45 protein-coding genes (1 of these 45 running past the window's edge) are annotated in these 57,671 nt (G+C 72.7%); 35 read left to right on the top strand and 10 right to left on the bottom strand.

The window, feature by feature from the left end:
- From AB0D01_RS21235 to AB0D01_RS21205, 7 genes are all read left to right on the top strand, one after another.
- On the top strand, nucleotides 1-902 hold the 3' portion of the coding sequence (locus tag AB0D01_RS21235; protein WP_363057457.1) for a spermidine/putrescine ABC transporter substrate-binding protein. Its footprint begins 349 nt before the window's first position; the window shows 902 of its 1,251 coding nt (coding positions 350-1,251); its start codon lies beyond the left edge, outside the window; its stop codon occupies nucleotides 900-902.
- Between the two features lie 91 nt (nucleotides 903-993).
- A complete protein-coding gene (locus tag AB0D01_RS21230; RefSeq protein ID WP_363057455.1) occupies nucleotides 994-2,160 on the top strand; it encodes an ABC transporter ATP-binding protein in 1,167 nt (388 codons plus the stop codon).
- Nucleotides 2,157-3,086 (top strand): ABC transporter permease, encoded by a 930-nt coding sequence (locus AB0D01_RS21225; RefSeq protein ID WP_363057453.1) that lies wholly within the window; start codon nucleotides 2,157-2,159, stop codon nucleotides 3,084-3,086. The genes AB0D01_RS21230 and AB0D01_RS21225 overlap by 4 nt, the downstream gene beginning before the upstream one ends.
- Entirely contained in the window at nucleotides 3,086-3,892 is an 807-nt protein-coding gene (locus tag AB0D01_RS21220) for an ABC transporter permease (protein ID WP_363057451.1), read from the top strand. The genes AB0D01_RS21225 and AB0D01_RS21220 overlap by 1 nt, the downstream gene beginning before the upstream one ends.
- Nucleotides 3,893-3,934: 42 nt before the next feature.
- On the top strand, nucleotides 3,935-5,353 hold the full coding sequence (locus tag AB0D01_RS21215) for an FAD-dependent oxidoreductase (protein ID WP_363057449.1): 1,419 nt from the start codon (nucleotides 3,935-3,937) through the stop codon (nucleotides 5,351-5,353).
- Nucleotides 5,354-5,550: 197 nt separating this feature from the next.
- A complete protein-coding gene (locus tag AB0D01_RS21210; protein ID WP_363057447.1) occupies nucleotides 5,551-6,015 on the top strand; it encodes a hypothetical protein in 465 nt (154 codons plus the stop codon).
- A 97-nt stretch (nucleotides 6,016-6,112) separates the two neighbouring features.
- Complete coding sequence (locus AB0D01_RS21205) at nucleotides 6,113-7,912, top strand: glycoside hydrolase family 18 protein (protein WP_363057604.1); 1,800 nt, start codon at nucleotides 6,113-6,115, stop codon at nucleotides 7,910-7,912.
- Here the strand turns inward: AB0D01_RS21205 and AB0D01_RS21200 are convergent.
- Together AB0D01_RS21200 and gabT are read right to left on the bottom strand one after the other, a co-directional pair.
- Nucleotides 7,842-8,357 (bottom strand): phosphatase PAP2 family protein, encoded by a 516-nt coding sequence (locus AB0D01_RS21200; protein ID WP_363057445.1) that lies wholly within the window; start codon nucleotides 8,355-8,357, stop codon nucleotides 7,842-7,844. The two genes, AB0D01_RS21205 and AB0D01_RS21200, sit on opposite strands and share 71 nt — an antisense overlap.
- A 450-nt stretch (nucleotides 8,358-8,807) precedes the next feature.
- Entirely contained in the window at nucleotides 8,808-10,142 is a 1,335-nt protein-coding gene (gene gabT, locus AB0D01_RS21195) for a 4-aminobutyrate--2-oxoglutarate transaminase (protein WP_363057443.1), read from the bottom strand.
- 257 nt (nucleotides 10,143-10,399) lie between these two features.
- Here gabT and AB0D01_RS21190 point away from each other — a divergent pair, with 257 nt between their 5' ends.
- The 11 genes from AB0D01_RS21190 (at nucleotide 10,400) to AB0D01_RS21140 (ending at nucleotide 27,036) form a co-directional block, all read left to right on the top strand.
- Nucleotides 10,400-12,775: an ATP/GTP-binding protein gene (locus tag AB0D01_RS21190; RefSeq protein WP_363057441.1), complete on the top strand. Its 2,376-nt coding sequence runs from the start codon at nucleotides 10,400-10,402 to the stop codon at nucleotides 12,773-12,775.
- Nucleotides 12,776-12,880: 105 nt separating this feature from the next.
- A complete protein-coding gene (locus AB0D01_RS21185) occupies nucleotides 12,881-14,461 on the top strand; it encodes a PucR family transcriptional regulator (RefSeq protein WP_363057439.1) in 1,581 nt (526 codons plus the stop codon).
- Between the two features lie 247 nt (nucleotides 14,462-14,708).
- Nucleotides 14,709-16,154: an aldehyde dehydrogenase family protein gene (locus AB0D01_RS21180; RefSeq protein WP_363057437.1), complete on the top strand. Its 1,446-nt coding sequence runs from the start codon at nucleotides 14,709-14,711 to the stop codon at nucleotides 16,152-16,154.
- Between the two features lie 175 nt (nucleotides 16,155-16,329).
- On the top strand, nucleotides 16,330-18,282 hold the full coding sequence (locus tag AB0D01_RS21175) for an acyl-CoA dehydrogenase family protein (protein WP_363057435.1): 1,953 nt from the start codon (nucleotides 16,330-16,332) through the stop codon (nucleotides 18,280-18,282).
- Nucleotides 18,283-18,381: 99 nt separating this feature from the next.
- Nucleotides 18,382-19,692: a hypothetical protein gene (locus AB0D01_RS21170; protein WP_363057433.1), complete on the top strand. Its 1,311-nt coding sequence runs from the start codon at nucleotides 18,382-18,384 to the stop codon at nucleotides 19,690-19,692.
- 21 nt (nucleotides 19,693-19,713) lie between these two features.
- Nucleotides 19,714-20,967, top strand: coding sequence for a 1-deoxy-D-xylulose-5-phosphate reductoisomerase (dxr, locus tag AB0D01_RS21165; RefSeq protein WP_363057431.1), 1,254 nt, complete (start codon nucleotides 19,714-19,716; stop codon nucleotides 20,965-20,967).
- Entirely contained in the window at nucleotides 20,964-22,265 is a 1,302-nt protein-coding gene (locus AB0D01_RS21160) for a site-2 protease family protein (RefSeq protein ID WP_363057429.1), read from the top strand. The genes dxr and AB0D01_RS21160 overlap by 4 nt, the downstream gene beginning before the upstream one ends.
- A gap of 198 nt (nucleotides 22,266-22,463) precedes the next feature.
- Nucleotides 22,464-23,621, top strand: coding sequence for a flavodoxin-dependent (E)-4-hydroxy-3-methylbut-2-enyl-diphosphate synthase (gene ispG, locus AB0D01_RS21155; protein ID WP_249768049.1), 1,158 nt, complete (start codon nucleotides 22,464-22,466; stop codon nucleotides 23,619-23,621).
- Nucleotides 23,622-23,791: 170 nt separating this feature from the next.
- Nucleotides 23,792-24,652 carry a GNAT family N-acetyltransferase gene (locus AB0D01_RS21150; protein ID WP_363057426.1) on the top strand — a complete coding sequence of 287 codons (861 nt, stop codon included), beginning with the start codon at nucleotides 23,792-23,794 and terminating at the stop codon, nucleotides 24,650-24,652.
- Nucleotides 24,653-24,723: 71 nt separating this feature from the next.
- Nucleotides 24,724-25,296, top strand: coding sequence for a GNAT family N-acetyltransferase (locus AB0D01_RS21145; RefSeq protein WP_363057424.1), 573 nt, complete (start codon nucleotides 24,724-24,726; stop codon nucleotides 25,294-25,296).
- A 42-nt stretch (nucleotides 25,297-25,338) separates the two neighbouring features.
- Nucleotides 25,339-27,036: a proline--tRNA ligase gene (locus AB0D01_RS21140; protein WP_363057422.1), complete on the top strand. Its 1,698-nt coding sequence runs from the start codon at nucleotides 25,339-25,341 to the stop codon at nucleotides 27,034-27,036.
- Between the two features lie 183 nt (nucleotides 27,037-27,219).
- Here the strand turns inward: AB0D01_RS21140 and AB0D01_RS21135 are convergent, their stop codons facing one another.
- Genes AB0D01_RS21135 through AB0D01_RS21120 form a run of 4 tightly spaced genes read right to left on the bottom strand, consistent with a single transcriptional unit; the run spans nucleotide 27,220 to nucleotide 30,180 of the window.
- On the bottom strand, nucleotides 27,220-28,128 hold the full coding sequence (locus AB0D01_RS21135) for a slipin family protein (RefSeq protein WP_363057420.1): 909 nt from the start codon (nucleotides 28,126-28,128) through the stop codon (nucleotides 27,220-27,222).
- A gap of 42 nt (nucleotides 28,129-28,170) precedes the next feature.
- Nucleotides 28,171-29,073, bottom strand: a complete 903-nt coding sequence (locus AB0D01_RS21130; protein ID WP_363057418.1) for an aminoglycoside phosphotransferase family protein — start codon at nucleotides 29,071-29,073, stop codon at nucleotides 28,171-28,173.
- A 16-nt stretch (nucleotides 29,074-29,089) separates the two neighbouring features.
- Nucleotides 29,090-29,551, bottom strand: a complete 462-nt coding sequence (locus tag AB0D01_RS21125; RefSeq protein WP_363057416.1) for a ferritin-like domain-containing protein — start codon at nucleotides 29,549-29,551, stop codon at nucleotides 29,090-29,092.
- Complete coding sequence (locus AB0D01_RS21120) at nucleotides 29,548-30,180, bottom strand: hypothetical protein (protein WP_363057414.1); 633 nt, start codon at nucleotides 30,178-30,180, stop codon at nucleotides 29,548-29,550. The genes AB0D01_RS21125 and AB0D01_RS21120 overlap by 4 nt, the downstream gene beginning before the upstream one ends.
- 116 nt (nucleotides 30,181-30,296) lie before the next feature.
- On the opposite strand from AB0D01_RS21120, the gene rimP reads away from it, so the two are divergent.
- The 9 genes from rimP (at nucleotide 30,297) to AB0D01_RS21075 (ending at nucleotide 43,485) form a co-directional block, all read left to right on the top strand.
- Nucleotides 30,297-30,827, top strand: coding sequence for a ribosome maturation factor RimP (gene rimP / locus AB0D01_RS21115; RefSeq protein ID WP_363057412.1), 531 nt, complete (start codon nucleotides 30,297-30,299; stop codon nucleotides 30,825-30,827).
- A gap of 2 nt (nucleotides 30,828-30,829) precedes the next feature.
- The gene (gene nusA / locus AB0D01_RS21110; protein WP_363057410.1) at nucleotides 30,830-31,876 is read left to right on the top strand and encodes a transcription termination factor NusA; all 1,047 of its coding nucleotides are present in this window, start codon (nucleotides 30,830-30,832) and stop codon (nucleotides 31,874-31,876) included.
- A gap of 133 nt (nucleotides 31,877-32,009) precedes the next feature.
- Nucleotides 32,010-32,297, top strand: a complete 288-nt coding sequence (locus AB0D01_RS21105; RefSeq protein ID WP_363057408.1) for a YlxR family protein — start codon at nucleotides 32,010-32,012, stop codon at nucleotides 32,295-32,297.
- Nucleotides 32,298-32,446: 149 nt separating this feature from the next.
- Nucleotides 32,447-35,542 (top strand): translation initiation factor IF-2, encoded by a 3,096-nt coding sequence (infB, locus tag AB0D01_RS21100; RefSeq protein WP_363057406.1) that lies wholly within the window; start codon nucleotides 32,447-32,449, stop codon nucleotides 35,540-35,542.
- A 153-nt stretch (nucleotides 35,543-35,695) separates the two neighbouring features.
- Entirely contained in the window at nucleotides 35,696-35,989 is a 294-nt protein-coding gene (locus AB0D01_RS21095) for a DUF503 domain-containing protein (protein WP_030227569.1), read from the top strand.
- 25 nt (nucleotides 35,990-36,014) lie between these two features.
- A complete protein-coding gene (rbfA, locus tag AB0D01_RS21090; RefSeq protein WP_363057404.1) occupies nucleotides 36,015-36,467 on the top strand; it encodes a 30S ribosome-binding factor RbfA in 453 nt (150 codons plus the stop codon).
- Nucleotides 36,464-37,372, top strand: coding sequence for a tRNA pseudouridine(55) synthase TruB (truB, locus tag AB0D01_RS21085; RefSeq protein ID WP_363057402.1), 909 nt, complete (start codon nucleotides 36,464-36,466; stop codon nucleotides 37,370-37,372). Before rbfA ends, truB begins: the two co-directional genes overlap by 4 nt.
- A gap of 318 nt (nucleotides 37,373-37,690) precedes the next feature.
- The gene (locus tag AB0D01_RS21080; RefSeq protein ID WP_363057400.1) at nucleotides 37,691-42,367 is read left to right on the top strand and encodes a serine protease; all 4,677 of its coding nucleotides are present in this window, start codon (nucleotides 37,691-37,693) and stop codon (nucleotides 42,365-42,367) included.
- Nucleotides 42,368-42,525: 158 nt separating this feature from the next.
- Entirely contained in the window at nucleotides 42,526-43,485 is a 960-nt protein-coding gene (locus AB0D01_RS21075; protein ID WP_363057398.1) for a bifunctional riboflavin kinase/FAD synthetase, read from the top strand.
- Between the two features lie 69 nt (nucleotides 43,486-43,554).
- Here AB0D01_RS21075 and AB0D01_RS21070 read toward each other — a convergent pair whose 3' ends face one another.
- The gene (locus AB0D01_RS21070; protein ID WP_363057396.1) at nucleotides 43,555-45,702 is read right to left on the bottom strand and encodes an SCO5717 family growth-regulating ATPase; all 2,148 of its coding nucleotides are present in this window, start codon (nucleotides 45,700-45,702) and stop codon (nucleotides 43,555-43,557) included.
- Nucleotides 45,703-46,221: 519 nt separating this feature from the next.
- The gene (locus tag AB0D01_RS21065) at nucleotides 46,222-46,455 is read right to left on the bottom strand and encodes a DUF397 domain-containing protein (protein ID WP_266573624.1); all 234 of its coding nucleotides are present in this window, start codon (nucleotides 46,453-46,455) and stop codon (nucleotides 46,222-46,224) included.
- Between the two features lie 514 nt (nucleotides 46,456-46,969).
- Here AB0D01_RS21065 and rpsO point away from each other — a divergent pair.
- From rpsO to AB0D01_RS21040, 5 genes are all read left to right on the top strand, one after another.
- Nucleotides 46,970-47,257, top strand: coding sequence for a 30S ribosomal protein S15 (gene rpsO / locus AB0D01_RS21060; protein WP_030227598.1), 288 nt, complete (start codon nucleotides 46,970-46,972; stop codon nucleotides 47,255-47,257).
- Nucleotides 47,258-47,543: 286 nt separating this feature from the next.
- The gene (locus tag AB0D01_RS21055; RefSeq protein ID WP_363057602.1) at nucleotides 47,544-49,763 is read left to right on the top strand and encodes a polyribonucleotide nucleotidyltransferase; all 2,220 of its coding nucleotides are present in this window, start codon (nucleotides 47,544-47,546) and stop codon (nucleotides 49,761-49,763) included.
- Nucleotides 49,760-51,139: a pitrilysin family protein gene (locus AB0D01_RS21050; protein WP_363057393.1), complete on the top strand. Its 1,380-nt coding sequence runs from the start codon at nucleotides 49,760-49,762 to the stop codon at nucleotides 51,137-51,139. The genes AB0D01_RS21055 and AB0D01_RS21050 overlap by 4 nt, the downstream gene beginning before the upstream one ends.
- A 43-nt stretch (nucleotides 51,140-51,182) precedes the next feature.
- Complete coding sequence (dapB, locus tag AB0D01_RS21045) at nucleotides 51,183-51,935, top strand: 4-hydroxy-tetrahydrodipicolinate reductase (RefSeq protein WP_363057391.1); 753 nt, start codon at nucleotides 51,183-51,185, stop codon at nucleotides 51,933-51,935.
- Nucleotides 51,936-51,948: 13 nt separating this feature from the next.
- Entirely contained in the window at nucleotides 51,949-52,401 is a 453-nt protein-coding gene (locus AB0D01_RS21040) for a hypothetical protein (protein ID WP_363057389.1), read from the top strand.
- 66 nt (nucleotides 52,402-52,467) lie between these two features.
- Here AB0D01_RS21040 and AB0D01_RS21035 read toward each other — a convergent pair whose 3' ends face one another.
- Both AB0D01_RS21035 and AB0D01_RS21030 read right to left on the bottom strand, forming a co-directional pair.
- Complete coding sequence (locus AB0D01_RS21035) at nucleotides 52,468-53,028, bottom strand: hypothetical protein (RefSeq protein ID WP_363057387.1); 561 nt, start codon at nucleotides 53,026-53,028, stop codon at nucleotides 52,468-52,470.
- A 47-nt stretch (nucleotides 53,029-53,075) separates the two neighbouring features.
- Nucleotides 53,076-53,315: a hypothetical protein gene (locus tag AB0D01_RS21030; RefSeq protein WP_363057385.1), complete on the bottom strand. Its 240-nt coding sequence runs from the start codon at nucleotides 53,313-53,315 to the stop codon at nucleotides 53,076-53,078.
- Between the two features lie 240 nt (nucleotides 53,316-53,555).
- Between AB0D01_RS21030 and thyX the strand changes: the two genes are divergently transcribed.
- From thyX to AB0D01_RS21015, 3 genes are all read left to right on the top strand, one after another.
- On the top strand, nucleotides 53,556-54,296 hold the full coding sequence (gene thyX / locus AB0D01_RS21025) for an FAD-dependent thymidylate synthase (protein WP_363057383.1): 741 nt from the start codon (nucleotides 53,556-53,558) through the stop codon (nucleotides 54,294-54,296).
- Nucleotides 54,297-54,523: 227 nt separating this feature from the next.
- Nucleotides 54,524-55,423, top strand: a complete 900-nt coding sequence (dapA, locus tag AB0D01_RS21020; RefSeq protein ID WP_363057381.1) for a 4-hydroxy-tetrahydrodipicolinate synthase — start codon at nucleotides 54,524-54,526, stop codon at nucleotides 55,421-55,423.
- A gap of 115 nt (nucleotides 55,424-55,538) precedes the next feature.
- Nucleotides 55,539-57,224, top strand: coding sequence for a ribonuclease J (locus tag AB0D01_RS21015; protein ID WP_363057379.1), 1,686 nt, complete (start codon nucleotides 55,539-55,541; stop codon nucleotides 57,222-57,224).
- Nucleotides 57,225-57,671: the final 447 nt, after the last annotated feature.

Raw genomic sequence — 57,671 nt, 5'->3', positions numbered from 1 at the left:
ACGACAACGTCGAGTTCTTCGGGAAGATCCGCCCGCAGCTCGCGGCCGGCCAGGACACCGGTCGCGACCTGATCGTCGTCACCGACTGGCTCGCGGCCCGCATCATCCGACTCGGCTGGGCCCAGCGCCTGGACGCCTCCCACCTGCCGCACGCCTACGCCAACCTCTCCCCCCAGTTCCGCAGCCCCGACTGGGACCCCGGCCGCGCGTACAGCTATCCGTGGACCGGCATCTCCACCGTCATCGCCTACAACGAGAAGGCCACCGAGGGGCGGAAGGTCGACTCCGTCACCCAACTCCTCGACGACCCCACCCTCAAGGGCCGGGTCGGCTTCCTCACCGAGATGCGTGACACCGTCGGCATGACCCTCCTCGACCAGGGCAAGGACCCGGCGAACTTCACCACCGCCGACTACGACGGGGCCATCGGCCGCCTCCAGAAGGGCGTCGACACCAAGCAGATCCGCCGCTTCACCGGCAACGACTACACCGCCGACCTCGACAAGGGCGACATCGCGGCCTGCCTCGCCTGGGCGGGCGACGTCATCCAGCTCCAGGCCGGCAACCCCGACATCAAGTACGCGATCCCCGCCGCCGGCTACATCACCTCCAGCGACAACCTGCTGGTCCCCGCGAAGGCCCGGCACAAGGCCAACGCCGAGAAGCTCATCGACTACTACTACGAGCTCCCGGTGGCGGCCCAACTGGCCGCGTTCATCAGCTACGTATGCCCCGTCGAAGGGGTCGGGGACGAGCTCGCCAAGATCGATCCCGCGCTCGCGCAGAACACGCTGATCGTCCCGGACAAGGCGATGACCGCCAAGTCCCACGCCTTCCGCTCCCTCGGCAGCGAGGAGGAGACGGCGTACGAGGAGAAGTTCGCCAAGCTCATCGGAGCCTGACGCACCCCTCCGCACGCCGTACGGCGCCCGGTCCCCGCACCCCCCGCGCCCCGTCCCCCTTCCGACGACACACCACCGAAGGCCCAGGCCCATGACTGACAAGACCGCGAGCGGGGACGTCCGCCTCGCCGGGATCAGCAAGCACTACGGCTCCTTCACCGCCGTGCACCCCCTCGACCTCACCATCCCCCAGGGCTCCTTCTTCGCCCTGCTCGGCGCCTCCGGCTGCGGGAAGACCACCACCCTGCGCATGATCGCCGGCCTGGAGGAGCCCTCCACCGGCACGGTCAGCCTCGGCGAGCGCGAGGTCACGCACCTGCCGCCGTACAAGCGCCCGGTGAACACCGTCTTCCAGAGCTACGCCCTGTTCCCGCACATGGACATCTTCGAGAACGTCGCCTTCGGGCTGCGCCGACGCGGCATCAAGTCCGTCAAGAAGCAGGTCGACGACATGCTGGACCTCGTCCAGCTCGGCCAGTTCGCGCGGCGCAAGCCGCACCAGCTCTCCGGCGGGCAGCAGCAGCGCGTCGCCGTCGCCCGCGCCCTGATCAACCACCCCCAGGTGCTCCTCCTCGACGAGCCGCTGGGCGCCCTCGACCTCAAGCTGCGCCGCCAGATGCAGCTGGAGCTCAAGCGGATCCAGACCGAGGTCGGCATCACCTTCGTGCACGTCACGCACGACCAGGAGGAGGCCATGACCATGGCCGACACGGTCGCGGTGATGAACGGCGGACGCGTCGAACAGCTGGGCGCCCCCGCCGAGCTGTACGAGAACCCGCGCACCACCTTCGTCGCGAACTTCCTCGGCACCTCCAACCTCATCCAGGCCTCCGTCGACGCCGCGGGCGAGGAGGTCGTGGTCTCGGCGGCCGGCACCCGGCTGCGGCTGCCCGGCGCACGGTGTTCGACCACCCCGAAGGCCGGCGGGAACCTCCTCGTGGGCGTCCGGCCCGAGAAGATCTCCCTGGTCCCCGCCGACGAGGCGCACGCCCTCGCGCCGGGCCGCAACCGGGTGACCGGCAGGATCGTCGCCTCCTCCTTCATCGGCGTCTCCACCCAGTTCGTGATCGACAGCCCGGTCTGCCCGGAGCTGGAGGTCTACGTCCAGAACATCGAGCGCGACACCCGCCTGGTGCCCGGCGCCGAGGTCGTCCTGCACTGGAACCCCGAGCACACCTTCGGGCTCGACGCCGCCCAGTCCGTGCTCGCGGGGACGATGGGCGACGCGGGCGTCGAGACCGTCGAGGAGAGCGCGTGACCGCCACCGTCGCGCCCCCGCAGGCGCCCGCCCCCGCCGAACCCCCGGTGCACAGGCCGTCGACGCGCAGGCGCCTGGTCCCGTACTGGCTGCTGCTCCCCGGGATCCTGTGGCTGCTCGTCTTCTTCGTGCTGCCGATGGTCTACCAGGCCTCCACCTCGGTGCAGACCGGCTCGCTCGAAGAGGGCTTCGAGGTCACCTGGCACTTCGCCACCTACTGGGACGCCTTCACCGAGTACTACCCGCAGTTCCTGCGCTCCCTGCTCTACGCGGGCACCGCGACCGCCCTGTGCCTGCTGCTGGGCTACCCGCTGGCCTACCTGATCGCCTTCAAGGCCGGCCGGTGGCGCAACCTGCTGCTGATCCTCGTCATCGCCCCGTTCTTCACCAGCTTCCTGATCCGCACCCTGGCCTGGAAGACGATCCTGGCCGACGGCGGCCCCGTCGTCGGGGTCCTCAACGCGATCGGCTTCCTCGACGTCACCGGCTGGCTCGGCATGACCGAGGGGGAGCGCGTCCTCGCCACCCCCCTCGCGGTGGTGTGCGGTCTGACGTACAACTTCCTGCCCTTCATGATCCTGCCGCTGTACACCTCGTTGGAGCGCATCGACACCCGCCTCCACGAGGCCGCCGGCGACCTCTACGCCCGTCCCGCCACGGTGTTCCGCAAGGTGACCTTCCCACTCTCCATGCCGGGCGTGGTCTCGGGCACGCTGCTGACCTTCATCCCGGCCAGCGGCGACTACGTCAACGCGGAGCTGCTCGGCTCCACGGACACCCGGATGATCGGAAACGTCATCCAGTCGCAGTACCTGCGCATCCTCGACTACCCGACCGCGGCCGCGCTGTCCTTCATCCTCATGGCCATCGTGCTGATCATGGTCACCATCTACATCCGCCGGGCGGGGACGGAGGACCTGGTCTGATGAACAAGCCCCTTGCGTGGCTGCGCCGCAACCTCGTCGTCGTCGCGGGCCTGGGCACGCTCGCGTACCTGATCCTGCCGAACGTCGTGGTGACGGTCTTCTCCTTCAACAACCCCACCGGGCGGTTCAACTACGCCTGGCAGGAGTTCTCGCTCGACGCCTGGAAGGACCCCTGCGGGGTCGCCGACCTGTGCGGATCCCTCGCGCTGTCCCTCCAGATCGCCCTGTGGGCCACCATCGGCGCCACCGTCCTCGGCACCGCCATAGCCTTCGCGCTGGTGCGCTACCGCTTCCGCGCGCGGGGCGCGGTCAACTCGTTGATCTTCCTGCCGATGGCCATGCCGGAGATCGTGATGGCGGCCTCGCTGCTCGCCCTGTTCCTGAACATGGGCATCCGGCTGGGCTTCTGGACCATCCTGATCGCCCACGTGATGTTCTGCCTCAGCTTCGTCGTGGCCGCCGTCAAGGCGCGCGTCCTGTCGATGGACCCGAGGCTGGAGGAGGCCGCCCGCGACCTCTACGCGGGGCCCGTGCAGACGTTCCTGCGGGTGACCCTGCCGATCGCCGCCCCCGGCATCGCCGCGGGCGCCCTGCTGTCGTTCGCCCTGTCGTTCGACGACTTCATCATCACCAACTTCAACTCGGGCAACACCGTCACCTTCCCCATGTTCGTGTGGGGATCGGCCCAGCGCGGTACGCCTGTACAGATCAACGTCATCGGCACGGCGATGTTCGTCATCGCGGTGCTGGTGGTCCTCGCCGGCCAGATGGTCGGCAACCGCCGCAAGAAGGCACAACCGAAGTAATTCGGAAACGCGCGTCATCAGTTCCGTAGGGAGTTGGAAGCCATGGCACCGGTCGCCATGCGTAGTGTTGCGAAATCCCTTTCCGAGGCGAAGCCGGTCTCGTACTGGCTGGACGACCCCGGCAAGCCCCCCGCCGAGCCGACGCTCACCGCGAACGAGCGGTGCGACCTGCTGGTCATCGGCGCCGGCTACAGCGGGCTGTGGACCGCGCTCATCGCCAAGGAACGCGACCCCGGCCGGGACGTGGTCCTGATCGAGAGCAAGGAGGCCGGCTGGGCCGCCTCCGGCCGCAACGGCGGGTTCTGCGCCGCCTCCCTCACCCACGGACTCGCCAACGGCATCGCCCGCTGGCCCGACGAGCTGGCGAAGCTGGAGGAGATGGGCGCCCGCAACCTCGACGAGATCGAGGCGGCGGTCGCCCGCTACGGCATCGACTGTGACTTCGAGCGCACCGGCGAGATCGACGTGGCCACCGAACCCCACCAGGTCGAGGAGCTGCGCGAACTCCACGAGGAGGCGCGCCGGCTCGGTCTCGCCGACGGCTCCGAATGGCTGGACCGCGACGCGCTGCGCGCCGAGGTCGACTCCCCGACCTTCCTCGCCGGCCTCTGGGACCGCGACGGCGTCGCCATGCTCAACCCGGCCCGGCTCGCCTGGGGCCTCAAGCGCGCCTGCCTGGAGCTGGGCGTGCGGATCTACGAGAACACGCGCGGCCTGAAGATCTCCTCGGCGGGCTCCGGGATGACCGTGCAGACCCCGTACGGGGTGATCGCCGCCCGGCGGGTCGCGCTCGGCACGAACATCTTCCCCTCGCTGGTCAAGCGGATCCGCCCGTTCACGGTGCCGGTCTACGACTACGCCCTCATGACCGAGCCGCTCTCGCCGGAGCAGCTCGAAGCCATCGGCTGGAAGCGCCGCCAGGGCCTCGGCGACAGCGCCAACCAGTTCCACTACTTCCGCATCACCCCCGACCACCGCATCCTGTGGGGCGGCTACGACGCCATCTACCCCTACCGGGGAAAGCTCGACTCCGAGTACGACCACCGCCCCGAGACCTACCTCAAGCTGGCCGAGCACTTCTTCACCGCGTTCCCGCAGCTGGAGGGGCTCAGGTTCAGCCACGCGTGGGGCGGGGCGATCGACACCTGCTCCCGCTTCTCGGCGTTCTTCGGCACGGCCCACTCCGGCAAGGTGGCGTACGCCTCCGGCTACACCGGCCTCGGCGTCGGGGCCACCCGCTTCGGGGCCGAGGTCATGCTCGACCTCCTCGACGGGGTGCGCAGCGAGCGCACCCGGCTGGAGATGGTGCGCAGCAAGCCGATGCCGTTCCCGCCGGAGCCCTTCGCCTGGACCGGGATCACCCTCACCAAGTGGTCGCTGGCCCGCGCCGACACCCACGGCGGGCGCCGCAACCTGTGGCTGCGCACCCTGGACCGCTTCGGCCTCGGCTTCGACAGCTGAGACCCGGCCGGGGGCGGCGGCGGGGGGACCCCGCCACGCCCCCGGCGCCCTCCGCCACGCCCCCGCCGCTTCCCGGCCTTGACCACGTGACCCGGTTCACCCCGACGGGCCGGCGCGAGTCGCGTCATACCCCCGCCCGGCCCCGCTCTCTGTCGGTGAGGACACCTCACCGACACGAGACGAACGGAGGCCGGGCGATGACGTTCCCGGGGGACAAGACGGCGGTGGAATGGCTGGTTTCGGTGGCGCCGGACCCCGATGCCTGCCGGTGGGAGTGGGAGCGCAACCCCCTCGGCGTGACCCTGCTGCCCGCGGGCCGGCGGTGGGACGTGCTGATCCTGCCGGGGGAGCTGGGGCTGGCCACCCTCGGCGTGCTCGGCCGTCGCCCCGAGCCGCCCGGTCCGGTGCTCGGCGACTTCGGCGACACCCGGCTGGGCTTCCTCGTGCCCCCGGGCACGGCCTCGCACTGGCTCGGTACGGGCGTACGGGCGGCCGGGCACGGCACCTGGATCGTGGTCCCGTACCCCGGCCGGGCGACGGGCGGGGTCCGCTGGCTGGTGCTCCCGGACGGCCGGGGCACGCTCACCGACCCGACGGTGCTGGAGCTCGCGATGCACGAGGCGGCCCCGCGCGTACGGGGGGCGGACGACCGCACCCCTTGACAACGGGATTGGTCTGGACCATGTTGGGCGCCGCCGTCCGATCAGCGGCGGCCTGGCTCCATCCCCCCATGTTCCGGAGGCAGTTGTGCGCAGAGCCATGTCCCTCCTCACGGCCGCCGCCCTCGCGGTGGCCGGACTCCTCGCCGCGGGCCCACCGGCCGGCGCGGCCGACGCCGACCTCGCCCGCAACGGCGGCTTCGAGGCCGGCCTCGACGGCTGGAGCTGCTCGGGCGGCAGCGGCAGCGTCGTCGCCGGCCCCGTCCACGGCGGCGCCGCCGCCCTCAGGGCCACCCCCGCCGGCCAGGACAACGCCCGCTGCTCCCAGACCGTCACCGTCAAGCCGGACTCCACGTACACGCTCGGCGCCTGGGTGCAGGGCGCGTACGTCTACCTCGGCGCGAGCGGCACCGGCACCACCGACGTGTCCACCTGGACCCAGAGTCCGGGCGCCTGGAAGCAGCTCACCACCACCTTCCGCACCGGCCCGAACACCACCACCGTGACCGTCTTCACCCACGGCTGGTACGGCCAGCCGGCCCACCTCACCGACGACCTCTCCGTCGTCGGCCCCGACCCGGGCCAGACCCCGCCCCTGCCCCCGGCCGCCCCCACCGGCCTCACGGCGTCCGCGGCCGGCGCGAGCGGCGTGAACCTCTCCTGGGCCGCTGCCCCCGGTGCCGCCTCGTACCGGGTCCACCGAGAGGGCGCCGCGCCCCTGACCGTCGCCGGCACCTCGACGACCGTCACCGGCCTCGCCGCCTCCACCACGTACTCCTTCCGCGTCAGCGCCGTCAACGCGGCCGGTGAATCGCCCCTGAGCGCCGCCGTCACCGCGACCACGACCGCCGGCGGCGGCGACCCGGGCGATCCCGGCCTGCCCGCCCACGCCCTCGTCGGCTACCTGCACGCGAGCTTCGCCAACGGCTCCGGCTACGTCCGGATGGCCGACGTACCCGCCTCCTGGGACGTGATCAACCTGGCCTTCGGTGAGCCGACCTCCGTCACCTCCGGCGACATCCGGTTCTCGCTGTGCCCGGTCGCCGAATGCCCGAACGTGGAGAGCCCCGCCGAGTTCAAGGCCGCGATCAAGGCCAAGCAGGCGGCCGGCAAGAAGGTCCTCATCTCCATCGGCGGCCAGAACGGACAGGTGCAACTCGCCACCACCGCCGCCCGCGACGCCTTCGTCGCCTCCGTCGGAAGGATCATCGACGAGTACGGCCTCGACGGCCTCGACATCGACTTCGAGGGCCACTCCCTGTCCCTCGCCACCGGCGACACCGACTTCCGCGCCCCCACCACCCCGGTCATCGTCAACCTGATCTCCGCCGTGAAGACGCTCAAGGCCCGCTACGGAGCGGACTTCGTCCTGACGATGGCCCCCGAGACCTTCTTCGTCCAGCTCGGATACCAGTTCTACGGATCCGGCCCCTGGGGCGGCCAGGACCCGCGCGCCGGCGCCTACCTGCCCGTCATCCACGCCCTGCGCGACGACCTGACCCTGCTCCACGTCCAGGACTACAACTCGGGACCGATCATGGGCCTGGACAACCAGTACCACTCCATGGGCGGCGCCGACTTCCACATCGCCATGACCGACATGCTCCTCACCGGCTTCCCCGTCGCCGGGAACACCGCCCGCGTCTTCCCGCCGCTGCGCCCCCAACAGGTCGCCATCGGCCTCCCCGCCACCCCCAACGCGGGCAACGGACACACCCCGCCCGCCGAGGTGAACAAGGCGCTGGACTGCCTGACGAAGAAGACGAACTGCGGCACCTACCAGACCCACGGCACCTGGCCCGCGCTGCGCGGCCTGATGACCTGGTCGATCAACTGGGACCGGTTCGGCTCCTGGGAGTTCTCGAAGAACTTCGACCGCTATCACGGTCGGACCACCTGACCGCCAGCACCAGCGGCGTGCACAGCAGCAGGCTCGCCACCACGTCCAGCGGCCAGTGGAACCCCCGCAGGACGAGCCCCGCGGCCGTCGCCCCCGTCAGCACGAGGGCGACGGCCGCGGGCCACCGGCGGCGGGCGTACGGGCCGACGAGCAAGGCGGCGCCCGCGTACGCCACGAACGCGGTGGCGGTGTGGCCCGAGGGGAAGTACCCCGCGGCCCAGGGCTCCAGCGGGCCCGGGCGCGCCGTCCAGGCCTTCAGCGGCACCACCAGCGCCGGCACCAGGGCCATCGCGAGCCCGGCGGCGAGCGCGGCGCGGACCCGGCCGCGCCGGGCGGCGTAGGCCATGGCCAGGGCGAGGACGGGCACGGCGACCGGGATGTTGCCGAGGTCGGAGAGTCGTTCGGTGACCGCGTCCGGCACGGAGCGCACGAGGGCGCGGCTCACCGCGTGATCCGGGGTCAACAGCGGCCCCGACACCAGGACCTGCCAGGTGATCAGGGCGAAGAGGACGCAGCAGAGGGCCGCGAGCGCGGCGGGGAGGGTGGCCGGCCGCCCCGGAACAGGGGGGATGGTTCCGGGGCGGCCGCCCGGATCGGGTCGCCGCGCGCCCCGGGGGGTTTGGGGCGGACGGCCGTCCGATCGGAGAGGAGTGTGCGCGAACGCATGCCCAGTACGGCGCTGGGGAAGCCCGGTACCGGTATCGCCCCCGGTACTCCGGGAACGGTCTGTCTCACTCATCTGCAGAAACCGTACGCCAGAGAAAAGGGGACCGACAGCGGGAACGCGCTCCCGCCATCGGCCCCCCACACCTTCTTCACAGCGCCCGCCCGTTACCCGCGGTAGCGGGGCGGGCGCCGCGTTCGGACGTTCTAGACGTTCGAACCGGGCGTTCGATCAGAGGGTCGCGAACGCGGCCTCGATGACGTCCAGGCCCTCGTTCAGGAGGTCCTCGCCGATGACGATCGGCGGGAGGAAACGGAGCACGTTGCCGTAGGTGCCACAGGTGAGGACGAGGACGCCCTCGGCGTGGCAGGCCTTGGCGAGCGCGCCGGCCGCCTCCGGGAACGGGGTCTTGGAGACCGGGTCCTTGACGAGCTCGATCGCGATCATCGCACCGCGACCGCGGATGTCGCCGATGATGTCGTACTTCTCCTGCATGGCCGTCAGACGGGCCTTCATGACGGACTCGATCTTCTTCGCCGCGGCGTTGAGGTCGAGCTCCTTCATGGTCTCGATGGAGCCGAGCGCACCGGCGCACGCCACCGGGTTGCCGCCGTAGGTGCCACCGAGGCCACCCGCGTGGGCGGCGTCCATGATCTCGGCGCGGCCGGTCACGGCGGCGAGCGGCAGACCGCCCGCGATGCCCTTGGCGGTGGTGATCAGGTCCGGGACGATGCCCTCGTCCTCACACGCGAACCACTGGCCGGTGCGGCAGAAGCCGGACTGGATCTCGTCGGCGACGAAGACGATGCCGTTGTCGTTGGCGAACTTCACGATCGCCGGCAGGAAGCCCTTGGCCAGCTCGATGAAGCCGCCCTCGCCGAGGACCGGCTCGATGATGATCGCGGCGACGTTGTCGGCGCCGATCTGCTTGGTGATCTGGTCGATCGCCTGGGCGGCGGCCTCGGGGCCGCAGTTCTCGGCACCGGTGGGCCAGCGGTAGCCGTAGGCGACCGGCACGCGGTAGACCTCGGGGGCGAACGGACCGAAGCCCTGCTTGTACGGCATGTTCTTCGAGGTCAGGGCCATCGTGAGGTTCGTACGGCCGTGGTAGCCGTGGTCGAAGACGACGACGGCCTGGCGCTTGGTGTACGAACGGGCGATCTTGACGGCGTTCTCGACGGCCTCGGCGCCGGAGTTGAACAGCGCCGACTTCTTGGCGTGGTCGCCCGGGGTCAGCTCGGCGAGGGCCTCGCAGACCTCGACGTAGCCCTCGTAGGGGGTCACCATGAAGCAGGTGTGCGTGAAGTCGGCGAGCTGCGCGGAGGCGCGGCGCACGACGGCCTCGGCGGAGGCGCCGACGGAGGTCACGGCGATGCCGGAACCGAAGTCGATCAGGCGGTTGCCGTCCACGTCCTCGATGATGCCGCCGCCCGCGCGGGCGGTGAAGACGGGCAGGACGGAGCCCACGCCGCCGGCCACGACGCCGAGACGGCGGGCCTGCAGCTCCTGCGACTTGGGGCCGGGGATCGCGGTGACGAGCTTGCGCTCCTGCGGGACAGCGGTCATAGGGGGGCTCCTGGGGTGTTTCGGACGCAACTGTGTCTTTGTCCGCAGGCTAGGCCCGGGGGAGGGGGTAAGGCATGCTCCGTTCGGGAGTGGTGCCCGCGTGTCCTTGTCCGTGACGGCCATAGGAAGCAACGGGGGCGCGGGCGGGGTGCGGGCGGGGACGCGGTGCGTGGATCATGCGGGGTACGGGCCGCGGGGGCGGGCCGGGCACTAGATTGAGCGCCGCAGGGCCGGTCACGGGCAGGGGGCAGGGGTTCATGAACACCGAGGGCACGCACGACGGACGCACGACCCGCGAGGGCCACGTCCCCCGCCCGACGCCACCCCCCCTCCCCCCGAGACCACCCCACGCGCCGGCCGTGGGCCCGGCCCCGTTCGTGGAATGGCTCCGCGCCCCCCGCCCGGGCGCGGACCCGGGCGTGTGGCGCTTCGACCACCGCCCGCGCCTCCAGAGCGAGCCGGCGCGAACCGCCGACCGGTCCCTCGCCGTCGGGGCCCTCGTCTCACTGCTGGCCTGCGTCCTCGTCTGGTCGCTCATGCGCAACTCCTACATCCCCTTCTGGGACGTTCCGGTGAAGCTGTTCACGCCTTCCGATTGGTGGGCCGCGAACGGCGAGCCCGCCCCGAAGACGGGGGGCATGCATGCCAAACCGCTCTACGAGCTCCTCTTCGTCGGGGCCCTTCTCTACGGATTCGGACGTCTGGGCAGCTGGAGCACCGCCTGGAGCCGCCTCGTGGTCGCACGAGGGGCCTGGGTGCAGGCTCTCGCCGTCGTACCCCTCGCCTACGTCACGTTGCTCCTCGTCCACAACTACCAGCTGCCGATCCGGCAGCTGGTGGAATCGTTCCTCTCCTTCGGGGCCGACCAGAGGGCCAACCGGGCACTCGTGGACACCACCGGGACGGTGATCGACGTGGTCCTCGTCCTCGGGTTCGTCTGGCTCGGCGGAGGCGTTCGGTTGATGCACCGCTTCCGCGCCCCCACCTCGCCTCCGCCACTCTCTCCCGCGTCATCGTCCATGGGCCGGATCCGGTCGAATGCCCCGGCCTCCGACCACACGGACGATCCCAGTCGGTGGGCCGAGCTGAGGGCCGCCGGGATGGGGGAGGTGGCCGAGCGGCTCGGCGGGGAGGCCGGGGCCGGGCGGATGAACGACGTGGACTTCGCGCGGATCCGGCGGGCCTGGGAGTCCGTGCGCGCCGACCCCTCCCGGCTCGGGGCCTTCGCCGACGCCGTCCGCGCCAAGGGCGCCGGCGCCTGCGCGCACCCCTCCGGCGACCGCGACCTCCCCGTGCGCGCCGCCCGCCACGACCTGCTCACCCGCCAGGTGCTCCTCGGCACCGTCGAGGACGGCGAGCGCAACCCCTACGCCCGCCGCGGCACCCCCCTCGCCCTCGACCCCGGCGTCCTCGGGACCTCCCTGCTGGCCGTCGGCCCCTCCGGCACCGGCAAGAGCGCCCGCCTCGTGCGGCCCGTCGTGGAGTCCCTCGCGCTCCAGGCCCTGGCCGGCCAGGCCGCCGTCGTCGCCGTCGGCTCGGCCGGGGCCCCGCTCGGCCCGGACGCGGCCTACGACGTCGTCGTCCGCGTCGGCGACCCCGAATCCGTCCACGACCTCGACCTCTACGGCGGCGCCGCCGACCCCGACGAGGCCGCCGCCCTCCTCGCCGACGCCTTCGTCGGAGACGTCCCCGGCCTCGACGTACGCCGCGCCGCGACCGCCCTCGCCCAGCTCCTCGGCCCCTTCCGCGCCGCCCACGGCCGCTTCCCGGCCGTGCCCGAGCTGCGCGAGCTGCTCGACGAGCTGCCCTCCGCCCACGCGGCGCTCCGCCAGGCCCTGGAGGGCACCGGCCAGCAGGGCATGCTCCGCGAACTCGACGCCCGCGCCCGTCAGCACGGCGCGCCCGGCGACCCCGGCCCGGCCCTCGCCGACCGCGTCGCCCTGTTGGACCGGCCCGCCTTCGCCGGGTTCTTCGACCCGACCGGACAGGGACGTTCCTTCTCCATGCGGGCCCTGGAACACCCCGTCCGGGTCCGCGTCGACCTTCCCGAACGCGGCCACGCCGACGCCTCGCGGATGCTGGCCCGGCTGCTCCTCGCGCAGTTCAACGCCGGCGCCGCCGCCCGCGCCGACCGCTCGCTGTTCGCGTTCCTCGCCCTCGACGACGCCTCGCACACCCTCACCCCGGCCACCGTCCGCGGCATCCAGCGGCTCCGCTCGGCGCACGCCGGCGTCCTGCTGACCCTGCGCACCCTGGACGACGTACCGGACGCCCTGCGCACCCCGCTCCTCGGCGCGGTCGGCTGCCGCATGGCCTTCTCCGGGATCACGACCTGGGACGGCAAGCGCTTCGCCGAGGCCTGGGGCACCGAGTGGGTGGAGACCCGCGACGTCACCCACCGCACCGTCTTCGCCGACCAGCCCCTGACCCGTGCCATCCACGCCTTCCGCAAGCTGGTCACCGGCAAGGCGGTCACCACCGACGCGGTGACCGTGCGCCAGGTGGAGCGCGAACGGTGGTCGGCCTCCGACCTCGCGCACGCCGTGCCGCCGGGCTGCGCGGTGCTGTCCCTGACCACGGTCACCGGCGAGCGCGCCGCGCCGCTGCTGCTGCGCCTGTCCACGAGCGGCTGAGCGGACCCGTACGAGGTGGCAGAATCGAGAGGGGTCGTTCGTACGACACGGCGAAATGCGCACCGCCCCCGTTCCACCCCTCCCGCTGAAGGCGCCTGGTAACCGATGCCGCTCACCCTCGCCTCCCTCGTCCAGCACTCGGCGCTCAAGCTCAGCGTCCGGGCCGGGGAGGGCCGCCTCGACACCCCCGTCCGCTGGGCGCACGTCAGCGAGCTCGCCGACCCCGTCCCCTACATGGAGGGCGGCGAGCTGCTGCTCGTCACCGCCATGAAGCTGGACGCCGAGGACCCCGACGAGATGCGCCGCTACGTACGGCGCCTCGCGGCGGCCGGGGTCGTCGGCATCGGCTTCGCCGTCGGGGTCAACTACGAGGCCGTCCCCGAAGCACTGGTGCACGCCGCCCGGGAGGAGGACCTGCCGCTGCTGGAGGTGCCCCGGCGCACTCCGTTCCTCGCGATCAGCAAGGCCGTCTCCGCGGCGCTCGCCGCCGATCAGTACCGGGCCGTCACGGCCGGCTTCGAGGCCCAGCGGGAGCTGACCCGGGCCGCGCTGTCGGCCGACGGCCCCGCCGACCTGCTGACGAAGCTCGCCGCCCACGTGCACGGCTGGGCCGCGCTCTACGACACCTCCGGCGCGGTCGTCGCGGCCGCGCCCGACTGGGCCGCCCGCCGGGCCGCCCGCCTGACCCCCGACGTGGAGCGGCTGCGGGAGCGTCCCGCGCCCGCGAGCGCGGTGGTCGGCGGCGCGGAGGACCGGGTCGAGCTCCAGTCGCTGGGCACCGGCCGCCGGGCGCGCGGCGCGCTCGCCGTGGGCACCGCGGCCCCGCTGGGCACCGCCGAGCGGTACGCGGTGCACTCCGCCGTCGCCCTGCTGACCCTGACCACCGAACGCTCCCGCGCCCTGCACGACGCCGAGTCCCGGCTGGGCGCCGCCGTCCTGCGGATGCTGCTGGAGGGGCAGGCGGAGCACGCGCGGACCGTGGCCGGGGACCTGTACGGGGGTCTGCTGGACGCCCCGTTCCGCATCGTGGTCGCCGAGCCGGCGCTGCCGGGGACGGCCCAGCCCGAGGGGCTCGCGCTGCTGGCCGACGCGGTGGAGTCGGCGGCCGCCCGGACCGGGGAGACGCTGCTCGTGGTGCCCGGCACCGGCCGGCTGGTGGTGCTCGCCGCCGACGGGGGCGCGGCGGTGCGGGCCTGCGCCGACCACGCGGAGGCCCTGGAGTCGCGGCGCGGGCGCGAGGCCACCGGGCCGGAGCCGGACGAACTGGTGGTCGGCCTGTCGGCGCCGGCCGGCCCGGCGGGGGTGGCCGCCGCCTTCAAGCAGGCCGACCAGGCCCTGGCCGTGGCCCGGCGGCGCGGGCGGCCGATGGTCGAGCACGAGGACCTGGCCGCCGGGTCCGTGCTGCCGCTGCTCGCCGACGACGCCGTACGGGCCTTCGCGGACGGCACCCTGCGCGCCCTGCGGGAGCACGACGCGACGGGCCGGGGCGACCTCGTGGCCTCCCTCCAGGCGTGGCTCTCGCGCCACGGGCAGTGGGACGCGGCCGCCGCCGACCTCGGGGTGCACCGGCACACCCTGCGCTACCGCATGAAGCGGGTCGAGGAGATCCTCGGCCGTTCGCTGGACGACCCGGACGTCCGCATGGAGCTGTGGCTGGCGCTCAAGGCCGGCTCCGCGACGCCGTAGCGCCGCCCACGAGCCCGTCGCGAGCCCGTCCGCGAGCCCGTCCGTCAGCCCGCCCGCGAGCCCGTCCGCGACGCCGCGGGAGCCCGCCGCGATCCGGCCCGCACGGCCTCCGGCGCGTCCGACAGTGACAAAGCGGCGCAGGGCGGGCGGGCGCCGCTCCATGCCGGATAAACACCGAAAGCCCGGTGGAGTCCTACGGTGGTGGGGACAACGACCCACCGCACACACTCGAAGGGCCGGGATTCGCATGACTTCCACCCACGCCTTCTGGCTCGCCGGCCGCCAGGCCACCGGCGAGGACAGCTTCGACGTCCACAACCCGTGGGACGGCCGACTGGTCGGCACCGTCAGCGTGCCCACCGACGCCCAGGTCGAAGAGGCCGTGGCCGCGGCGTACGCCGTGACGGCGGAGTTCTCCGCGACCCCCGCCCACGTCCGGGCCGCCGCCCTCGACCACGTCTCGAAGCGTCTCGTCGAGCGCACCGAGGAGATCGCCCAGCTGATCTCCGCGGAGAACGGCAAGCCGATCAAGTGGGCCCGCGGTGAGGTCGGCCGTGCGGTGTCCGTGTTCCGTTTCGCCGCCGAGGAGGCGCGCCGCTTCAACGGCGGCGACGCCCAGCGCCTGGACACCGACGCCGGTGGCGTCGGCCGTCTCGCCCTGACCCGCCGCTTCGTCAAGGGCCCGGTCCTCGGCATCGCGCCGTTCAACTTCCCGCTGAACCTGTGCGCCCACAAGGTGGCCCCGGCCATCGCCGTCGGCGCGCCGATCATCCTGAAGCCGGCCCCGGCCACCCCGCTGTCCGGTCTGATCCTCGGCGAGCTCCTCGCCGAGACCGACCTGCCGGCCGGTTCCTGGTCCGTGCTCCCCGTCGCCAACGACAAGATGCCGGCCCTGGTCAAGGACGAGCGCCTGCCCGTCATCTCCTTCACCGGTTCCGACAAGGTCGGCTACGCCATCCAGCAGTCGGTGCCCCACAAGCACTGCACCCTGGAGCTCGGCGGCAACGCCGCCGCCGTGGTCCTCGCAGACTGGGCCTCCGAGGCCGACCTCGACTGGGCCGCGACCCGCATCGCGACCTTCTCGAACTACCAGGCCGGCCAGTCCTGCATCTCCGTGCAGCGCGTCATCGCCGACGCCTCGGTCTACGACCGCCTCGCCGAGAAGGTCGTCGAGAAGGTCCGCGCCCAGGTCACCGGCGACCCCTCCGACTCCGCCACCGACGTCGGCCCCCTGGTCTCCGAGGACGCCGCCAAGCGCGTCGAGGCCTGGGTCGACGAGGCCGTCTCGGCCGGCGCCAAGCTGCTGACCGGCGGCAAGCGCGAGGGTGCCTCGTACGAGCCCACCGTCGTCGCCGACCTGCCGGCCGGCGTCACGCTCGCCGTCGAGGAGGTCTTCGGACCGGTCCTCACCCTCCAGCGCGTCGAGAACACCGACGAGGCCTTCGCCGCCGTCAACGACTCGAAGTTCGGTCTGCAGACCGGCGTCTTCACCCGCGACATCCAGGTGGCCTTCCGGGCCCACCGCGAGCTGGAGGTCGGCGGCGTGATCATCGGCGACGCGCCCTCCTACCGGGCCGACCAGATGCCGTACGGCGGCGTCAAGCAGTCCGGCGTGGGCCGCGAGGGCGTCCGCTACGCGATGGACGACTACACCTACGAGCGCGTCCTGGTCCTCACGGGCCTCGACATCTGATCGGACGACACTCGTCCGGTCCTGCGACCGACGGCCGGAGCCTACTGTGCGGGGGCTCCGGCCGTCCCCCTTTTCCCGGGCACTCTTCCGGGCCTTTTCCCGCGCGCCCGGAACGGGTACGACTCACAGGTAGCACCGCTCGGTAGTTCCCCGATGCTGCGAGGTGAGCACCCGGATGTCAGCGACACAGCCCGTACAGCCCGTACAGCCCAAGGTGACCGAGCGCGAGGCGCGGCAGGTCGCGGAAGCGGCCCGGGAGGCGGACTGGCGCAAGCCCAGCTTCGCCAAGGAACTCTTCCTCGGACGGTTCCGGCTGGACCTGATCCACCCCCACCCGCTCCCCGCCGACGAGGACGTCCGGCGCGGCGAGGCCTTCCTGGCCCGGCTGCGCGAGTTCTGCGAGCACGAGATCGACGGTCCGCGCATCGAGCGCGAGGCCCGCATCCCCGACGAGACGGTGCGCGGGCTCAAGGAGCTCGGCGCCCTCGGGATGAAGATCGACCCCAAGTACGGCGGCCTCGGCCTGACGCAGGTCTACTACAACAAGGCCCTCGCCCTCGTCGGCTCCGTCAGCCCCGCCATCGGCGCCCTGCTCTCCGCCCACCAGTCGATCGGCGTGCCCCAGCCGCTGAAGATGTTCGGCACCCAGGAGCAGAAGGACACCTGGCTGCCGCGCTGCGCCACGACCGCCGTCAGCGCCTTCCTGCTCACCGAACCCGACGTGGGCTCCGACCCCGCCCGACTGGCCACCACGGCCGTGCCCGACGGGGAGGACGCCTACGTCCTGGACGGGGTGAAGCTGTGGACGACCAACGGCGTGGTCGCGGACCTCCTCGTGGTCATGGCCCGGGTGCCCGCGGGCGAGGGACACAAGGGCGGCATCACCGCCTTCGTCGTCGAGGCCGACTCCCCGGGCATCACCGTCGAGCACCGCAACGCCTTCATGGGCCTGCGCGGCCTGGAGAACGGCGTCACCCGCTTCCACCGCGTCCGCGTCCCCGCCGCCAACCGGATCGGCGCCGAGGGGGCCGGCCTGAAGATCGCGCTGACCACCCTCAACACCGGGCGGCTGTCGCTGCCCGCCATGTGCGTGGGCGCCGGCAAGTGGTGCCTGAAGATCGCCCGCGAATGGTCCGCCGTACGCGAGCAGTGGGGCCGCCCCGTCGCCCGCCACGAGGCCGTCGGAGCGAAGATCTCCTTCATCGCCGCCACCACCTTCGCCCTGGAGGCGGTCGTCGACCTCGCCTCCCAGATGGCCGACGAGGACCGCAACGACATCCGCATCGAAGCCGCCCTGGCCAAGCTGTACGGCTCGGAGATGGCCTGCCTGATGGCCGACGAACTGGTCCAGATCCGCGGCGGTCGCGGCTTCGAGACCGCCGAGTCGCTGGCCGCGCGCGGGGAGCGGGCCGTCCCCGCCGAACAGATGCTCCGCGACCTGCGCATCAACCGGATCTTCGAGGGCTCCACCGAGATCATGCACCTGCTGATCGCCCGCGAGGCCGTCGACGCCCACCTCTCCGTCGCCGGCGACCTCATCGACCCCGACAAGGCCCTGGGGGACAAGGCGAAGGCGGGCGCCCGCGCCGCCGGGTTCTACGCCCGCTGGCTGCCCCAACTGGCCACCGGGGCCGGACAGCTCCCCGGCACCTACCGGGAGTTCCACCCCGGCGGCCACCCCGATCTCTCCACCCACCTGCGCTACGTCGAACGCGGCGCCCGCAAACTCGCCCGCAGCACCTTCTACGCCATGTCCCGCTGGCAGGGCCGTATGGAGACCAAGCAGGGCTTCCTCGGCCGGGTCGTGGACATCGGCGCCGAGCTGTTCGCGATGAGCGCCGCCTGCGTGCGCGCCGAGCACCTGCGCGCCACGGGGGACCACGGGCGCGAGGCCTACCAGCTCGCCGACGCGTTCTGCCGGCAGTCCCGGCTGCGCGTCGAGGAGCTGTTCGGCCGACTGTGGGCCAACACCGACGACCTCGACCGCAAGGTCGTCGAAGGGGTCCTCGGCGGCGTCTACACCTGGCTGGAGGAGGGCGTCCTCGACCCCTCGGGCGACGGCCCGTGGATCGCCGACGCCACCCCCGGCCCCTCCACCCACGAAAACGTGCACCGTCCCCTGCGCTGACCTGCCATCATCGGCAACAGCCCGGACGGACGTACGAGTAACGAGCGCACGTGCGGGAACGGGTACGGAACGGGCAACGGCACGAGGCGGATGAGGACGATGGCGACGGCCGAGGAGGACCGGGCCGGCCGACGGCTGGCCTGGTGCGTGGCGCACCTGCTGCGCCACGCACCCCAGCAGGTCGTCGCCGACCTGCTGGAGCGGCTCGACGGGACCACCCGCAAGTACTTGTGCCGCGACCAGTGGCTGCCCGCCTCGGCCGTCACCCTGCTCCTGCGCCACGGCACCGACACCGACCGGCACTACATCGCCCGCAACCCGCACGTCGTCGGCCGCCCGCTGCCCGGCCTGCCCGGCCCCGCGCGGTACGCCGCCCGGCCCGGACCCTCCCCGGAACTCCTGCGGGAGACGGGCCCGGGCCCCCTCGCCCCGGACGAGCTGATCCGGCTGCTCCGCCGGCACGGCCGCCGCCCCCGCGTCCCGCTGACCCTCCTCGGCATACCCCACCTGCTCGACACGCAGACGCTGCTGCGCGAGCACGCCCGCGACCCCCTGCCGCCCGGCGCCGTCGAGGCGCTGCTGCTGGTGGGCGCCCTGCCCCGGGAGGTCTGCGCGGCGCTCCTGGACGCGCGCACGGGGCCGACGTACGGGCGTAACTGGCACCGCCCCGCCGTCCGCGCCGTCCGCACCGGCCTGCTCACCTGCGACGAACTCGTCGCCCGCGTGGCCCCGGCCCCCCGCACCCTGCTGCTCGGCCACCTCCCCGTCGGGCGCGGCCTGCGCTGGAGCCTGCCCGAACAGGCCGAGATGCAGTCGGCCGTACAGCGCGTCCTGCGCCCGCTGCTCGGCGAGGACCCCCGGCTCTGGGCCGAGCTGCCGCGCCGCGCCCCCGCCTTCCGCGGCACCCTCCCCGAACTGGCGCGGACCCTGGCCGCGGGCACCCCGCCCCCACCCGGCGCCGTCCGCCACGACCCCGCGCTGGCCCGCGCCGTACGCCACCTCGCGCCGGACGCGGCGTCGGCGGAACCGACCGGGGCCTGGGAGCGGGAACTGGCCCTGGTGAGCCTGGCCGTGCCGATGGAGACCGTCGAGGAGGACGTCCGCTGGGTCCGCGACTGCCTGGACCGCGGCCTGTTGACCGGCGCCGACGTGGTCCGGCACAAGGTCCCCGCCTGCTGGGCGCTGGACGAGGACCAGTGGCTCGGTGACATCGGCCACCCCGACCGTCACGACCGTCCCGCGGCCGTCCTCGCCGCCCGCGCCGAGGCCGACCGGCTGTTCGACGCCGCCCTCGGCGACGACGCGCGGGCCTGGTGGCGGGCCGCCCGCGCGCTGCCCGACTTCGCCGGAACGCTGCCGGAGCTGTTGGCCCGCGTCACGGACGGGGACTCCGTGTCCAAGCGGCCCTGAGTTGCGGCAACAATGGGGGGCATGAGCGACAGTCCAGCCCCCCTCGCCGACCCGCACCTCCTCTTCGACGCCGCGGCCGGCCGCCGGGACATCGTCATCCTCGGGTCCACCGGGTCGATCGGCACCCAGGCCATCGACCTCGCCCTGCGCAACCCGGACCGCTTCCGGGTCACCGCGCTGTCCGCCGCCGGCGGGCGCGTCGCCCTGCTGGCCGAGCAGGCCCGCAGGCTGCGGGTCCAGGTCGTGGCCGTCGCCCGCGAGGACGTCGTACCGGCCCTGAAGGAGGCGCTGAGCGCCGAGTACGGGAGCTCCGAGCCGCTGCCCGAGATCCTCGCCGGGCCCGACGCGGCCACCGAGCTCGCCGCCTCCCCCTGCCACACCGTCCTCAACGGCATCACCGGCTCCATCGGGCTCGCGCCCACCCTCGCCGCGCTGCGCGCCGGCCGCACCCTCGCCCTCGCCAACAAGGAGTCGCTGATCGTCGGCGGCCCCCTGGTGAAGGCCCTCGCGAAGCCCGGCCAGATCATCCCGGTCGACTCCGAGCACGCCGCGCTCTTCCAGGCGCTGGCCGCCGGCACCCGGGCCGACGTCCGCAAGCTCGTGGTCACCGCCTCCGGCGGCCCCTTCCGCGGCCGCACCCGCGCCGAGCTGGCCTCCGTCACCGTCCAGGACGCCCTCGCGCACCCCACCTGGGCCATGGGCCCGGTCATCACCGTGAACTCGGCGACCCTGGTCAACAAGGGCCTGGAGGTCATCGAGGCCCACCTGCTCTACGACGTCCCCTTCGACCGCATCGAGGTCGTCGTCCACCCCCAGTCGTACGTGCACTCCATGGTCGAGTTCACCGACGGCTCCACCCTCGCCCAGGCCACCCCGCCCGACATGGGCGGCCCCATCGCCATCGGCCTCGGCTGGCCCGTACGCGTCTCGGACGCCGCCCCCGCCTTCGACTGGACCAAGGCGTCGACCTGGGAGTTCTTCCCGCTCGACACCGAGGCCTTCCCCGCCGTGGACCTGGCCCGCCGCGTCGGCACGCTCGGCGGCACCGCGCCGGCCGTCTTCAACGCGGCGAACGAGGAGTGCGTCGAGGCGTTCCTGGCCGGTCGGCTGCCGTTCACAGCAATCATGGATACCGTCTCTGCCGTGGTCGATGAGCACGGGACGCCGGACACGGGAACTTCCCTGACCGTCGCGGACGTCCTCGAAGCGGAGACCTGGGCCAGGGCCCGGGCACGGGAGATGGCGGCGCGCGCCGCCGTGGAGGCGAGCGCATGACACTGCTGCTGACCCTGCTGGGCGTGCTCGTCTTCGTGGTCGGGCTGCTCTTCTCCATCGCCTGGCACGAGCTGGGCCACCTCTCCACGGCCAAGCTCTTCGGCATCCGCGTGCCCCAGTACATGGTCGGCTTCGGCCGGACCATCTGGTCGCGCAAGAAGGGCGAGACGGAGTACGGGATCAAGGCCATCCCGATGGGCGGCTACATCCGCATGATCGGGATGTTCCCGCCCGGGGACGACGGCAAGGTCACGGCACGCTCCACCTCGCCGTTCCGCTCGATGATCGAGGACGCCCGCTCGGCGGCCTACGAGGAGCTCCAGCCCGGGGACGAGAGCCGGCTGTTCTACACGCGCAAGCCCTGGAAGCGCGTGATCGTGATGTTCGCGGGCCCCTTCATGAACCTGGTGCTCGCCCTGGCGATCTTCTTCGGCGTGTGGATGACCTTCGGGATCAACCGCACGACCACCGAGATCGCCGGCGTCTCGCCCTGCGTGATCCAGCAGAGCGAGAACCGCGACGAGTGCAGGCCCGGCGACCCCGTCGCCCCGGCCAAGCAGGCGGGCCTGATGGCGAAGGACCGGATCGTCGCCTTCGACGGCCGCGCGGTCACCGACTGGGCCGCCCTGCAGAAGCAGATCCGCGACACCGTCGGCCCGGCCACCGTCACCGTCGTACGCGACGGCGCGCGCCTCGACGTCCCGGTGAACCTGATCGAGAACCGGGTCGCCAAGAGCGACGGCCACGGCGGCTACGTCAAGGGCCAGTACGTGACGGCGGGCTGGCTCGGCTTCAGCCCGCGCAACGAGATCGCCGCCCTGTCCTTCGGCGAGTCGGTCGACCACCTCGGCGACATCGTCGAGAGCAGCGTCCAGGGCCTCGTCAACCTGCCCGCCAAGGTCCCCGCCCTGTGGAACGCGGCCTTCGGCGGCGCCGAGCGCGAGGCCGACTCCCCGATGGGCATCGTCGGCGCGGCCCGCATCAGCGGCGACATCGCCGCCCTCGACCTGCCCAGCGAACAGAAGACGTCGATCCTGCTGAACGTGCTCGGCATGTTCAACCTGTCGCTCTTCCTGTTCAACATGCTGCCCCTCCTCCCGCTCGACGGCGGCCACATCGCCGGCGCCCTGTGGGAGTCCCTGCGGCGCCAGGTGGCCCGGATCTTCCGCCGCGCCGACCCCGGCCCCTTCGACGTGGCCAAGCTGATGCCCGCCGCCTACGTGGTGGCCGGCGTCTTCGTCTGCTTCACGCTGTTGGTGCTGGTGGCCGACGTGGTCAACCCGATCAAGATCACCTAGCGGGAGGCGTCGCACCGGCCCGCCGCCGGCGCGACGTACATCCCACGGCCGGGAGCCGGGCACGCTTCGTGCCCGGCTCCCTACGTTCGGGTGGCGCACCCCCTCGGATGCGAGGGGCACGCCCTCATTGGCGTAACCTCGAAGGCTGGAGCCCGCCGATATCGGGACCTCGATCCACACCTTGGGGTTGCACAGCAGATGACTGCCATCTCTCTCGGAATGCCGGCCGTGCCGACGAAGCTTGCCGACCGCAGGGTCAGCCGCAAGATCCAGGTCGGCTCGGTCGCCGTCGGCGGCGACGCGCCCATCTCGGTGCAGTCGATGACCACGACCCGCACCTCCGACATCGGCGCCACCCTCCAGCAGATCGCCGAACTGACCGCCTCCGGCTGCAACATCGTCCGCGTGGCCTGCCCGACCCAGGACGACGCCGACGCACTGGCCGTCATCGCGAAGAAGTCGCAGATCCCGGTCATCGCCGACATCCACTTCCAGCCCAAGTACGTGTTCGCCGCCATCGACGCCGGCTGCGCCGCCGTCCGCGTGAACCCGGGCAACATCAAGCAGTTCGACGACAAGGTCAAGGAGATCGCGAAGGCCGCGAACGACGCGGGCACCCCGATCCGCATCGGCGTCAACGCCGGCTCCCTCGACGCCCGCCTGCTGAAGAAGTACGGCAAGGCCACCCCCGAGGCGCTGGTCGAGTCCGCGCTGTGGGAAGCCTCCCTCTTCGAGGAGCACGGCTTCAGCGACATCAAGATCTCGGTCAAGCACAACGACCCGGTCGTCATGGTCAACGCCTACCGGCAGCTCGCCGCCGCGTGCGACTACCCGCTGCACCTCGGCGTCACCGAGGCCGGCCCCGCCTTCCAGGGCACCATCAAGTCCGCCGTCGCCTTCGGCGCGCTGCTCTCCGAGGGCATCGGCGACACCATCCGCGTCTCCCTCTCGGCCCCGCCGGCCGAGGAGGTCAAGGTCGGCATCCAGATCCTGGAGTCCCTCAACCTCAAGCCGCGCCGCCTGGAGATCGTCTCCTGCCCCTCCTGCGGCCGCGCCCAGGTCGACGTCTACAAGCTCGCCGAAGAGGTGACCGCCGGCCTGGAGGGCATGGAGGTCCCGCTGCGCGTCGCCGTCATGGGCTGCGTCGTCAACGGCCCCGGCGAGGCCCGTGAGGCCGACCTCGGCGTCGCCTCCGGCAACGGCAAGGGCCAGATCTTCGTGAAGGGCGAGGTCATCAAGACCGTCCCCGAGTCGAAGATCGTGGAGACCCTCATCGAAGAGGCGATGAAGATCGCCGAGCAGATGGAGAAGGACGGCGTCGCCTCCGGCGAGCCCACCGTCGCCATCGGCGTCTGACACGACCCGAGGGTCGCCGGGGCCGTCGAGGCCGCCGGGCGACCCCGGCCACCGAACGGGCCCCGGCCCCGTTCCCGCAGCTCGCGGGCGGGTTCGGGGCCCTTTCGTGACCCGTGGGACCAGGCATCCTCAGGTCCGGGCGGGTACAGTGCGGAGATCAGCGGACTTGCATGGTGAGGCCCCCAGTGTTGACGCAGACCACCACCCGGGTCCTTGAACCCAGTGATCTCGACGCCGCGCTCGACATCCTCGGACGCGAGCCGGTCGAGAACGCGTTCGTCACCTCCCGGGTCCAGGTCGCCGGGCTCGACCCCTGGCGCCTGGGCGGCGAGATGTGGGGCTGGTACGCCGACGGCGAGCTGCGCGCCCTGTGCTACGCGGGAGCCAACCTCGTCCCCGTCTGCGCCGGCCCCGACGCCGTCCGCGCCTTCGCCGACCGCGCCCGCCGCACCGGCCGGCGCTGCTCCTCCATCGTCGGCCCCGCCGAGGCCACCCGACTGCTGTGGAAGCTCCTGGAACCCAGCTGGGGACCGGCCCGCGACGTCCGCTCCCACCAGCCCCTCATGACCATGGACCGGCCGTCCGCCGAGATCACCGCCGACCCCCTCGTCCGCCGCGTCCGCAAGGACGAGATGGACCTGATCATGCCCGCCTGCGTGGCCATGTTCACCGAGGAGGTCGGCATCTCCCCGCTCGCCGGCGACGGCGGCCTCCTCTACCAGGCCCGGGTCGCCGAGCTCGTCGGCTCGGGCCGCTCCTTCGCCCGCATCGAGGACGGCAAGGTCGTCTTCAAGGCGGAGATCGGCGCCGCCACCTCCCGCGCCTGCCAGATCCAGGGCGTCTGGGTCGACCCCGAGTTCCGCGGCCGGGGCCACTCCGAGACCGGCATGGCCGCCGTCGTCGCCTACGCCCTGCGCGACGTGGCACCCGTGGTCAGCCTCTACGTCAACGACTTCAACACCGCCGCCCGCGCCGCCTACCGCCGCGTCGGCTTCCGCGAGGTCGGCGCCTTCATGAGCGTCCTGTTCTGACCCCCGGCCCGTGGCCGCTTTCGGCCCCGCACCCGTACCGGAGCGGCGGTACCCCGCAGTAAGGTCGCCGCATGCTGCCTCCTCCCGCGGGCGACGACCCCGCCCGGCCCGCCGGCCTCCGCATCGGCCCCCTGGACCTCGCCGCCCGCGTGGACGAGGCCCTGCGCGTCCAGGCCGTGGCCTTCGGACTCAGCGAGGAGGAGGTCGGCATCCGGCGCTACATCGTCCAGCGCCACATGACCTCGCCCGGCGCCCGCGCCCTCGGCGCCTTCACCGAGGACGGCGCCCTCGCCGGCTTCGTCTACGGCATGCCCAACGACCGCACCCACTGGTGGTCCACCATCGTCGAGCCCTACCTGCGCGCCCGCGGCGAGGACGGCTGGCTCGACGACTCCTTCGTCATCACCGAACTCCACGTCCACCCCGGCTTCCAGGGCCGCGGCGTCGGCCGCGCCCTCATCACCCGCATCACCGACGGAGCCGCCCAGACCCGCTCGATCCTCTCGGCCATCGACACCGACAGCCCGGCCCGCTGCCTGTACACCGCACTCGGCTACACCGACCTGGCCCGCAAGGTCCTCTTCCCGAGCGCGAGCCTCCCGTACGCCGTCATGGGCGCCCCCCTGCCCCTGCGCAGGCCCTGAAACCGTTTCCGGGCTCCGCCGCGCCCCCGGTAGCCTCCCGACATGTCTACGCAACACGTGCAGCGCATGTCCCGCCTCCTCGCCAGGACCCTGAGGGAGGACCCGGCCGACGCCGAGACCCTCAGCCACCGTCTCCTCGTCCGCGCCGGCTACGTCCGCCGCAGCTCGGCGGGCGTCTGGACCTGGCTGCCGCTCGGCAAGCGGGTCCTGGACAACGTCGCACGGATCGTCCGCGAGGAGATGGACGCCATCGGCGCCCAGGAGGTGCTGCTCCCCGCCCTGCTGCCCCGGGAACCGTACGAGGTCAGCGGACGCTGGAGCGAGTACGGCGACCTGCTGTTCCGCCTGAAGGACCGCAAGGGCGCCGACTACCTGCTCGGCCCCACCCACGAGGAGATCTTCACCCTCCTGGTGAAGGACCAGTGCACGTCCTACAAGGACCTGCCCGTGATGCTCTACCAGATCCAGACCAAGTACCGCGACGAGGCCCGCCCCCGCTCCGGGGTGCTGCGCGGACGCGAGTTCCAGATGAAGGACTCCTACTCCTTCGACACCTCCGACGAGGGCCTCGCCGAGTCCTACCGCCTCCACCGCGAGGCGTACGTGCGGATCTTCGAGCGGCTCGGCCTGGACCACCGGATCGTCTCGGCCGTGTCGGGCGCCATGGGCGGCTCCGCCTCCGAGGAGTTCCTCGCCCCCGCCGCCGCCGGCGAGGACACCTTCGCCGACTGCCCCTCCTGCGGCTACGCCGCCAACACCGAGGCCGTCACCTTCGCCCTGCGGCCCGTGAGCGCGGACCACGGCCCCGTCGAGGAGCTGGACACCCCCGACACCCCCACCATCGAGTCCCTGGCCGCCCTGCTGGACGTCCCGGCCTCCGCCACTCTGAAGAACCTCCTGGTCAAGGTCGACGGCGAGATCACGGCCGTCGGCGTCCCCGGTGACCGCGAGGTCGACCTCGGCAAGCTCGCCGAACACCTCGCGCCCGCGGTCGTCGAACTGGTCACCGCCGAGGACTTCGCCGACCGTCCCGACCTCGTACGCGGCTACGTGGGCCCGCAGGGCCTGGACAAGGTGCCCTACCTCGCCGACCCCCGCGTCGCCCCCGGCACCGCCTGGGTGACCGGCGCCAACCGCCCCGACACCCACGCCCGCAACGTGGTGTGCGGCCGCGACTTCGAGGTGGACCGCCACCTCGACGTGGTCGTCGTCGAGCCCGGCGACCCCTGCCCCTCCTGCGGCGCGGGCCTGCGACTGGACCGGGCGATCGAGGTCGGCCACATCTTCCAGCTGGGCCGCAAGTACGCGGACGCCTTCGGCCTCGACGTGCTCGGCCGGGAGGGCAAGCCCGTCCGCGTCACCATGGGCTCCTACGGCATCGGCGTCTCCCGGGCCGTGGCCGCCCTCGCCGAACAGACCGCCGACGCCCGGGGCCTGTGCTGGCCCGCCGAGGTGGCCCCCGCCGACGTGCACGTGGTCGCGGCCGGCAAGGCCGTACCGCTGGCCCTGGCCGAGGAGGCCGCCGACGCGCTGGCCGCCGCCGGGAAGAGGGTGCTGCTGGACGACCGCGCGGGCCTCTCCCCGGGCGTCAAGCTCACCGACGCGGAACTGATCGGCGTGCCGTGGATCCTCGTCGCAGGCCGCCGCGCCGCCGACGGCATCGTCGAACTCCAGCACCGCCCCACGGGGACCCGCGAGGAACTCCCCCTGGCCGAAGCCCTGGCCCGCCTGAACCGATAGCCCGGAGCCCCGGGAGCCCCCGGCGAAGCCCTGGCCCTCGGCGACCCGTGGGCCTGGCGACCCCTGGGCCTCGGCCACCCATGGGCTCCGCGCGGCTTCCGGGCTCCCGGCGAACCCTGGGCCCTGGCGGCCCTGGGCTCCGGCGACCCCTGGCTCCGGCGATCCGCGGGCTCCCGGTAGGGCTCAGGCGCTCAGACGCCCCGGCCGGTCGCCCGGGCCGTCCGTCGCCGCCGGTCCCCGATCCGGATCCGGGGCCGGCAGCGGCGGCGGCGTACCGGCCCCCTCGGCGGAGTCGGGCCCGCGGTGCGGCCCGGAAGGCGCCTCGTGCCCCGCCGGCGCCGCACGCTCCAGGAAGCGCAACAGCTCCACCGGGAACGGCAGCACCAGCGTGGAGTTCTTCTCCGCGGCCACCGCCACCACCGTCTGGAGCAGCCGCAGTTGGAGCGCGGCCGGCTGCTCCGACATGACCTCCGCCGCCTCCGCCAACTTCCTCGACGCCTGCAGCTCCGCGTCCGCGTTGATCACCCGCGCCCGCCGCTCGCGGTCCGCCTCCGCCTGACGGGCCATCGACCGCTTCATCGTCTCCGGCAGGGACACGTCCTTGATCTCGACCCGGTCGATCTGCACGCCCCAGCCCATCGCCGGACTGTCGATCATCAGCTCCAGGCCCTGGTTCAGCTTCTCCCGGTTCGACAACAGGTCGTCGAGGTCCGACTTGCCGATGATCGACCGCAACGAGGTCTGCGCCATCTGCGAGACCGCGAAGCGGTAGTCCTCCACCTCGATGATCGCGCTCGCGGGATCGACCACCTTGAAGTACACGACCGCGTCCACCCGCACCGTGACGTTGTCCCGGGTGATGCCCTCCTGGGCCGGCACGGGCAACGTCACGATCTGCAGGTTCACCTTCCGCAGCCGGTCCACCACCGGGACGATCATCGTGAACCCCGGCGGCCGCACGCCCGCCCGCACCCGACCGAAGCGGAACACCACGCCGCGCTCGTACTGCTTCACCACCCGGGCGGCTGCGCCCAGGTACACCGCGACACCCGCCGCGGCGGCGATTCCCGCTGCCAGGAGTTCTTCGACCATGACGGCCCCCTGCCGGGCATGTCTTCCTACCTACGGTATGCCCTACAACCAGGCCGCGAACTCCAGCAACAGCTCCGCGTCCCGCCGCCGTCCGGCCGCCAGCGCCCGGTTGCCGGACTCCACCGCCCGGAACACCGTCCAGCCCCGCAGCCGGTCGCGGTCCACCTCCAGCGAGTCCGCGAGCCTGTTCACCCGCCGACGCGCGCCGGCCGCCCCCGCCGAGGTGGCGACCTGGTCCTCCACCCGGTCACGGACCAGCCGCGCCAGGTCGTAGGCCCGCTCGCCGACCACCGGCTCCGGGCCCACCGTCAGCCACGGCGCGCGCTCGCCCGCCAGCACCTTGCCCTGCCGGAAGTTGCCGTGCAGGAGCAGCTCCTCGCCGGGCCGCGCCGTCAGCTCCTCCCGCAGCGCCATCGCCGTGTCCGCCAGGCCCCGCAGCTCCGGCGGCGCCGCGCGCAGGGCCGCGCACTGGGCGGCCGTACGATCCGCCACCGACTCGAAGGGGTGCCCGGCCGGCGGCTCCACCCACAGCCGTCGCAGCGTGCCGCACGCCTCCAGCAGGGCCTTCGCCTCCGGCAGCGAGCGCAGGGACACCTCGGGGTGCAGCCGTTCCAGCAGGACGGCCCCGTCCCGCTCGTGGTGGCGCGAGTCGAGGACCCGTACCGCGCCGAACCCGCCCCAGTGCGCCAGCGCCGCCAGCTCACGGTCCGGCCGGGCCCCCGGAGGGGCCATCTTCAGCGCGGCCGGGGTGCCGTCGGCGTAGCGCACGAGGAGCAGCAGGCTGCTGCGACCGCCCGGGGCCTGGACCCGCTGGGCCACCACCTCGCGTCGCCCGAGCGCCTCCTCGGCCAGCTCGGGCAACCGCCCCAGCCACTCCGTGTCCCGCGTCGTCTCCGGCAGCTCGCCGAGCGCCCGTACGAGTCGCTGGGGCGGTTCGAAAGCCATGCGTGCGTGGTCCCTTTCAGCTGTGCCGGGCTCGCTCCGAACGTTCCGTGAGCCCAGGGAAGGCTACGCCGACCCCGCGCCAGCGTGCCGCGCGGACGGCCGCGGCGCTCAGCGCGTCGGCCGCCTCGCGGCGCAACCGGCCGTCCGCCGACCGGACGAGATCGGAGTACGCCCCCGCCACCCGGTCCTCGATCTCGGCGGCCAGCCGCTCGGTGTCGGCCGGGGAACGCAGCTCGAACGGCAGCGTGTACGCCGCCTCGCTCGGCTGCGGCGCGCCGCCCAGCTCACGGACCGTACGGGTGAGCGCGTCACGGCGCGCGAGGTGCGCCCCGTGGGCCTCCCGGGCCTCGCCCGCCCGGGCGGCGGCGCTGCGGGCACCGATGACCCCGTACGCGTACACCGCCGCGTGTTCGGCGGCCAGCGCGGCCTGGGCCGCCTGGAGGGGCCGGTTCACGGCGGGGGAGGGTGCGCGCTTCACGAGGCGGCTCCGGGGTTCGTGGTGAGCAGGTACGCGTGGACGGCGCCGCACGCCGCCACCGAGGCCAACATCCGGGCCAGTTCCCCGGGGGCGCCGGCCAGCGCGATGGTCCGGGCCTCGGACAGGCTCCGCTCGGCGTCGGCCAGGGCGCTCAGGGCCTCCGCCGGTTGCGGGGGCACGGGCTCGCGGCTCGCCGGGGCGCCGGGGGAGCCGCCGGAGGCGCCGGCCGACGGCGGGGTCGAGGCGTGCGGGGAGGCCCCGGCCGCCGCGCCGGGCGAGGCCGAGGTGTTCGATTTCGGGGCCGGGAAGGCCAGCGCCGAGGCGTGCGCGGCGACCGCGGCACGCAGCGGCGCGAGGCGTTCGGCGAGCGACGGATGCGCCGTCAGAGTGGTGTCGTAACGTTCCAGCAACCGTTCGCTGTCACGCACCGCCCCCTCCCGCATCCGCCGTTCGAGCGCGACGGCGGAGTCGGTCCCGGACGCGCCGCCCCCGCCGGTACACCCGGTGGTCAACGCGGCCCCGGCCACACCGGCGGCTCCGACGAGCAGGCTCCTTCGCGAGGGCCTCAAGGGCAGGGTCCAGGGCACGGCGACGTCCTCGGGGGTGATGTCGGGGCAGGGTGTGATCACGGTACCCGGGGGCGTCGGGCTCGGCGCGGACGGCAACACCCTCCGCGACCGGATACCCTTTGACCTGACACGCGACGGAAAACGACAACAGCAGACGCGGCCGAGGAGTCACCCGGATGAGCACCACCCAGAGCGACAGGCTGCGCGGACTGCTGGAGCCGCTCGTCACCGCCAAGGGCCTGGACCTCGAGGACATCGAACTGTCCAAGGCAGGCCGCCGCCGGATGCTGCGCATCATCGTCGATTCCGACGAGGGCCTCGACCTGGACCTCTGCGCCGAGCTGAGCCGTGAGATCTCCGACAAGCTCGACGAGACCGACGTGATGGGCGAGGACGAGTACCAGCTCGAAGTCAGCTCCCCGGGCGCGGACCGCCCGCTCACCGAGCACCGTCACTACGTCCGGGCCACGGGCCGACTCGTGAAGTTCCAGCTGTCCGTCGAGGGCGACAAGGGCGACAAGGGCGAGGAACTGATCGCCCGCATCCTCGGCGTCGACGACGAGGGCATGGACCTCGAGGTTCCGGGCGTGAAGGGCCGCAAGGCGACCGCCCGCCGCGTCGCGTTCACCGACATCGCCAGGGCGCGTGTCGAGATCGAGTTCAACCGCAAAGACAAGAGCGGCATGCAGAAAGAAGAGGAGGCGTAGCCGTGGACATCGACATGAGTGCCCTGCGGGGTCTGGTCCGGGAGAAGGAGATCTCCTTCGACCTGCTCGTCGAGGCGATCGAGTCGGCCCTCCTCATCGCGTACCACCGCACCGAGGGGAGCTTCCGGCGCGCGCGTGTCGTGCTGGACCGCGCCAACGGTCACGTGGTCGTGTGGGCGACCGAGGACCCGAGGGACCTCGAAGAGGGTCAGGAGCCCAAGGAGTTCGACGACACGCCGTCGGACTTCGGGCGCATCGCCGCGACGACCGCCAAGCAGGTGATCCTCCAGCGTCTGCGCGACGCCGAGGACGACCTGACCTTCGGCGAGTTCGCCGGCCGCGAGGGCGACGTCATCACCGGTGTCGTCCAGCAGGGCAAGGACCCCAAGAACGTCCTCGTCGACATCGGCAAGCTGGAGGCCATCCTGCCCGTGCAGGAGCAGGTCCCCGGCGAGGAGTACCCGCACGGGCTCCGCCTGAAGGCGTACGTGGTGCGCGTGGCGAAGGGCGTGCGCGGTCCGTCCGTGACCCTGTCGCGCACCCACCCGAACCTGGTGAAGAAGCTGTTCGCGCTGGAGGTCCCCGAGATCGCCGACGGCAGCGTCGAGATCTCGGCGATCGCCCGCGAGGCCGGTCACCGCACCAAGATCGCCGTCCGGTCCACCCGTTCGGGCCTCAACCCGAAGGGCGCCTGCATCGGCCCGATGGGCAGCCGCGTGCGCAACGTCATGGCCGAACTGCACGGCGAGAAGATCGACATCGTCGACTGGTCGGACGACCCGGCGGAGATGGTGGCCAACGCCCTGTCGCCCGCTCGGGTGAGCAAGGTCGAGGTCGTCGACTGGGACTCCCGCTCGGCCCGCGTGACCGTGCCCGACTACCAGCTGTCGCTGGCGATCGGCAAGGAGGGCCAGAACGCCCGCCTCGCCGCCCGCCTCACCGGCTGGCGCATCGACATCCGCCCCGACACCGAGGTCCCCTCGGACGAGGACGGCGGCCGTGACGGTGGTCGCGACGCCGACCGCGGCGGATACCGGGGTCGGGAATAAATCACTACCGACCGGAGGTTTCCGGCCGGTAGACAGGGACTCCCGATGCCGGGAGTCCCTCCTGGATCACAACGACATCCGTTCGATTTTTCACCTGAAGGGGTGAGGTCGGTACGGGGAGGTAGACTTAGGCGTGTCTGGCCGGACGCAAGCCCGCGCATGCCCCGAACGCACCTGTGTGGGGTGTCGGGAGCGAGCGGCCAAGAGCGATCTGCTGCGCATCGTGGCGATCGAGGACCAATGCGTCCCCGATCATCGCGGTACGCTGCCCGGCCGGGGTGCCTATGTGCACCCCGCCGCGGTCTGCCTCGACCAGGCGGTCCGCCGCAGAGCGTTCCCCCGGGCCCTTCGGTCCGCAGGAGCGCTCGACACGACGGAACTGCGCGCAGCCCTGGCCGTCACGGCCGAGGCGACACCGTAAGAAGAAGTACGGCACGGATACCCCCGTGCGGTCAGGTACCTCGCGAGTTGGAAGTAGGTCGAGATTGCGATGAGCACTCGATGAGTACGCGATGAGTACGCCCATGAAGTAGCGACGGTCCGGCGTAACCCGGACCTAAAAGGAGCGAAGTGGCTAAGGTCCGGGTATACGAACTCGCCAAGGAGTTCGGGGTGGAGAGCAAGGTCGTCATGGCCAAGCTCCAAGAACTCGGTGAATTCGTCCGTTCGGCGTCCTCGACGATCGAGGCGCCCGTTGTACGCAAGCTGACCGACGCATTGCAGGGGCCCGGCGGCAACGCCGGCAAGTCCGCTGCGAAGCCCGGCGCGCCCCGCAAGGCCGCGCCCGCCAAGCCCGCGGCGCCCTCCCCGGCCGCCGCGGCACGTCCCGCTGCCCCGAAGCCTGGCGCACCGGCCCCCAAGCCGGCCGCTGCCGAGGCCCCGGCCGCAGCTCCCGTGACGCCCGCCGCCCCCGGCCCGCGTCCCGGTCCCAAGGCTCCGGCCGCCCCGAAGCCCGCTCCGGCGGTCCCCGTGGCGACCGAGTTCTCCGCGCCCCCGGCGGCCCCGGCCGCCCCCGCGCGTCCCGCCGCGGCCCCCGGTCCCCGTCCGACGCAGCAGCGTCCGGCGGCCCAGGGTCAGCCCGGCGCCCGTCCCGGCGCCCCGCGCCCGGCCGGTGCCACCCCCGGTGCCCAGGCCCCGCGCCCCGGTGGCGCCCAGGCCCCGCGTCCCGGTGGTGCCCGTCCGGCCGGTCCCCGTCCGGGCAACAACCCCTTCACCTCCGGCGGCTCGACCGGCATGGCGCGCCCGCAGGCGCCCCGTCCGGCCGGCGCTCCGCGTCCCGGCGCCCCCGGCGCCGGTGGCGGCCAGGGTGCCCCGCGCCCGCAGGGTGGTCCCGGCGGCGCTCCGCGTCCGCAGGGTCCCGGCGGCGCCCGTCCGACCCCGGGCGGCATGCCCCGTCCGCAGGGCGGCGCCCCGCGTCCCGGTGGTGCCCCCGGTGGCAACCGTCCGAACCCGGGCATGATGCCGCAGCGTCCCGCTGCCGGTGGTCCCGGTCCCCGTCCCGGCGGCGGCCCCGGTGGCCGTGGTCCCGGTGCCGGTGGTCCCCGTCCCGGTGGCGGCGCGGGTCGTCCCGGCGGCGGCTTCGCCGGTCGTCCGGCCGGTCCGGGCTCGCGTCCGGCCGGTGGCGGCTTCGGCGGCCCGCGTCCGGGTGGTGGCGGCTTCGGCGGCGGTCCGGCCGGTGCCGGTGGCGGCGGTCGTCCCGGCTTCGGCGGGCGTCCCGGTGGTCCCGGTGCCCGTGGTGGCACGCAGGGTGCCTTCGGCCGTCCCGGCGGTCCGGCCCGTCGTGGTCGCAAGTCCAAGCGCCAGCGTCGCCAGGAGTACGAGGCCATGCAGGCCCCGTCGGTCGGCGGCGTGATGCTGCCGCGCGGTGGCGGCGAGACCGTGCGCCTGTCGCGCGGTGCCTCCCTCACCGACTTCGCGGAGAAGATCAACGCCAACCCGGCGTCGCTCGTCGCCGTGATGATGAACCTCGGCGAGATGGTCACGGCCACGCAGTCCGTCTCCGACGAGACCCTCCAGCTCCTCGCCGACGAGATGAACTACGTCGTTCAGATCGTCAGCCCGGAGGAGGAGGACCGCGAGCTCCTCGAGGGCTTCGACATCGAGTTCGGCGAGGACGAGGGCGGCGAGGAATTCCTCATGCCGCGTCCGCCGGTCGTCACCGTCATGGGTCACGTCGACCACGGTAAGACCCGCCTGCTCGACGCCATCCGCAAGACGAACGTCGTCGCGGGCGAGGCCGGTGGCATCACCCAGGGCATCGGTGCCTACCAGGTGGGCACCGAGGTCAACGGCGAAGACCGCAAGATCACCTTCATCGACACCCCGGGTCACGAGGCGTTCACCGCCATGCGTGCCCGCGGTGCGAAGTCGACCGACATCGCGATCCTCGTGGTCGCGGCCAACGACGGCGTCATGCCGCAGACGATCGAGGCGCTGAACCACGCCAAGGCCGCCGGCGTCCCGATCGTCGTCGCGGTCAACAAGATCGACGTCGAGGGTGCCGACCCGGTCAAGGTGCGCGGTCAGCTCACCGAGTTCGGTCTGGTCGCCGAGGAGTACGGCGGCGACACGATGTTCGTCGACATCTCCGCCAAGCAGGGTCTGCACATCGACTCCCTGCTGGAGGCCGTCGTCCTCACCGCCGACGCCTCGCTCGACCTGCGCGCCAACCCCGAGCAGGACGCTCAGGGTATTGCGATCGAGTCCCACCTCGACCGCGGCCGCGGTGCCGTCGCCACCGTCCTCGTCCAGCGCGGTACCCTCCGCGTCGGCGACACGATGGTCGTGGGCGACGCCTACGGCCGTGTGCGCGCCATGCTCGACGACAAGGGCAACAACATCGAGGAAGCGGGTCCCTCGACCCCCGTCCTGGTCCTGGGTCTCACCAACGTCCCCGGCGCCGGCGACAACTTCCTCGTCGTCGACGAGGACCGCACCGCCCGTCAGATCGCCGAGAAGCGTGCTGCGCGTGAGCGCAACGCCAACTTCGCCAAGCGCGTCCGTCGCGTGTCCCTCGAGGACCTCGACTCCGTGCTCAAGGCCGGTCTGGTCCAGGAACTCAACCTCATCATCAAGGGCGACTCGTCCGGTGCGGTCGAGGCCCTGGAGTCCTCGCTGCTCCAGCTCGACGTCGGCGAAGAGGTCGACATCCGCGTCCTGCACCGCGGTGTGGGTGCGGTCACCGAGTCCGACATCTCGCTGGCGATGGGCTCCGACGCCATCGTCATCGGCTACAACGTCCGCGCTGTCGGCCGTGCCGCGCAGATGGCGGACCGCGAGGGCGTCGACGTCCGCTACTACTCGGTGATCTACCAGGCCATCGAGGAGATCGAGGCGGCCCTCAAGGGTCTGCTCAAGCCGGAGTACGAAGAGGTCGAGCTCGGTACGGCGGAGGTCCGCGAGATCTTCCGCTCGTCCAAGCTGGGCAACATCGCGGGTGTCCTCATCCGCTCCGGCGAGGTCAAGCGCAACACGAAGGCGCGGCTCCTGCGCGATGGCAAGGTCATCGCCGAGAACCTCACCATCTCGGGTCTGCGCCGCTTCAAGGACGACGTCACCGAGATCCGCGAGGGCTTCGAGGGTGGTATCAACCTCGGTTCCTTCAACGACATCAAGGTCGACGACGTCATCGCGACGTACGAGATGCGCGAGAAGCCCCGCGCGTAAGCGCGAGGCACATCGCACCGTGTCGTAACCCCGGGGCCGGTCGGCGGAATATCCGTCGATCGGCCCCGGCCGTTGCGTGTACGGTTCTGGTGACCCTGCCGCGCGTCGGCCGGCAGGCCACCTAACCCGAACCGGCGGGACATCCGGAACTGCATGTACGTGGGGACTCTGTCCTTCGATCTGCTCCTCGGCGACGTCCATTCGCTGAAGGAGAAGCGCTCCGTCGTCCGACCCATCGTCGCCGAGCTCCAACGCAAGTTCTCCGTGAGCGCGGCCGAGGTGGGCGACCAGGATCTGCACCGCAGGGCCCGTATAGGGGTGGCCCTGGTCAGTGGGGACGCGGGGTTCGTGTCGGACGTACTGGACCGCTGCGAGCGGCTGGTCGCGGCACGTCCGGAAGTGGAGCTGCTGTCGGTGAGACGCAGGTTCCACGGTGATGAAGACTGACTGCAAGGAATAAGGAGACGGACCAGTGGCCGACAATGCGCGGGCGAAGAAGCTGGCGGACCTCATCCGGGAGGTGGTGGCCGAGAAGCTGCAGCGCGGCGTCAAGGACCCCCGTCTCGGTACGCACGTGACCATCACGGACACCCGGGTCACCGGCGACCTGCGGGAGGCCACGGTCTTCTACACGGTCTACGGCGACGACGAGGACCGGGCCAGCGCGGCGGCGGGCCTGGAGAGCGCCAAGGGCGTGCTGCGCTCCGCGGTCGGTCGGGCGGCGGGGACCAAGTTCACCCCCACCCTGACCTTCGTCGCGGACGCCCTCCCGGAGAACGCCCGCACCATCGAGGACCTCCTCGACAAGGCGCGCGCCTCCGACGCCCAGGTGCGCGAGGTCTCCTCCGGCGCCCAGTACGCCGGCGAGGCCGACCCGTACAAGAAGCCGGGCGACGAGGACGACGAGGACGCAGCCGCGGAATGAGCACCGACGCAGCAAAGACGCCGGACGGCCTGGTCATCGTCGACAAGCCGTCCGGCTTCACCTCGCACGACGTGGTCGCCAAGATGCGCGGGATCGCCAAGACCCGCCGCGTGGGCCACGCCGGCACCCTCGACCCGATGGCGACGGGAGTCCTCGTCCTCGGCGTCGAGAAGGCCACCAAGCTCCTCGGCCACCTCGCGCTGACCGAGAAGGAGTACCTCGGGACGATCCGTCTCGGCCAGTACACCCTCACGGACGACGCGGAGGGCGAGATCACCGGCTCCGCCGACGCCTCCGGGGTCACCCGGGACGCCGTCGACGCCGGGATCGCCAAGCTGACCGGCGAGATCATGCAGGTCCCGTCCAAGGTCAGCGCCATCAAGATCAAGGGCGTGCGGTCCTACAAGCGCGCCCGCGACGGCGAGGACTTCGAGATCCCGGCCCGGCCGGTGACCATCTCGTCGTTCCAGGTCTACGACATGCGCGGGGCCGAGGCCGAGGACGGCACCAAGGTCGTCGACCTCGTCGTCTCCGTGGTCTGCTCCAGCGGCACCTACATCCGGGCCCTCGCCCGCGACCTGGGCGCCGACCTGGGCGTGGGCGGACACCTGACGGCGCTGCGCCGCACCCGCGTGGGCCCGTACAAGCTCGACCGCGCGCGCACCCTGGACCAGCTCCAGGAGGAGCTCACCGTCATGCCGATCGGCGAGGCGGCCGCGGCCGCGTTCGCGCGGTGGGACCTGGACGCCCGGCGGGCCTCGCTGCTGGCCAACGGCGTCCGCATCGAGATGCCCGACGAGTACCGCGACGGGCGCACCGTCGCCGTCTACGGGCCGCAGGGGCAACTGCTCGGGCTCGTGGAGAGCAAGGGCGGCAAGGCGAAGTCGCTCGCGGTCTTCGTCTGACCGCACCCCCGGACGACACCCGGATCCATGGGATCCGCGGGATCCGGGGGCCGCGCCCGGCCGGGCGGTCTTCCCCGGCCGGGCCCGGTGTTCGATGACGTGGAGCGGTGAGCGCGCGGCCAAGGCCGCTCACCGCTCCACGACCCCCCTCGGGTAGCTCTCTATCCACCCCCCGCCCCGTATTCACCCGTCCGAGCAGGCGCTCGGAGTGAATGGAGGGGGCGTAAGGGGGCGCTTTCGGCCCGCGTGCTTTTCGTGCCGATCTTCACTTGCCTACCGTCGATACCACGGGTCCCGCGGCGGGGGAGTGGTGCGGCGATGACTGACGAGGTCAGGGGCGGTACGAGGGTTCTGCGGGCGGACGCCGGCGGCTGCGCGGCACCGGACGGGTCCGCGGTGTCGGACGGGTCCGCGGTGTCCGGCGCCTCCGGGGTGTCCGGCGCCTCCGGGGCGGACGACGCCCCGTGGGACGGGGACGGCGTGAGCGGAGCCTGGAGCGGAGCCCAACTCGTCACGATCCACGACCTCGTCGGACGGCCGCGCGGTACCGGATTCGTGGCCGACGACCGGGGCACCGTGATCACCGCCCACGAGGTCGTCGACGGACTCACCCGACTCGTGCTGACCGGTCCGGGGGAGCGCACCTGGCGGGCCGAGGCACTGGACCTGACCCCCCTGCCCCGACTGGGCCTCGCCCTCCTGCGCACCGACGGGCTCGGCGCGCGCCCCCTGCCCGTCGCCCTGCGCGAGGACGTCCCCGCCGGGACGTACGTACGCCTCCCCGCGCGGGGCTGGCGCCAGGCGCGGGTGCTGGGGGCCGGAGCGGAGGTCGTCCACACCACCCCGGAGCGCTGCCACGTCCTGCCCGCCGGCCTGGAGCTGGCCATCGGCACCGACGGCCGGGACGCCCTCGGACTGGGCGGGGAGGCCTGCGGGGCGCCGGTCCTGGACGCGGCGACCGGGGCCGTCCTCGCGGTCGTCGGCGCCGGACTGCGCAACCGCCACGGCCGCGGCCCCTTCGCGGTACCGCTGCGCGCCGCCGCCGCGGCCGACCCCGGCGGCCCCCTCGCCGCCCTTCTGAAACGCAACGGCGCCACCGTCCCGGCGTACGGGCCCGAACTCAACCTCGCGGGCGCGCTGGAACTGACCGCGACCACGGTGGGCTCCGCCGTGGGGCCCGCCCGCCCCGCCGTGGAACGCCCCCGGACCGCGGCGGAGCTGGCGGCGTTCACCTCCGGGGACCGGCTCGTCCTCGGCCTGGTCGGAGACCCCGGGACCGGACGCACCACCGCGCTGGTGACCCTCGCGACCGCCCGGGCGGGCGGCCCCCGCCCGGCCCCGACGCTCTGGCTGCGCGGGGCCGACCTGCGGGCCGACGACGCCTCGCTGGCCGAAGCCGTGACCCGGGCCCTGGAAGCGGCGGGGCGCATCGTCGCGGCCGGACCGGGCACGGCGGGAGCTGCGGCGGACCCCTGCCCGGGCGCGGGCCCGACGGGACCGACGGCCTGGGCGACGGCGGTGGCGGGGCCCGGGGAGCACGCGGCGGGCCCGTGGAGCGCGCGGGGGACCTTCGGAGTCGGCTCCGGCCCGAGGCCGACGGGCCCCGCGATCCGGCGCTACCGCCTGGCCGGTGCCGGTGCCGGTGCCGGTGCCGGTGCTGGTGTCGGGACCGGAGTCGGGCCGGGACTAGGAGCTGTATCGGGGCACGGCGTCGAGTCCGGGGTCGGGTCCGCGGTCGGGGCTGGGGCTGGGGCTGGGGTCGGAGTCGGGCCGGGCGTTGGGCTCGGAGCCGTGGTCGGTGCTGGAGCTGGAGCCGCTTCCGGGGGCGGATCGGGAGCCGGGGTCGGGCCGGGATTCGGAGCTGGAGCCTGGGCTGCGGCTGCGGCTGCGGCTGCGGCTGCGGCTGGGTCCGGAGCCGGAGTCGGGTTGGGGGCTGGGGCCGGAACCGAGGTAGGGGCTGAAGCCGGGGCCAGGTTCGGCTTCGGGGCTGATGCAAGGGCTGGGGCCGAGCCGGGACGCGGGGCTGGGGCCGGTAGGGAAGCCGGAGCCGGATTCGAGGCGGGGACCGGGCCTGCCGGGGTCGGGTTCGGGCCCGGACCTGGATCCGGAGTCGGGGCCGGGGGCGAGGCCGGCGCCGGGGACCGCGTCGGCGTCGGCCTCGCGGGCCCCCGCTCCGGGGCCGCCGAGCCGGGTTCCGGCGGAGGCCTCCGGGCGGGGGTGGCGGCCGGGCGCCACGTCGGGCACGACGCGGGGCCCACCGCAGGGTGCGACGCCGGCCGCCCGCTCGGGCGCGGCGTCGGGGAACCCGGTTCCGGGGGGTGGGGCCCCTCGGCGCCCGGCTCGTACGGCGGCACCGCCCGGGGGCTGACCGGGCCCGGTTTCTCCGCCCCGCGTTCCGTCGCGACGGGTTCCGCCGTTTCGGATCCCGGGCTCTTCGGGGCCGCCGGCGTGGACCCCGTCCTGTGGGGTCACCACCTCACGGCCCCCACCGCCCCGGACCCGCGGACGCCCGATGCCCGCCTCCCCGGGCCGGACACCGCCGGCTACCGCGTCCCCCGGCCCCGTCCCGCCAGGCCCGCGGAGCCGGACGCGGAGGCGGACGCGGAGGCGGACGCGTTCGACGGCCGCACGGGCATCGCGGAGCGGGTCGCGCGGCTGGCGGGAGCCGCCGGGCGCCCGTTGCTGATCGTCCTGGACGGCCCCGAGGAGATGCCCCCGCACCTCGCGCACCGCCTCGAACCCTGGACCGCCTCCACCACCGCCTGGCTGCGCGCCACCGGAGCCCGCCTGGCCGTCGCCGCCCGCCCCGAGCACTGGGAGCACGCCGGCGCCCTCTATCCGCCCGAGGTGCTGTACGCCCCGGACCGCCCGGCCCGCCGGCTGCCCCCCGCGGTGCCCGTCGGCGACCTCGCCCCGGACGAGGCACGCACCCTGCGGGCCCACCTGGGCCTGCCCGCCGACGGCGGCGTGCGCGAGGCCGACGCCGCCCACCCGCTCACCCTGAGCCTGCTGGCCGGGATCCGCGCCGCCGGGGTGGACTCCGGCAGCCCCGGCCGTGACGAGGTGTTCGCGGCGCACCTGGACCTGGTGGCGCTGCGGGTGGCCGTCCGGATCGCGGCCCACGCCTCCGGCGCCGCCGTCCACGGGCCGGGCGTACGCCGCCTCGCCACCCGCGTCTGCGGGCGGATCCACGACGCCGCCCGCCGCTGCCTGGGCCCGGGCCGGGGCCAACTGGACCGGGCCGCCTTCGAGGAACTCTTCCCCTGGCGCACCGGCTGGGCCTCCGCCGTCCTCACCGAAGGCCTGCTCGTCCCGGCCGGCCCCGGCTACCGCTTCGCGCACGAGGAACTGTCCGACTGGCTCCAGGGCGGCTACCTCGACGTCCCGACCGCGCTCGACACCCTGGTCCACACCGGCGCCGCCGGCGGCGGTCCGCCCGTGCCCCGCCACCGCGTCGGCCCCGTCCTGGAGGCCGTGCGCCGCCTGCCGCCCGCCGACGCCCGCGCCCGGCTGACCGCACTGGTCGGCGCCCTCAACGACTTCGCCGGACCACGCCCCGCCGACGCCCCGCCCGTCCACCCCGACCGCCTCTGGTGGGCCGGTCGACTGCTGCGCGGGGCCCTCCTCGCCGCCCCCGACGCCCGGCCCCACCTGCCCGTCCTGCACGCCCTCGCCGAACACGCCGCCCAGGCCGGTCCCGGCGGCTTCGGCGGCTGGTTCTGGAACCGGCTGCGGCTGCCCGAGTCCGACCGCCTCGACCTGCTGCGCCGTCTGCTCCCCTCCGACCACCGCTACCTGGAGGCCGCCGCCCGCCGGCTCGCCCGCGCCCCACGGCTCGTACAGCCCCTGCTCTGCGCCTGGTTCACCGACGAACGCCGCCTGCGCGGCCGACCCGGCGCGACCGTCGCCACCGCCGCCCAGGCCCTGCTGCACACCCACCGCGCCCTCGCCGTCGACGACCTCACCGAGGTCCTCGTCGCCGCCGCGCACCCCCGCGCCGACGAACTGCTCGCCGTACTCGCCGAGGAGGAACCCTCCGCGCTGTGTCGGGCCGTCGAGCGCTGGGCCCACGACGAGCGCCCCGCGCGACGCGTGGCCGCCGCCGCCTACGGATCGGCCACCGCCCCCCACGTCCGCGGCCCCGCCGACCGGGAACTGCTGCGCCACGCCGCCGAGGCGCTCCTCGCCCGCCCCGACGACGCCGCCCTGCACGGCAGCGCCCTCGGGATGCTGCTGCGCGACCCCCAGGCACGCGCCCGCCACCTGCCCGAAGCCCTCGCCTGCTTCCGCGACCCCGAGCGCGGCTCCCGCCTGCCCGCCTCCGCGCTGGTCGCGGCGCTGCCCGTGCTGCCCGACCCGGACTCCGTCTTCGCCGCCCTGCGGGCCCGGGCCGACGGGGAGGTGCTGCGCGCCCTGGCCGCGCTCACCACGCCCGGGCTGGCCCGCCGCGCCGGCGACCTCGTACGGGAACACCTGGCGCGCCGCCCCGAGGACGCCCCGCACGGCGCCGCGTTCGTCGCGCGGCGCCTGGACCAGGGCCCGGCCGCCGGGCCCGTGCTGCGCCCGCTGGTGCTGGACCTGCTGCGCGGGGGCGCCACCCCCGTACGGGCCGCCCTGGCCGGGGTCCTCGCCGCCCCGGGGGAGGAGCCCTCGGGGCCGCTGCGGGCCGAGCTGACCGGCGTACTCCTGCGCGAGGAGAGCGACCCGGCCGTCCTCGGGGCCTTCCTCGACGCCCTCGCGGCCTCGACCCGGCGGCGCCCCGAGGAACGGACCCGCGAGCTGCTGCGGCGCACGGGCCGGCAGCTGCTGCGCGTCCCCGGCGGCCCCGCCCTCTTCGAGCAGCGCACGGTGGAGCTCGCCCGCGCCGATCCGGTGTTCGGCGCCCTGGTCGCCCGCTGGCTCTCCCAGGCACAAGCGGAAGCCGCCGCGCTGCTCGGTCCGGGCGCCCGCCGGACGGTGGAGACCCTCAGCCGGAGCGACCGGGACGTCACCTGACGAGGGCCGCGGCCGCGCCGTCCGCGACCGCGGGATGTAGAAGCCGCGTAGGGATGCCAGATGCCGATGCGGGGCACCGGGCACCGGCATGGCAGTCTTAGACCTGCAATCGGCAATCGGTACAGGGACTACACGGGTTCGGGCGAGGAGCGGTCACAGTGCAGCGCTGGCGTGGCTTGGAGGACATCCCCCAGGACTGGGGACGCAGCGTCGTCACCATCGGCTCCTACGACGGTGTGCACCGGGGACACCAGCTGATCATCGGCCGGGCCGTGGCCAAGGCCCGCGAGCTCGGCGTCCCCTCGGTCGTCGTCACCTTCAGCCCGCACCCGAGCGAGGTCGTGCGCCCCGGCAGCCACCCGCCGATCCTGGCCCCGTACGACCGCCGCGCCGAACTCATGGCCGGCCTCGGCGTCGACGCGCTGCTGATCCTGCCCTTCACGGCGGAGTTCTCGCAGCTGTCCCCGGCCGACTTCATCGTCAAGGTGCTCGTCGACAAGCTGCACGCCCGCGCCGTGATCGAGGGCCCCAACTTCCGCTTCGGCCACCGGGCCGCGGGCAACGTCGACTTCCTGCGCGAGCTGGGCGGCACCTACGACTACGAGGTCGAGGTCGTGGACCTGGTCGAACGGGGTGCGGCGGGCGGCGGAGTGCCGTTCTCCTCCACCCTGGCGCGCAGGCTCGTCTCCGAGGGCGACATGGAGGGCGCCGCCGAGATCCTGGGCCGCCCCCACCGGGTCGAGGGCGTCGTGGTGCGCGGCGCGCAGCGCGGGCGCGAGCTCGGCTACCCGACCGCCAACGTGGAGACGGCGCCGCACACCGCGATCCCGGCCGACGGGGTGTACGCCGGCTGGCTGACGGCGGGCGGCGAGCGGATGCCTGCGGCGATCTCCGTCGGTACGAACGTGCAGTTCGACGCCACCGAGCGGACCGTCGAGGCGTACGCCATCGACCGCGTCGGCCTGGACCTGTACGGCCTGCACGTGGCCGTCGACTTCCTCTCCTACGTGCGCGGCATGGCGAAGTTCGAGTCGCTCGACGGCCTGCTGGAGGCCATCGCGGACGACGTCAAGCGCGCCCGGGTGCTGACCGAGGCCTACGACTCCGCCGAGCGCTGAGCGGGGCCGCCCACGCGTGAGGGCCCGTACCGTCCGAGACGGTACGGGCCCTCACGCGTACGGGGCGGGTCAGCCCAGGCGCGGATCGCGCGGCGGCTGACCGGGCTGACCGGGCGGCTGGGTCCCCGGCTGCTGCCACGGCTGACCGGCCTGCGGGTAGGGCTGCCCGCCGTACGGCGCCTGCGGCTGCGGCGGCTGGTGGTACGGCCCCGGCTGCTGGGGCGGCTGAGCCTGCTGCGGGACGCCCCAGTTCGCCTGCGCGGCCTGCTGCTGCGCGCGGCCGAAGTCCTCGGCGACCATCGCGGAGAGGGTGAAGTACGCCTCCCGGGTCTTGGGCCGCATCATGTCGAGGTCCAGCTCGGCGCCGGCCGCGAGGTGCTCGTCGAAGGGCACGACGACGACGCCGCGGCACCGGGTCTCGAAGTGCGCCACGATGTCCTCGACCTTGATCATCTTGCTGGTCTCGCGGACGCCGGAGATCACCGTGAGGGAGCGCGAGACGAGCTCCGCATAACCGTGGGCGGAGAGCCAGTCGAGCGTGGTGCTCGCGCTGCTGGCGCCGTCCACCGACGGGGTCGAGATGATGATCAGCTGATCGGCGAGGTCCAGCACCCCGCGCATGGCGGAGTACAGCAGACCCGTACCGGAATCGGTGAGGACGATCGGGTACTGCCGGCCCACCGTGTCGATGACGCGCCGGTAGTCCTCGTCGTTGAAGGTCGTCGAGACGGCCGGGTCCACGTCGTTGGCGATGATCTCCAGACCGGAGGGGGCCTGCGAGGTGAACCGCCTGATGTCCATGTACGAGTTCAGGTACGGGATCGCCTGGACCAGGTCGCGGATCGTCGCACCGGTCTCGCGGCGGACGCGGCGACCGAGGGTGCCGGCGTCCGGGTTCGCGTCGATCGCCAGGATCTTGTCCTGCCGCTCGGTGGCGAGCGTCGCGCCGAGGGCGGTGGTCGTCGTCGTCTTGCCGACGCCGCCCTTCAGGCTGATCACGGCGATCCGGTAGCAGGACATCACCGGCGTGCGGATCAGCTCCAGCTTGCGCTGCCGGTCGGCCTCGGCGGCCTTGCCGCCGAACCGGAAGCCGGAACGCGCCGCCTTCGGCTTCGGCTTGGCGCGCAGCAACCGGTCGGAGGACAGCTCGACGGCGGCGGTGTACCCGAGCGGTGCGCCCGGTGCCGGACCGGGCTGCTGCGCGGCCCCGCCGGGCCACTGCGCGGCGGCGTGCGGATCGGCGGTCGGCGCCGGGAAGCCGTACCCCTGGGGCGGGGCCGGCGGCGCGGCCTGCGGTACCGGGGCGGCCGGGGGCTGCTCCGGTACCGCGGCGGCCGGGAAGCCGTACCCCTGGGGCGGCTGAGGCGCCGAGGCCTGCTGCGGGGGCACGGGCGGGAAGCCGTAGCCCTGCGGGGCCTGGTGACCCTCCGCGGCGGCCGGCGGGAACCCGTAGCCCTGGGGAGCCTGCGGCGCCGGGGCCTGCTGCGCGGGAGCAGGCGGGAACCCGTAGCCCTGGGGAGCCTGCGGCGCCGGGGCCTGCTGCGCGGGAGCAGGCGGGAACCCGTATCCCTGGGGCGGTACGGAGGAGGGGAACGCGGCCGGCAGCGGCGGCAGTTCACCGCCGGGAGCCGGCTGCGCCGGCGCGACGGGGGCGTCGTACGGGACGCGGTCCACGGGCTCGGCCCCGGCCGGCGGCGCGGGCTCGGCGAAGGCGGCGGGCACGCTGTCCTGCGGCTCCGCGACCGGGGCGGGCCCCGGCACGGGCGCCTGCGCGACGGGCTCGTCCACCACGACGGCGGGCGGCACGGCGTCCACCGGCGCGACGACCGGTACGGCGTCAACCGGCTCGGCGGACCCCACCGGCGCGGCCGGCGCCGGAGTCCCGAACGGCGCGGCCGCCGGCGGTACGGCGTCGGCCGGAGCCGCTGAAGGAACCGCCGCCGGAGGCGCGGCCGGAGCCGGCGGAGCCAGGGGCGCGAACCGCATCGTCGGCGGCGACACCACGTCCGCCGGGCGGGCCGGTTCGAAACCGCTGCCCTCCGGCAGGCCCGGAACCCCCGGAACCCCGGGAACGGGCGTCACCGGGGCATCCTGTGAGTACCAGGCCGGCGGGGTGTAGGGGATGGTGAACTCGCCCGTCGCCTCGGGCACCGCGTCGGACTGATCGTCCGTCGGGACGTCCCGCGTCCCGCCGCTCTCGTTCCGATCGCCGCTCACTGGTCCTCCTGGTCTGTCGAACATCGGTCAGGCGCCCAACTCGACGCCGCGCCCACGCTCAGCCTAATCGCGCCCCGCCTCCGAAGGCCCCCGAGGTCACACGCCTGTGACCCGCTCACCCGCCCCGCTCCCGGGCGACCGTCAGCACCCCGCCGCCACAACGGGGTTCGGTGGATCCGGCGTGTCGCGCCCGGTGGTGCCCCGCGCCCCCGCGGTCCACCGCCCGCCCCGAGCCGCCCCCGTACGGGATCACACAGCGTGATCATCGCGCCCCCGCGCCCCCGCCCCCGCCCCCACACCCCCCACCACCGCGCACCGTTCCACGACGAACCCGGGCCGCCCCCGCGGCCGTCCGCCGTCACCCCATCCAACTCCCCGCGCGCCGAGCTGAGTTCCCCTCGCCGCGCCCGTCACCCGTACGTGTCCGCCGAGGCCGCGCCCCGCCGACGCGAAGGGGGACGCGCCCGTCCCGGACGCGTCCCCCTTCGCGTGCTCCCGGGACCCCGGGAGCGCCGTGCCTCAGGTGAGGTCGAATTCCCCGTCCCGGGCACCGAGCACGAAGGCCTCCCACTCGGCGGCCGTGTACCGCAGCACCGTCTCCCGGTCCAGCGAGGACCGCATCGCCACCGCCCCCTCGGGCAGCTTGGCGATCTCGACCCGCTCCTCGTCCGGGCTGGTCCCGGGCGGGCCCTGCCATTCGACGCCGCTGATGTCGAGCGCGTACAGCTCGTCCTTCTCCTGCTGGGTGCCCATGTGCGGCCCTTCCGTCGGTCGTGCGGCGCTGCCAGGTCTCTCCGCAGCCGATTATGTGCGCAACACATCCGTCGCGGGCCGCTTTCGCGCGGATCCCCGCGACCCCGGCTCCCGAGGCCCCCGCTCCGCCCCCACGCCCGCGCCCGCGTCCGCTTCCGTGCCCGCCTTCCCCGCCCACCCCCGCCGACGCTCCGGCACACCGCGGGGAAAATCGCTTGTGGCCCCCCGCCCGACCCTGCGACCCTTCAGGGGCAGCACGCTCGACCTCCCCGAGGCCGTCGTACCGCTCGACCGCGCCACCCGGCGGCGCACCCGATCCCGACGATCGGGCTCTCACCAGTCGAGACGGCGGGACCCGGTAGCCTGGTACGCTGTGTGACGGCCGTTTGTGTACGCGCCCCCGGAATCCTCTGGAGGCTGCGCTCAGCGGACCCCGCCTCCCGAGTTACGGAAGATCCCCAGAGAATTCGACCTGGGGCACTCGGTGGCCACGAAGACCAAACGAGGAGTAAGCGTGCCGCTCGACGCCGCTACGAAGAAGCAGATCATCGCAGAGTTCGGTGCCAAGGAGGGCGACACCGGCTCTCCCGAGGTCCAGGTCGCGATGCTGTCCCGCCGCATCTCGGACCTGACCGAGCACCTCAAGGCCCACAAGCACGACCACCACTCCCGTCGTGGTCTGCTGATCCTGGTCGGCCAGCGTCGCCGCCTGCTGCAGTACCTGGCCAAGAAGGACATCCAGCGCTTCCGTACGCTGGTCGAGCGCCTCGGCATCCGCCGCGGTGCGGCCGGCGCCAAGTAAGCACGCTGTGAAGGGAGCGGTTCCCACACCGAGGGGGCCGCTCCCTTTGCTGTACGTGCGCGACCTACCGGACGCTTTGTAGTCTGGAACACAGCGCACAACCGAAGAGGAGGAGCGCCCTCCCTACGCCGCCGGTCCTCGGTAGTGGCATCCGGAAATCCCCGCGACGGGGATCGGAACCGGGTGCTTCGATCGAAGACCGGCCCGCACGCCAGGAGCGCTTCTCCACCACCGTCGGTCACCACACGGGTGACGGACGGAGACGACGAATATGGAGAAAACGCTAGTGGAGAACGAGACCCACTACGCCGAGGCCGTTATCGACAACGGTTCCTTCGGCACCCGCACCATCCGCTTCGAGACGGGCCGTCTGGCCCGCCAGGCCGCCGGCTCGGCCGTCGCCTACCTGGACGACGACACGATGGTGCTCTCCGCGACCACCGCGTCGAAGAAGCCCAAGGACCAGCTCGACTTCTTCCCCCTCACGGTGGACGTCGAGGAGCGCCAGTACGCCGCCGGCAAGATCCCCGGCTCCTTCTTCCGTCGCGAGGGCCGCCCCTCCGAGGACGCGATCCTCACCTGCCGCCTGATCGACCGCCCGCTGCGCCCGTCCTTCAAGAAGGGCCTGCGCAACGAGATCCAGGTCGTCGCCACGGTCATGGCGCTCAACCCCGACCACCTGTACGACGTCATCGCGATCAACGCCGCGTCCGCGTCCACCCAGCTGGCCGGCCTGCCCTTCTCCGGCCCGATCGGCGGCGTCCGCGTCGCGCTGATCCGCGGCCAGTGGGTCGCCTTCCCGACGCACACCGAGCTCGAGGACGCCGTCTTCGACATGGTCGTCGCGGGCCGCGTCCTGGAGGACGGCGATGTCGCGATCATGATGGTCGAGGCCGAGGCCACCGAGCAGACCATCGCCCTGGTCAAGGGCGGCGCCGAGGCGCCGACCGAGGAGATCGTGGCCGCCGGCCTCGACGCCTCGAAGCCCTTCATCAAGGTCCTCTGCAAGGCCCAGGCCGACCTGGCCGCCAAGGCCGCCAAGCCCGAGGGCGAGTTCCCGGTCTTCCTGGACTACCAGGACGACGTGTACGAGGCCCTCGCGGCCGCCGTCAAGGGCGAGCTCTCCCAGGCGCTGACCATCGCGGGCAAGCAGGACCGCGAGGCCGAGCTGGACCGCGTCAAGGAGATCGCCGCCGAGAAGCTCCTCCCGGCCTTCGAGGGCCGCGAGAAGGAGATCTCCGCCGCCTACCGCAGCCTGACCAAGGCCCTGGTGCGCGAGCGCGTCATCAAGGACAAGGTCCGCATCGACGGCCGCGGCCTGACGGACATCCGTACCCTCGCCGCCGAGGTCGAGGCCATCCCGCGCGTGCACGGCTCGGCGCTGTTCGAGCGTGGCGAGACCCAGATCCTGGGCGTCACCACCCTCAACATGCTCCGCATGGAGCAGCAGCTGGACACCCTCTCCCCGGTGACCCGCAAGCGCTACATGCACAACTACAACTTCCCGCCGTACTCCGTCGGCGAGACCGGCCGCGTCGGCTCCCCGAAGCGCCGCGAGATCGGCCACGGCGCGCTCGCCGAGCGCGCGATCGTGCCCGTCCTGCCGACGCGCGAGGAGTTCCCCTACGCGATCCGCCAGGTGTCCGAGGCCCTCGGCTCCAACGGTTCGACCTCCATGGGCTCGGTCTGCGCCTCCACCATGTCGCTGCTGAACGCCGGTGTGCCCCTCAAGGCCCCCGTCGCCGGTATCGCCATGGGCCTGATCTCCCAGGAGATCGACGGCAAGACGCACTACGTCGCCCTCACCGACATCCTCGGTGCGGAGGACGCCTTCGGCGACATGGACTTCAAGGTCGCCGGCACCAAGGAGTTCGTCACCGCGCTCCAGCTCGACACCAAGCTCGACGGCATCCCGGCCTCCGTCCTGGCCGCGGCCCTGACCCAGGCCCGCGACGCCCGCCTCCACATCCTCGACGTGATGATGGAAGCGATCGACACGCCGGACGAGATGTCCCCCAACGCCCCGCGGATCATCACCGTCAAGATCCCCGTGGACAAGATCGGTGAGGTCATCGGCCCCAAGGGCAAGATGATCAACCAGATCCAGGAGGACACCGGCGCCGAGATCACGATCGAGGACGACGGCACCATCTACATCGGTGCCGCCGACGGCCCGGCCGCCGAGGCCGCCCGCTCCACGATCAACGCGATCGCCAACCCGACCATGCCGGAGGTCGGCGAGCGTTACCTGGGTACGGTCGTCAAGACCACCACCTTCGGTGCCTTCGTCTCCCTCATGCCCGGCAAGGACGGCCTGCTGCACATCTCGCAGATCCGCAAGCTCGCCGGTGGCAAGCGCGTGGAGAACGTCGAGGACGTGCTCGCGGTCGGCACCAAGGTGCAGGTCGAGATCGCCGAGATCGACCAGCGCGGCAAGCTCTCCCTGGTCCCCGTGATCGAGGGCGAGGACGCCGCCGAGGCCGACAAGGACGACTCCGACAAGTGACGTCGCGTAGTTCCCGTGTGACGGCCCGCCCCTCTTCGGAGGGGCGGGCCGTCGCCCGTACCCAAACTCTCCTCAAGGGCGAGGGCGGCATCGGCACCGTCCGCCGCACCACCCTGCCGGGCGGACTGCGCGTCGTGACCGAGACGCTCCCCTCCGTCCGCTCCGCCACCTTCGGCATCTGGGCCAACGTGGGCTCCCGCGACGAGACGCCCAGTCTCGGTGGCGCCACCCACTACCTGGAGCACCTCCTCTTCAAGGGCACCGCCAGGCGCAGCGCCCTCGACATCTCCTCCGCCATCGACGCGGTCGGCGGCGAGATGAACGCCTTCACGGCGAAGGAGTACACCTGCTACTACGCCCGGGTCCTCGACACCGACCTGCCGCTGGCCATCGACGTCGTCTGTGACATGCTCACCGGCTCGCTGATCCGCGAGGAGGACGTCGACGCCGAGCGCGGCGTCATCCTCGAAGAGATCGCGATGACCGAGGACGACCCGGGGGACATGGTCCACGACCTGTTCGCCCAGACCATGTACGGGGACTCGCCGCTCGGCCGCCCCGTCCTCGGCACGGTCGAGACGATCAACGCCCTCGGCGCCGACCGGATCCGCCGCTTCTGGAAGAAGCACTACGACCCCACCCGCCTGGTCGTCGCCGCCGCCGGCAACGTCGACCACGCCAAGGTCGTACGCCAGGTCCGCGCGGCCTTCGACCGGGCCGGCGCGCTGAAGCACACCGACGCCGTCCCCGTCGGCCCCCGCTCCGGCAGCAAGCGGATCCGCACCGCCGGCCGCGTCGACCTCGTCGGCCGCAAGACCGAGCAGGCCCACGTCGTCCTCGGCATGCCCGGCATCTCCCGCGTCGACGAGCGCCGCTGGGCCCTCGGGGTGCTGAACACCGCCCTCGGCGGCGGCATGTCCTCCCGCCTCTTCCAGGAGGTCCGCGAGAAGCGCGGCCTGGCCTACAGCGTGTACTCGTACACCTCGGCCTTCGCCGACACCGGCCTCTTCGGCGTCTACGCCGGCTGCCGGCCCAGCCAGGTCCACGACGTGCTGCGGATCTGCCGCGACGAGCTCGACAAGGTCGCCGCGGACGGTCTCAGCGACGAGGAGATCCGGCGCGCCATCGGCCAGCTCTCCGGCTCCACGGTCCTCGGCCTGGAGGACACCGGCGCGATCATGAACCGCATCGGCAAGAGCGAGCTGTGCTGGGGCGACCAGATGTCGGTCGACGACATGCTGGCCCGCATCGCCGCGGTCACCCCGGACGAGGTCCACGCGGTCGCGCAGGATGTACTGGCCCAGCGCCCCTCGCTCGCGGTGATCGGCCCGCTCAAGGAGAAGCAGGCCGCCCGCCTCGACGAAGCGGTCGCCTAGTTCGGTACAGAGTGAAGTCCGTACCCGGTTATAAGGACACAGTATGAGCAAGCTGCGCGTGGCAGTCCTCGGCGCCCAGGGCCGCATCGGCTCCGAGGCCGTCAAGGCCGTCGAGGCCGCGGAGGACATGGAGCTGGTGGCGGCCCTCGGCCGCGGTGACAAGCTGGAGACGCTGGTCGAGGCCGGCGCCCAGGTCGCGGTCGAGCTGACCACCCCCGCCTCCGTGATGGGCAACCTCGACTTCCTCGTCCGGCACGGCATCCACGCCGTGGTCGGCACCACCGGCTGGACCGAGGACCGCCTCGCCCAGCTCGACACCTGGCTGGCCGGCTCCCCGGAGACCGGGGTGCTCATCGCCCCGAACTTCTCCATCGGCGCCGTCCTCACCATGAAGTTCGCGGCCCAGGCCGCGCGGTACTTCGAGTCCGTCGAGGTCGTCGAGCTGCACCACCCGCACAAGGTCGACGCCCCCTCCGGCACGGCCACCCGTACGGCGCAGCTCATCGCCGCGGCCCGCGCCGAGGCCGGCCTCGGCGCGCAGCCCGACGCCACCGCCACGGCCCTCGACGGGGCCCGCGGCGCCGACGTCGACGGGGTCCCCGTGCACGCCGTCCGCCTGCGCGGGCTCCTGGCCCACCAGGAGGTCCTGCTGGGCAGCGAGGGCGAGACCCTGACCATCCGTCACGACTCGCTGCACCACAGCAGCTTCATGCCGGGCATCCTGCTCGGTGCGCGGCGCGTGACGCGGACCCCGGGCCTCACCTTCGGCCTGGAAAACTTCCTCGACCTGAGCTGACGGACCCACCACCATGCGCGCGAAGATCACGTACTTCCTCACCGCGGCCGTCCTGGTCGTCTACTTCGTCCTCGTCGGCAGCCGCGGCCTGATGCTGATCCAGCAGGGCACCTGGCTCACCGTCACCTTCGGTGTCGCCGTGCTGATCCTGCCGGTCATCGGCGTCTGGTTCCTGTGGATGAACACCCGGTTCGTCACCAGGGCCAACCAGCTCGCGGTCGAGCTGGAGGCCGAGGGCGGCCTGCCCGTCGACGAACTGGAACGGGACGCGTACGGGCGGATCCTGCGGGACTCCGCCGACGAGGTCTTCGCGCGCCGCAAGGCCGAGACCGAGGACGCGCCGGGGGACTGGCGCAGCTGGTTCCGCCTCGCCGTCGCCTACCACGACGCCCGCGACACCCCGCGGGCGCGCAAGGCCATGCAACGGGCCATCGCCCTGCACGACGGAAGGCCCGTACGGGTCTGATCCCCGTACGGGCCTCCGTGCTCGATCCGACCGGACCGGCTCACCGGACCGGTTCACCGGACCTGCTCAGGCGGGTACCACCGGCCGGTACTCCCGGGCCCAGGCCTCCAGCGAGCCCGCGGCCCGGTCGAAGGCCTCGCCGCGGGCCAGGAAGTCGGCGCTGTGGTCGGTCAGCAGCACCGGCGGTTCCGCGCCGTCACGCCGGTCCAGGGTCAGGGCCTGCCCCTGGACGGTTCGCGGCAGCCCCAGCCAGCGCACCGGCTGCTGGACGGTACGGATCGCGGAGACCTCGTTCCAACGGATCGACCGCGTCGTGAAGAAACCGACGCGGCGCAGGCCCGAGGGGCTCACCCACACGCCCGCGCGCAGGATGCGCAGGGCCGTGCCGATCACGAGCAGCGAGGCGGCCAGCGCGATCGCCGCGCCGCCCCACGTTCCGGCGAAGGCGATGATCACCGTGGCCAGCAGCATGAACGCGGCCAGCAGGAGCAGCACGGACGCGCCGGCCACCCGCCAGGGCCCCGGTCGGTAGGGACGACGCCAGCGCTCCGGATCCGCGTGCGGGAGGGCTTCGTCCTCGTCGTGTGCGTCGAATACGCCGTCGGCCGTCAAAAAGGGCAGGGGCACGGCTGGACCTCACTCACATGCACGTTCGATTGGGCTGTGCCGTGAGGCTATCGCCCTTCGGACGCCTGTGACTGCTGGGCCTTGTCGGGCGCGTGGTACGGCTGCAGCGCGGGCATGCCGAAGAGCAGCGAGCCGACGAGCCCCGCCACCACGGTCAGTCCGACCAGACTACGGGCGGCGATCTGGGGCAGGCTCAGACTCTCGCGCGGCGGCGGGGTGACGTTGCTGCGGAAACGGTCGGCCTCGGCGACGAAGGCGAACGGGACGGGTTCGCGCCGGCGGAACATCAGGAGCGACTCTCCTCACGGTTCGGGCCCCGCCAGTGCGGGGCGGAAGGGACGTTCTTCTCCTTGTAGGACGTACGAACACCCCGATCGGTGCCGTGATTCGGGACATCGGCCGAAATTCGTGGCACTCCGTCAGCCGCCCGCGAGGGCCGCCCGCCGGCGGGCGCCTGTCCGGGAGGCCGCGGCCCGAGCCGTAGAGTGGGCCCGCCCCCCGGTAAGACCCGTTCGGAAGGACCCCGTGTGAGCGAGACCGCCGCTTCAGACCTGAAACCCAGCTTCCGCAGTGACGTGACGGTGGAGCTCGTGAAGCACTCCGCCGCCGACTCGGACGTGCTGTGGGCCGCCCGTGTCTCCACGGCCGGCGAGCAGTCCCTGGAGGAGCTCCAGAAGGACCCGGAGCGCTCCAAGGGCCTCATCAACTACCTGATGCGCGACCGTCACGGCAGCCCCTTCGAGCACAACTCGATGACCTTCTTCATCAGCGCCCCGATCTTCGTGTTCCGCGAGTTCATGCGCCACCGCGTGGGCTGGTCCTACAACGAGGAATCGGGTCGCTACAGGGAGCTGGAGCCGGTCTTCTACGTGCCCGACGCCGAGCGCAAGCTCGTCCAGGAGGGTCGTCCGGGCAAGTACGTGTTCGTCGAAGGCACCGAGGCGCAGCAGGAACTGACGGGTCGGGTCATGGAGGACTCGTACCGCCAGGCCTACGAGGCCTACCAGGAGATGCTGGCGGCGGGCGTGGCCCGCGAGGTCGCCCGTTCGGTCCTGCCGGTCGGCCTCTTCTCCTCGATGTACGCCACCTGCAACGCGCGCTCGCTCATGCACTTCCTCGGTCTGCGCACCCAGCACGAGCTGGCGAAGGTCCCGTCCTTCCCGCAGCGGGAGATCGAGATGGTCGGCGAGAAGATGGAGCAGCACTGGGCGAAGCTCATGCCGCTGACCTACGCGGCCTTCAACGGCAACGGGCGCGTTGCCCCGTAAGGTCTGATACACGCGTGGCGTACGGATGTGCCGATAGAAGTCCCAAGTGTCCGTATTGCGGCGTTTCGTAAAGTTCATCTAGGCTGATCAAACGGACCCGGCACTGCTTGAACCCCCGAGCAGGCAGTGCCGGGATCCAACACCCTCCCGGCCGCCGCCGGGAGGGATCACCGGTAGACGTCCCCCGAGGGGACACCGCGAGCATGGCAGCGAGTAGCGTGTTACCCATGGCTCCGATCTCGACTCCGCAGACCCCCTTCGGGCGGGTCCTCACCGCCATGATCACGCCGTTTACGGCGGATGGCGCACTTGACCTCGACGGCGCGCAGCGGCTCGCCGTCCACCTGGTGGACGCAGGCAACGACGGCCTGATCATCAACGGCACCACCGGTGAGTCGCCCACGACCACCGACGCGGAGAAAAACGACCTCGTACGAGCCGTACTCGAAGCGGTCGGAGACCGTGCCCACGTCGTGGCCGGCATCGGCACCAACGACACCCGGCACACCCTCGAACTGGCCCGCCAGGCGGAGCGCACCGGCGCCCACGGCCTGCTCGCCGTCACCCCGTACTACAGCAAGCCCCCGCAGGAGGGCCTCTACCGGCACTTCACGGCCATCGCGGACGCCACCGAGCTCCCGGTGATGCTTTACGACATCCCCGGCCGCAGCGGCGTCCCGATCAACACCGAAACCCTGGTACGGCTCGCCGAGCACCCCCGCATCGTCGCGAACAAGGACGCCAAGGGCGACCTCGGCCGCGCCAGCTGGGCCATCGCGCAGAGCGGCCTGGCCTGGTACTCCGGCGACGACATGCTGAACCTGCCCCTCCTGTCGGTCGGCGCGGTCGGCTTCGTCTCCGTGGTCGGCCACGTCGTCAGCCCCGAGCTGAAGGCCATGCTCGACGCCCACCTGGCCGGCGACGTCCAGAAGGCCACCGAGATCCACCAGAAGCTGCTCCCGGTCTTCACGGGCATGTTCCGCACCCAGGGCGTCATGACCACCAAGGGCGCCCTGAACCTCCAGGGCCTCCCCGCCGGCCCGCTGCGCCTGCCCCTCGTCGGCCTGACCGACGAAGAGACGGCACAGCTCAAGATCGATCTTGCCGCGGGCGGGGTACAGCTCTGACAACAGACTTCACAACTGAATAAGCAAGAACGAGACAGACGAAAGCAAGTGCACGAATGACATGCGCGCCGCGTGCCTCCAGGGGCACGTGGCGCGCGTGGTGAAGGAGAAACTTTTGAGCCATCCGCACCCTGAACTGGGCCCGCCCCCGAAGCTCCCCAAGGGTGGCCTCCGGGTCACCCCCCTGGGCGGCCTCGGCGAGATCGGCCGCAACATGACCGTCTTCGAGTTCGACGGTCGTCTGCTGATCGTCGACTGTGGCGTCCTCTTCCCCGAAGAGGAGCAGCCGGGCATCGACCTGATCCTCCCGGACTTCACGTCCATCCGGGACCGCCTCGACGACATCGAGGGCATCGTCCTCACCCACGGTCACGAGGACCACATCGGCGCCGTCCCCTACCTCCTCCGGGAGAAGCCGGACATCCCGCTGATCGGCTCCAAGCTGACCCTGGCGCTCATCGAGGCCAAGCTCCAGGAGCACCGCATCCGCCCCTACACCCTCGAGGTGAAGGAAGGCGAGCGCGAGAACCTGGGCCCCTTCGACTGCGAGTTCATCGCGGTCAACCACTCCATCCCGGACGCGCTCGCGGTGGCCATCCGCACCGGCGCCGGCCTGGTCGTCGCCACCGGCGACTTCAAGATGGACCAGCTCCCGCTGGACAACCGCCTCACCGACCTGCACGCGTTCGCCCGCCTGAGCGAGGAGGGCATCGACCTCCTCCTCTCGGACTCCACGAACGCCGAGGTCCCGGGCTTCGTCCCGCCGGAGCGCGACATCTCGAACGCCATCCGCGGCGTCTTCGCGAGCGCCCAGAAGCGGATCATCGTGGCCTCGTTCGCGAGCCACGTGCACCGCATCCAGCAGATCCTGGACGCCGCCCACGAGTACGGCCGTCGGGTCGCCTTCGTCGGCCGCTCCATGGTCCGCAACATGGGCATCGCCCGTGACCTGGGCTACCTGCGCGTCCCGGCCGGCCTGATCGTCGACGTCAAGACCCTCGACGACCTGCCGGACGACGAGGTCGTGCTGGTCTGCACGGGTTCCCAGGGCGAGCCGATGGCGGCCCTGTCGCGCATGGCCAACCGCGACCACCAGATCCGGATCGTCCCCGGCGACACCGTGATCCTGGCGTCGTCCCTGATCCCGGGCAACGAGAACGCGGTCTACCGCGTGATCAACGGCCTGACCCGCTGGGGTGCCAACGTCGTCCACAAGGGCAACGCCAAGGTGCACGTCTCCGGGCACGCCTCCGCCGGCGAGCTGCTGTACTTCTACAACATCTGCAAGCCGCGGAACCTGATGCCGGTCCACGGCGAATGGCGCCACCTGCGCGCCAACGCCGAGCTCGGTGCCATGACGGGCGTCCCGAAGGACCGCATCGTCATCGCCGAGGACGGCGTGGTCGTCGACCTCATCGACGGCAAGGCCCGCATCTCCGGCAAGGTCCAGGCCGGCTACGTGTACGTGGACGGCCTCTCGGTCGGCGACGTCACCGAAGCCTCCCTCAAGGACCGCCGCATCCTCGGCGACGAGGGCATCATCTCGGTGTTCGTCGTCGTGGACAGCACCACCGGCAAGGTGATCAGCGGCCCGAACATCCAGGCCCGCGGCTCCGGCATCGAGGACTCGGCCTTCGCCGCGATCCTGCCGAAGATCGAGGAAGCCATCGCCCGCGCCGCGGCCGACGGCGTGGCCGAGCCGCACCAGATCCAGCAGCTCATCCGCCGCACCGTCGGCAAGTGGGTCTCCGACGGCTACCGCCGCCGGCCGATGATCCTCCCGGTCGTCGTCGAGGTCTGACCTCGGCATTCGTGACGACTCACCGGAGCGGTGCCCCCCGATTTGCATCGGGGGGCACCGCTCCAGTACGTTTACGTCTCCACCTCGCACCGAACCAGGGCACACGCTTGTGCCGGGACCGGCTTGCGAGCGGGTGGGAATCCAGACCTGGGAAACCTGATAAAGTCTGATCCGCCCGAAAGGGAAAGGCCCTCCGAAGGCCATTGGAATTCCGATCCAGCCGGAAACGGCACGGAAAAGAATCTGATAGAGTCGGAACCGCCGGAAAGGGAAAGCGTGAAAGCGCAGAACCTGGAAAGCACCGAGGAAATCGGGCCCGAAAGAGTCTGATAGAGTCGGAAACGCAAGAACGCAGAACGAAAGCCCGGAGGAAAGCCCGAGAGGGTGAGTACAAAGGAAGCGTCCGTTCCTTGAGAACTCAACAGCGTGCCAAAAATCAACGCCAGA

It is taken from the genome of Streptomyces sp. NPDC048606, from assembly GCF_040650855.1.
In the GTDB taxonomy this organism is placed as follows: domain Bacteria; phylum Actinomycetota; class Actinomycetes; order Streptomycetales; family Streptomycetaceae; genus Streptomyces.
The sequence above is the reverse complement of the archived record's forward strand: the minus strand, read 5'-3'. Positions and strand labels throughout refer to the sequence as shown.

Bases quoted from the DNA above. Each gene is read 5' to 3' on its own strand.
- AB0D01_RS21230 (WP_363057455.1), top strand. From the start codon at position 994: ATGACTGACAAGACCGCGAGCGGGGACGTCCGCCTCGCCGGGATCAGC.
- AB0D01_RS21220 (WP_363057451.1), top strand. From the start codon at position 3,086: ATGAACAAGCCCCTTGCGTGGCTGCGCCGCAACCTCGTCGTCGTCGCG.
- AB0D01_RS21215 (WP_363057449.1), top strand. From the start codon at position 3,935: ATGGCACCGGTCGCCATGCGTAGTGTTGCGAAATCCCTTTCCGAGGCG.
- AB0D01_RS21210 (WP_363057447.1), top strand. From the start codon at position 5,551: ATGACGTTCCCGGGGGACAAGACGGCGGTGGAATGGCTGGTTTCGGTG.
- AB0D01_RS21205 (WP_363057604.1), top strand. From the start codon at position 6,113: ATGTCCCTCCTCACGGCCGCCGCCCTCGCGGTGGCCGGACTCCTCGCC.
- gabT (WP_363057443.1), bottom strand. From the start codon at position 10,142: ATGACCGCTGTCCCGCAGGAGCGCAAGCTCGTCACCGCGATCCCCGGC.
- AB0D01_RS21190 (WP_363057441.1), top strand. From the start codon at position 10,400: ATGAACACCGAGGGCACGCACGACGGACGCACGACCCGCGAGGGCCAC.
- AB0D01_RS21185 (WP_363057439.1), top strand. From the start codon at position 12,881: ATGCCGCTCACCCTCGCCTCCCTCGTCCAGCACTCGGCGCTCAAGCTC.
- AB0D01_RS21180 (WP_363057437.1), top strand. From the start codon at position 14,709: ATGACTTCCACCCACGCCTTCTGGCTCGCCGGCCGCCAGGCCACCGGC.
- AB0D01_RS21175 (WP_363057435.1), top strand. From the start codon at position 16,330: ATGTCAGCGACACAGCCCGTACAGCCCGTACAGCCCAAGGTGACCGAG.
- AB0D01_RS21170 (WP_363057433.1), top strand. From the start codon at position 18,382: ATGGCGACGGCCGAGGAGGACCGGGCCGGCCGACGGCTGGCCTGGTGC.
- dxr (WP_363057431.1), top strand. From the start codon at position 19,714: ATGAGCGACAGTCCAGCCCCCCTCGCCGACCCGCACCTCCTCTTCGAC.
- AB0D01_RS21160 (WP_363057429.1), top strand. From the start codon at position 20,964: ATGACACTGCTGCTGACCCTGCTGGGCGTGCTCGTCTTCGTGGTCGGG.
- ispG (WP_249768049.1), top strand. From the start codon at position 22,464: ATGACTGCCATCTCTCTCGGAATGCCGGCCGTGCCGACGAAGCTTGCC.
- AB0D01_RS21150 (WP_363057426.1), top strand. From the start codon at position 23,792: ATGGTGAGGCCCCCAGTGTTGACGCAGACCACCACCCGGGTCCTTGAA.
- AB0D01_RS21145 (WP_363057424.1), top strand. From the start codon at position 24,724: ATGCTGCCTCCTCCCGCGGGCGACGACCCCGCCCGGCCCGCCGGCCTC.
- AB0D01_RS21140 (WP_363057422.1), top strand. From the start codon at position 25,339: ATGTCTACGCAACACGTGCAGCGCATGTCCCGCCTCCTCGCCAGGACC.
- AB0D01_RS21135 (WP_363057420.1), bottom strand. From the start codon at position 28,128: ATGGTCGAAGAACTCCTGGCAGCGGGAATCGCCGCCGCGGCGGGTGTC.
- AB0D01_RS21130 (WP_363057418.1), bottom strand. From the start codon at position 29,073: ATGGCTTTCGAACCGCCCCAGCGACTCGTACGGGCGCTCGGCGAGCTG.
- rimP (WP_363057412.1), top strand. From the start codon at position 30,297: ATGAGCACCACCCAGAGCGACAGGCTGCGCGGACTGCTGGAGCCGCTC.
- AB0D01_RS21095 (WP_030227569.1), top strand. From the start codon at position 35,696: ATGTACGTGGGGACTCTGTCCTTCGATCTGCTCCTCGGCGACGTCCAT.
- truB (WP_363057402.1), top strand. From the start codon at position 36,464: ATGAGCACCGACGCAGCAAAGACGCCGGACGGCCTGGTCATCGTCGAC.
- AB0D01_RS21080 (WP_363057400.1), top strand. From the start codon at position 37,691: ATGACTGACGAGGTCAGGGGCGGTACGAGGGTTCTGCGGGCGGACGCC.
- AB0D01_RS21065 (WP_266573624.1), bottom strand. From the start codon at position 46,455: ATGGGCACCCAGCAGGAGAAGGACGAGCTGTACGCGCTCGACATCAGC.
- dapB (WP_363057391.1), top strand. From the start codon at position 51,183: ATGAGCAAGCTGCGCGTGGCAGTCCTCGGCGCCCAGGGCCGCATCGGC.
- AB0D01_RS21040 (WP_363057389.1), top strand. From the start codon at position 51,949: ATGCGCGCGAAGATCACGTACTTCCTCACCGCGGCCGTCCTGGTCGTC.
- AB0D01_RS21030 (WP_363057385.1), bottom strand. From the start codon at position 53,315: ATGTTCCGCCGGCGCGAACCCGTCCCGTTCGCCTTCGTCGCCGAGGCC.
- dapA (WP_363057381.1), top strand. From the start codon at position 54,524: ATGGCTCCGATCTCGACTCCGCAGACCCCCTTCGGGCGGGTCCTCACC.